This window comes from Rhodohalobacter sp. SW132 (assembly GCF_003390325.1).
Taxonomy (GTDB): Bacteria; Bacteroidota; Rhodothermia; order Balneolales; family Balneolaceae; genus SW132.
This window is the reverse complement of record NZ_QUOK01000010.1, coordinates 115,344-173,014: the sequence shown is the minus strand read 5'-3', so window position 1 is coordinate 173,014 and position 57,671 is coordinate 115,344. Positions and strand designations below refer to the sequence as shown.

The window sequence follows — 57,671 nt, the reverse complement described above, 5'->3', positions numbered from 1 at the left end:
GAACATCCCGAACAGAGGGCGTGGAATTCAACCCATCCGACGAAATCTGTAACTGCTGGATATACAGAGAATCTTCACTAATAAATGTGGATAGCGTATCACTGAACAGCGGCGCCGATCCTATCGAATAGAGGCTCCCGTTTCTCCCCGCTCCAAGAAGGTGATCTTCGTACACAGCCGGCGAACCGTGCAGAGGTGTATCCAGGAACACGGGATATCCGTTTCGGATCTGCCCGTTCAGGCTCCATCCATGCAGCGCATTTTCTGAAATTGCAAATATCGAACGCTCCCCGTCAAGCGTGGCCAGCAGTGGTTTTGTTGTAATAACGGTATTCACACTTTGCGGCCAGCCGGAAACCGGACGCCCTCTCGAATTAAGAATATGCAGATTTCTGTCAGCCGTGCCCACAACAATTTCAGCAATTCCATTCCGGGTAACATCCTCAATCGTCAGCGGTGTGGTAATCGTTTCATTCAGTGTGATAGGAAAATTTGGAAGAATAGTGCCGTTCATATTCCATGCGTATATGCTGTTGCCCGCTGCCTGGAGTATTACGTTCTGATTATTTCCGTACCAATCATAAACAACAGGGGCACCGATCGGCTGCTCCCCCCCGGTTTCGAGCTCTAAAACTTCCGTACCGTCTGTGGCGAGAACGTAAACATAACCGGCGTCTGTTGAAAAGATCACTTCATCTCTGGAACTTGAGGTAATATCCGCCATTACGGGCGTTCCGGTTATTTCACCGGAAGACACCGGGAAAACCCACCGTTCACGATACGGATCATCCGTTACTTCCCGCTGATAGGATGTGATATCGACATCAGCAGATCTGCCATCGTCGGATGCCCGCGTGGTCATCACAAAAAGATCTAAATTAGAGACCAGTGCGTCTAAATAGTTTTGCGGATAGAGCCAGGGTTGAACATACGTTCCAAATTGCTGAGCATTCACATACGTCAATGAACTAAGATCAGCGGGATGATCATCCCGAATCATCATGTAATCATCATTATAGTACATCACTCCCCGCCGGCTCACGTCACCGGAAACCCCTTCGGCAAGTCCGCGGCGCTGTGCCATAACTGCGGCATCATCCACGATCGTCAGGTGAAAACTAACCATCGGGTTGAGTTCAGAACCGATCAGTTTGCCGAGAGACCGACTCTGTATCATAAATGTGTTCCCATCCCGGTTCACATCATCAAAACTTGTGAGATTCGCGAGCAGAGAGCGAAGGTTAGAGGCACTTGAAAGATGGCGTATAAACATATATTCGCTTGTGCTTTCTGCACCGGATTCCGCAAAGGTTACGAAAGCAGCCTCAGGATTAAGAGCAGCCGCAATATCCTGCCAGATATCGGGATTTTCATCAAGATACTGATCCAGCTCAAATTCGTGTTCTGCATCTCCATTTGGGGGAACCGACCGCGGCTCGAGTTGAAAAATTGAAAACGTGGCTGCATTTGTAGAGATGTATCGATCAAGAGTGAACTCTCCCGGCGCCGACCGAACGGCCCGCAGCAGGGCTGATGGAGATTCATCCAGATTCAGCTTGCCGGATAGTTTCCACTGCCACTCTTCTTCACGGTTATCCAATGAAAAAGCGATCGGTTTTCCTCCATCAAAACGATTCCGGAGATCGGGAATATGTGTTATCTGCGCCAGCTGCATCATCCAGCGGTCAAGTGAAGGGGTGTTCACAATGAACCGTCCATGCTGTGTTTGCTCTTCAGACAGTTCCATAGCGGGGTTGCTCCCCCGGAGTGTTCGAAGAGAGTTCTCAATTCCCAGGCTCGACTCAGAAAAAAGAATATAGTTGCCAACATCTACAGCAAAAATTTCGCGATCGGAGATAAAAAACTTTTCAACGGTAAAATTTCCGAAGCTGTAATTATTCTGTGCAAACTCTCGCTGATGATTCTCCTTCATATAGCTCATCAATCCCTGCACCGGACGGATCACCCAGATCGGCTGCCAGTCGTTCGATGTATCCGGGTACAAAATCACCGCTTCGGTAATAGCCTCACCGGCCGCGGCCTCACCCACATTACCCGTGATCTGAATGGCCGATGGCGTGATATCATCAAACATGGGAATGTATGGAGCCTCGAGAATATCCCGTATTGTGCTGTTTTCTTCGGGAACAATCAGGAAAAGAGCGCTGTCGGGCACAAATTCCGACCAATGGCCGGCTGAACCGCCGGAGCAGCCCCAAAATGAACCCATCAGACCTAAAAATAAGAAAAGAACCAGCAATCGCAGCTTTTGTAGAACTTGCAAAGTCAGAATAATATGTTTGTTAAGAATGGGTTAATAGCATAGCTTATTGAAAAATCAGGCCATTTGTTCCTGTTGTTTTCAATACAACAAGGTAAAAAACTTTTCTGATAATGAGTTTTCTGAATCCGCTATTTTTAATAGCCCTGGTATCTATTGGGATACCTCTGTTAATCTACTTGTTAAATATCCGCAAACCAAAACGGGTACGCTTTTCTACGCTTGCCTTTTTTGATTCTCTTAAGAGTACGTCCTTAAAGAAAATCAAATTAAAGCGTCTGCTTCTCCTTGCCCTGCGAATTCTTGCAGTAGCCGCACTTGCCATAGCGCTTGCAAAACCATTTTTACCCTCCGGTTTTGGAGGTATGGCAGATGGTGAACCTGCCGTGATCGGGATCATGATTGACAACAGCCCGGGCATGGAGCAAATTGACCGTCATGGTCCGTATATCGAACAGGCTAAAGATCTTGCAGAAGAAATTATTTCCCTGCAGGACAGCGACAACCAGTTTATCCTGAACGTATCACACGGCGCATCGCTCAACCTCCCCCCTCTCAATAAAACTGCCGCGGCCAGAGAACTCGGGGAGATTGAAACCGTCAATGCCGGAAATCATTTCGTTGAAAATCTCAGGGCCATTGCCGGACAGATTTTAAACGCACCCGAACCTAACAAAATTTTATACGTTATCACTGACGGCAGCGAAAGCTCACTTGCTGACTTTGAAAACCTTACTGGTGATGATCTGCACAATGATCTCCAGCTTAAATTTATTCGACTCGGTGAGGCGGAACCATCGAATTCCGGAATTCAAACTGCCGGTGTAGAATCTTCTGATGGAGAAATTCATCTGACCGCAACTGTTCAAAATTACGGAACAGAACCGACCGGAAGCCAGTTTTTAAATTTCTATCTCGAAGATGAACTGATCGTGCAGCAGGCCTACTCTATTGATGCGGGCGGCAGCCGGGATTTTCGGTTTGAGGTACCTGAATCAGATCAGCGGTTTTTAAAAGCAGAACTGCTGATTGAAGGCGACGAACTCACATTTGATAACCGATATTATGCGGCCATTCAAATGCCGGAACAGAGGCAGGTACTTGTGATACAAGGTGAAGAGAACCAGTCGGGGGAATTTCGCTCTTATCTCCGACCTCTTCTGGAAGCTGTTGCCGATCAAAGCGACCGGCTTCAATTTCGTTTCGAGCCGGTTGGCAATGTATCACCGGATCAAATAGAAGGAATGGATGCGATTGTACTGGATGGCGTACGGTCGATCCCCGATTTTCTGTCACAAAGCATCATCGAAAATGTGCAGTCAGGCGCCGGACTACTCCTGCTTCCTGCATCTGACGGACGGATTGAAAGCTACAACCGACTGCTCGGCATCAGCAATGCCGGGCGATACAGCAATCTTGCCGGAAGTTACGGCTCATTCCAGAGCTTCGACCGCCTTGCGCCACCCCGTGAAGGCCACCCGATTCTGGAAGCGATGTTCGACATGGAAGAGGGCGAAGATCTGCGGGTAAACCTGCCGGAACTTTTTTATTATTATCGAATTAATGCGGTTGATGGTGGTGCATCCACTCCAATACTTACGTCACGAACCGGAAATGTTATTCTGAACGAAACCACGGTTGGGAACGGCACGCTGATCTACTCTGCAATTGGCAGTGATCCCGGCTGGTCCAACTTCCCGATCAAGCCGCTCTTTGCCCCGCTTTTCTACAGAACGGTTGACTATCTTGCACGCGGGGAAGGTGCTCAGCTCAACACGCATACTCTCGGGCAATCGTTTGATCTCACCCTGCCGGGAGCTTCACCAGGATCGGTAGAACTTATGCTCGGCGATGAATCGATCATCCCGGAAACCCGGCAAACCTTTTCAGGCCTGTCGGTTACCTATGATGGCAGAGAATGGACGCCGGGCTGGCTGAATATCAGACATGGTGATGAAGAAATCGTGTTTGGTATTAATCAGGATGCAATGGAATCATCTTTAATTTCGTTAGATGTAACAGAACTTGAGGAGTTGTTAGCAACATCTTTTGCAAACTTTAGTGTTCAGAATATAAGCGGAGACCGGGAATTACTGATGGCCGAACTTGAGACAGCATCGCTGGGAAGAGAAATTTGGCACTGGTTTATTATTGCTGCAATCTTTTTATTATTAATGGAATCGATGGTATCAAGACATTATAAAGCCGAATCAATTGCATGAGCATAATTAACGAAATTCATAGCTTTTTTGTCCTCCTGCTGGCACTCTTTACGCTGGCAGCAACTTTTCTTGCGCTCTATTCCATAGGCAACGCCATCCGGCTCCGAAATGTGCGATTAAGCTGGAATTCCGGAAAACTTTGGGGATACCCGCTTTTTTCCACACTTTTTGTAATCTCATCCGGAATTGTCATTGCCATTTCGGCAGTTTTCCAGGTAGAGCAGTACTACACGATTTTCGGCTGTTACGCCTGGATGGGGATAAGCTGGTGGATTGCCAGTCATTTGGCCTCTAAGACCTATATTACTGACCACGGCATCGTAAAAAATATAAATGACCCCTCTCAGACGATAGCTTGGCACCAAATTTGCGACTATGTAGAGAAACCGAAGTCACGCGGTTCTGACTACTTATTTATGTATCAGGGCAGTGACACAAGAAACAACAGCGACAAAAGTGTTACAAGACTTGAACTTTTTGTCCCGGATAGGAAAGCGGCGAAGTTTGAAAAGATTGTAACACTGAAAGTTGGCAAATTTCTTTCACCGGTTTCTGATATCCCATTCGATATCAAAACAATAGAATAGATAACTTAGTCATAATCATTTGTTAGAAGACGTTCGAAAACCTTCCATTACAAAAGAGAAGGCCATCCTTGTTGGAATTTACGGCCCCGACACGCCTAAATGGCTTGCGGGGGAGTATCTCGATGAACTTGAACTGCTTGCTGATACAGCTGGCGCCTCAACGGAAGAGAAAGTACTGCAGAACAGGCCTCAGCCCGATCCATCCACCTATATCGGTAAGGGTAAACTCAATCAGCTTAAAGCAAAAGTGAGCGAAACCGGCTCGGACCTGCTTATTTTTGATGATGATCTGACGGCCACACAGGTTCGAAATATCGAAAAAACAGCAAACGTAAAAGTACTCGATCGAAGCGGACTCATTCTCGATATATTTGCATCGCGGGCAAAAACTTCAGCTGCCAAAACTCAGGTTGAACTTGCACAGCTTCAATACCTGTTGCCGCGCCTGACTCGCTTCTGGACTCACTTGTCGCGACAGAAAGGTGGAATTGGAACAAAGGGACCCGGTGAAACACAGATTGAGACTGACCGGCGACTGATCGGTGAACGGATTTCTACACTGAAGGATAAACTTGAAAAGCTCGACCGCCAGCGAACAACGCAGCGAAAAGGGCGATCAGAGAATCCAAGAGTGGCACTTGTGGGATACACCAACGCCGGAAAATCAACGCTGATGAATGCACTTACCGACACGAATGTGCTTGCAGAAGACCGGTTATTTGCCACGCTCGACTCCACAGTTCGTCGCTTGGAGCTCGAAAATCACGACATTTTGCTTTCTGATACGGTAGGGTTTATCCGCAAACTTCCTCACAATCTGATTGAGAGTTTTAAAAGCACGCTCGATGAAGTTCGCGAAGCTGATTTACTGCTTCATGTAGTGGATGCATCCTCAAATTTGATCGACGATTATATTGATGTTGTAAACACAACACTCGAAGAGCTGGATATCAAAGATGTGAAGAAAGTGCTGGTTTTCAATAAGATCGATAAGGTTGAACCCTCCCGGCTGATGGAACTAAAAAAAGGATTTCCAGGTGCGATTTTTGTTTCTGCAGAACGCTCAATGGGCCTTGATAAGCTACAGGGACAAATTGAGCTGATGATTGAAGAGGATTATCACCCGTTCGTTTACACAGTTCCGATGGCCCATTATAAGGCAGTTGCATTTTTACACGATGTTGGCGTTGTTGATAGTGAACATTTTGAAGGAAACAGCGTTACTATTAAAGGAAGTATTACGGAAGCTGACAGAAACCGGTTCGACGCGATGCTTTCTAAACTGGAAACGGCAGTCATTTGACCCATAAGCTATGTTAGCCAAACAGATACTAAACAACAGTTTTACCCCGCTTGTTTCAACAGATAAAGCAAGCTCCGCACTGGCTAAAATGGAAGCCTGGCAAACCGCCAACATTCCCGTTATTGAACCAACAACCCGCAAGGTAATTGGCCAGGTCACTCTTGATATGCTCACTGATCTGCCGGATGAGTCTAAGCCAATGTCTGATTTTGATCTCAAAGAGCCGATCTTTGCGTACGAAAATCAGCACCTCTTTGAAGTTGCCCGGCAGATGTTATCAAAAGAAGTCCGCTTCATTGCCGTTGTGGATCACACCGAATCGGTCATTGGAATTGTTGAGAAAAAAGATCTGCTTGAAGCTTTCTCAAAGATGCTCAACATTTCAACGCAGGGCTCTGTAATTTCCGTGGATATCGAACGCGCTGATTATACACTTACCAAGCTTGTGAATATTATAGAATCTGAGAGTGCTAAGATCCTTGGACTTACTGTAGAGCAGACGCCGGGATCTGAAGCAAATATCAGAGTTTCTATCAAACTCAATCTTCAGGATACTTCTGCCGTCGTCTCTTCGTTGCAAAGACATGGATATATCACCACTACTGAAAATCGTGATGACCTGCTTCAGGTTGACATGAGTTCCCGTGCAGATGAACTTCTTCGCTACCTGGAATTGTAACACAAGATTTTACCGGTCTCAGCGGGAACAAAACCCAACAAGTTGGTATATTCAAAATTGACTCTACCCCAAGAACTGGTCTACATAAATAATTCATGAACCGTACTGTATCCTTTGTTCCGCGGCTTATACTGTTTTTACTGTTTCTACTCCCATTGACCGCCCACGCTCAGCACGAGATCCGTACCGGAAGCAGTTCTCTGCAACAGGGAATTGACCTGTTTGAAAAAGGGCTGTATCCTGAAGCCGCGGCTTATTTTGAAAAAATCCTGCTCAATCAGCCCGAAGATATTCAGGAGACTGAACTTGCCGCGTACTTCCATGCCCGTTCAGCCATTAAAGTAGATTCTACCCTCACAGACAGGCAAACCGACCGTTTTGCAAATGAATTCCCTCACAGCCGATATACAGCTGTGCTTCTTAAAGAGGCAGCCGATCAGCATAAAGAACGTGGTGAACTCGACAGGGCCATTCAGCGAATGCAACAAGCTCTGAATTATCCCCAATCATCTTCCAGAAAAGCTGAACTCTACTATAATATTGCAGAAACAGCTGCAGAGAACGGCCAAAATGACCTCGCAAGAGAAATGTTCCTCGAACTCTCTGATAACCACAGAAGATCCGAGTGGTCTCCCAAAGCTCTCTATGCCCGCGGACGCCTTTATCTTGAAGATGAAGATTACGAACGCTCAGCTGATGCATTCGAGCTTCTTCGCGAGCGCCACCCATTTGATCAAATGACACGCAGGATCGGCACCGCTCTTGGGGAATCATACTATCAGCAGCGCCGTTTTGCTGAGGCGATTGAAGCTCTCGAACGAGCCTTGCCTTTACTCGATGATGAGAACCGTTCAAAAGCCGTTTACCTGATTGCCGAAAGCTACAACGCACAAAACGATTTTGAGAACGCCACGCGGTTTTATCGCATGTATATCAACAGGGCGGAAGATGAAGATCAAGCAAGAATTGCGCACTACGGCCTTGGCTGGGTATATCACAAGCAGGAAATTTATCACTGGGCCGCTGATTCCTTTGGCCGGGCTGCCGTTGGGTCTGATGAAGTTGCTCGAAAAGGGCTTTACTACCAGGCCGTAAACAACAAACTTGCAGGACGTTACCAAAATGCACTGGATGCATTCAGGCAATTTGGTAACAGGTTTGATGATGGTGTATTTTTTGAAGAGGCATATTTTGAATGGGCCGTCACCGCTTTTGAAATTGGGTTTAACGGCGAAGCGATCGACGCACTGCTCCCGCTGGCCCGGATCGTAGATGAACTCGAAAACCCCGGTGAGGTTCTTACTTTTTTGGGCGAAGTCTATTTTGCCAACTCAGAGTACACACGAGCACTCGAAACATTTGAGATGGCCAGTCAGCTTACAGATCTGGATGAAGCACTGATTCGGCAGGCTCGTTTTCAAATGGCGTGGGTTCGATACAGCAACCAGGCGTACCGGCAGGCACAACCCGAATTCGAAGCAGTCTACAACGAATGGCCCAACAGTGATCTTGGCCGGGAAGCACTATTCTGGAGCGCAGACGCCCATTTTCAATACGAAAACTTCGGCCCTGCATCATCGCAATATGCCCGTTTCATCAACGACAATCCGAGTCATTCCCTGATCGGTGCGGCAAAATACGCCCTCGGGTGGGCTTATTTTAAGATGGGTGATTATGAGAATGCCACCGGGCCACTCATCGATTTTCTGGATAATTACGATCCGCCTTCCATCGCACTTTTCCCGTATGATACCGATACCCAACTTCGTATCGGGGATGCATTTTATGCCCAGGGAAAATATCAGGAAGCACTGGAGTATTACAACCGAACGATCGGGGCTGATCCGGGTGGCGATTACGCGATGTTCCAGGTGGCTAACAGCTACTACCGTATGAACCGAAATTTTGATGCAGTAACTCAATTTCGGCGAATGCTTCGAATTTACCCCTATAGCAGGCTCCGCGAACAGGCACAGTATAATGTGGCCTACATTTATCTGAATACCGGTAATTACGACCAGGCCGTGGAAGAGTTCAACACAGTTATCGAACGATTCCCCGGTACGGAATGGGCCGCCAGGGCGCAGTATAACATTGGTGATTCCTACTACAATGCAGGCGATTACGAACGTGCTATTGAAGAGTACAGGCGGGTTCTTGAAGGATATCCCGGCAGCACCTATGTTCTGGAAGCGGTAAATGGCATCCAGTTTGCGCAACTCTCCGCCGGGCGGGATGATCAGAGTACCGATATTCTTGAAGAATTTCTGGACGAAAACCCTACCTCTTCCACCGCAGACCGGCTCCGCTTTCGGCAGGCTGAAAACACCCTTCAATCGGGAGATTACCAGGCAGCAGTATCAGAGTTCAGACAATATCTCAGGATTACCAATAACGAATCGATGATGCCGGAAGCTTACTTCAACCTGGCAGATGCCTACTTGCGGATGGACCGGCCCAACGATGCCGCTGAAGCATACCGAACGATTGCAGAAGATTTTCCCAACTCAGACCGTGCGGCACCTGCACTCGCAGAGTTGGGACAGATTCTGCTCAATCAGGGAAGTTATGATCAATCAGAATCAATTTTCAGGGAGCTTGCAGAGAAGGATTCCCGGTTTCAGCTTGAAGCATACCTTGGCTTGGGACGGGCCAACCTCGGGAAAGGTGATACCGGTGCAGCAAGACAACATTTTGAACGCGTTCTTTCAATTAATGAGAATAATGACGCCGCCAGAACCGGTTTGGGTAAAGTATTACTCGAAGATGGCCGAAATGAAGAAGCCCGCCGCTTTTTCTCATTAGTAGCAGAGAACAACTCAACAGAAATCGGTGCTGAATCTCAGTATTTGCTGGGTATCTCTCATATGGAAGCCGGAAACCGTGAACAGGCCCTTGAAGAATTTTCAAGAGTGCGCGTACTGTTTGGGGCGTACGACATCTGGGTTTCAGAAGCTCAGTATAAAACTGCTGAAATTTATATCCGGGAAGGACGACGCGGAGATGCACTTTCACTTTTAAACTCTATTGTTGATACTTACCCCGGCACATCGGGTGCTGAAAAAGCACAACAACTTTTAGATAGAAACTAAGGCTTCATGACAGAAACCGTACGACCTGCATCGGGATTCAACGGAACCATTCAACTGCCACCAGATAAATCTATTTCACACCGTGCCGCACTTTTTGCAGCCATATCGGATGAAAAGAGCATCATTGAAAACTATTCCGAGGCTGCAGACCCGGCCAGCACTCTTTCCTGCCTGAAACAGCTTGGCATTCAAATTGAACGGGAAAAAAATCGAGTAACAATCCAAGGTGTCGGGCGAAAGGGTTTTATAAATCCTGCAACACCGCTTGATTGCGGAAATTCGGGTACTACAATGCGGCTTCTCACCGGTATACTTGCCGGTGCCGGAGTTACGGCAGAATTGACAGGAGACGATTCTCTCTCTGGCCGTACGATGAAACGGATCATCGAACCGCTTCGCCGGATGGGAGCTACAATCTCTGCACAAGAAGATGAGTTCGCCCCGATTTCACTGAAGGATCATTCTGGCATCAAGCCGATGCGCTACACGCTGCCGATCGCCAGTGCTCAGCTGAAGTCCTGTGTACTCCTCGCAGGCCTGTTTGGTGATGAGCCGACTGAAGTAATCGAACAAACCCCGAGCCGCGACCACACGGAAAGACTTTTAAATCTTACATCCGAACCATACGGACAGGGAAAAATCATCCGCAGCAGTTCCTCAGATACAATCCCAGCACAATCGTACACGGTGCCCGGAGATTTTTCCGCCGCCGCGTTCTGGATGGTTGGCGCCGCAATTCAGTCCGGCAGTGAACTGATTCTTAAAAACGTTGGTATCAACCCAAGCCGGACCGGTATTTTACACGTTCTCAAACAGATGGGAGCTAACATTACACTTACAGACGAACGGATGCAGGGCAGTGAACCGGTTGCTGATATGAAAATTTCGAATTCCAGTCTTCAGCCAATCGACCTCGATCCAAAACTGATCCCTAACTGCATTGATGAACTTCCCATTCTGATGGTTGCCTTCTGTTTTGCAAACGGCCGCTCGACGATTCGGGGTGCTGAAGAGCTGCGACACAAGGAGACTGACCGCCTCTCAGCCATGCACGAAATCCTTACCAATGCCGGTGCGGAAACTACGCTGCGGGATGATGGAATCGAAATTGAAGGCGATCCGGATTTTAAACCTCAAAATGCGGAGTTTAACAGCTACCACGATCACAGAATGGCGATGGCAGCTGCAATTCTCTCATCAAAAGCTGGCGGGGAATCTTCAATCCTCGATGCTGACTGCACTGCGATATCCTATCCCAACTTCTGGAAAGACCTGAAAGAAGTGTCGGGCTGACGACCGGCCTGACGGAACATGTGGTGATCATTCCGTCAAACTGACAACGGCCATCTATCCCTTCTATATCTATGTCAATACGTCAGTGAGATGCGAGGTTGTTTCGTATTGGCATTGTGGTTGCTCTAAGACTGTATGAACGAAATGAAATAATTATGAGCAACTTTAAAGTCGACATAGAAAATCAGCTGACATCGCTTGGTCGCGAGATCCAGCAGTTTGTGGAACGAATGACGCCATCAGACGCTGAACGGGATTTTTCACCCGCCTGCGATATCATTGAAAGTGACAGCAAATATATTATCGCAGCAGATCTGCCCGGAATGAGCAAGAAGCAGATTAAAGTAACGCTGAAAGATCATGTGCTGAAAATAGAGGGCACTCGTGAACTTTATCTTGAAGAAGGTGAAACCCTGAAAAGAGAAGAACGCGCACAAGGATCATTTATCCGGTCTTTCTCTATGCCCGATCATGCAGACTCATCCTCCATCGAGGCTTCCTTTAAGGATGGTGTACTCACTGTAAAAATATCGAAAAAAGGAACCGGAGAATCTGAAGCCGACTCCATTCCGATCAACTAAAGAACATTAAATAATAAAATAAGAACACAGGACAGGTAATATTATGGGTAAGATTATAGGTATCGATTTAGGAACAACCAACTCATGCGTCTCCGTAATGGAGGGCAGCGAGCCGGTTGTTATTCAGAATGCAGAAGGTGGACGAACAACTCCATCTGTCGTTGCATTTTCAAAAGACGGCGAACGGCTTGTAGGAGCACCGGCAAAGCGCCAGGCAATTACCAATCCCGAAAAAACAATCTCTTCTATCAAACGGTTTATGGGCCGGATGTTTAGCGAAATCACTGAAGAGAGCAGCCAGGCTTCATATAAAGTTGTAAAGGGCGATGACGGCACGGCACGTGTAAAAATTGACGACCGTCTCTACGCACCACAGGAAATTTCAGCGATGGTTCTGCAGAAAATGAAGCAGACCGCTGAAGAATACCTGGGTGAAAAAGTAACTGAAGCTGTAGTTACGGTTCCCGCCTACTTTAACGATGCGCAGCGGAAAGCGACACAGGAAGCCGGGAAAATTGCCGGGCTGGAGATCAAACGAATTATTAACGAACCAACCGCCGCATCTCTGGCGTACGGACTTGATAAAAAAGACACAGACCAAACCATCGTGGTTTATGACCTTGGTGGAGGTACGTTTGACGTATCGATCCTGGAACTCGGTGACGGAGTATTTGAAGTGAAATCCACCAGTGGTGACACCCACCTTGGCGGTGATGATTTTGACCAGCGCCTGATCAAGTTTCTTGCCGAAGAGTTTAACAGAGATGAAGGCATTGACCTGAGAAAAGATCCAATGGCAATGCAGCGACTGAAAGATGCCGCTGAGAAAGCCAAGATCGAACTCTCAAGTTCACAAAAAACTAACGTGAACCTTCCATTTATCACAGCAACCGATGCGGGACCGAAGCACCTGAACATCGATATCACAAGAGCCAAATTTGAGCAGCTTGTTGATGATCTCGTTCAGCGAACCATAAAACCGTGTGAAAAATCACTGAAAGATGCTGGTCTGAGCAAAAGTGAAGTTGACCAGGTAATCCTTGTGGGTGGTTCCACACGTATTCCGAAGATCCAGGAAGTTGTGAAGGAGTTCTTTGGTAAAGATCCAAGTAAAGGTGTAAACCCGGATGAAGTAGTGGCCGTTGGAGCCGCAATTCAGGGTGGAGTACTTACTGGAGACGTGGACGATGTAGTTCTTCTTGATGTTACCCCGCTGACTTTGGGTATTGAAACCCTTGGCGGCGTAATGACCAAGCTGATTGAATCGAACACCACGATTCCAACCAGCAAAAAAGAGACCTTCTCAACTGCTGCTGACAGCCAGAGCAGTGTGGAAATTCACATCCTGCAGGGCGAACGTGCCAAGGCTCAGGATAACCGAACACTTGGCCGGTTCCACCTCGACGGCATTCCGCCGGCACCACGTGGCGTACCGCAGATTGAAGTAACGTTCGATCTGGATGCCAACGGTGTTCTGAACGTAAGTGCAAAAGATAAAGGAACCGGAAAAGAGCAGAGCATTCGTATTGAATCCTCTTCCGGACTCAGCGACTCAGAAATCGAGAAGATGAAAAATGCCGCTGAAGAGCATGCCGAAGAGGACAAACAAGTGCGTGAGCGCATTGAAACCCTCAATAAAGCAGACACCCTGCTTTTCTCAACCAAGAAACAGCTTGAAGAGAACAAGGATAAGATATCCGAGGAGAATCAAACCAAGATTCAGACTGCTCTCGACAAGCTCGAAACCCTCCATAAAGAGGAGAAAGTGGATGAGATTGAGCCTGCTATTGAAGAGCTGAACCAGGCATGGGCAGCCGCTTCACAGGAAATCTACCAGGCCGCTGCGAATGAGCAACAGGCAGGCGGAGCCGGTGAAGGTGCACAAGCTGAAGGCGGAGCTGCTGATGCAGAAGCTGAAGAAGAAGATGACGCCGTTGACGCCGATTTTGAGGTCGTCGATGACGAAGATGAGAAAAAGTAAACCCGATCTGATTCGGAGCAGCTTAGACTTTTCTGAATAGATCGATAATGAAATCCAAAAAAGCCCCGCGGCAGTGTCGCGGGGCTTTTTTTATGGTTTCTGAAAAATCAAAGCTGAAGTTTAGGAGCCGGTTCCGGTGCCGGGTTGTCCCACCCGGGTAGAGTCAGTTTTAAAAGCAGGCAGTAAAACAGAAAAAGCGCAATCGGCACAAATCGAAGAACGTGAAACCAACTCCCGGAATCGAAAATAAAATAGATGAAAAGTGCGGGCAGGCCAACGAACAAGAGAAAGAAAATGAGCCAGCCGTATCGCTTTTCATGGATCAGTGTGCCCACCAAAATCGGTAAAAAGAGTAAAATCAGCGCGCCAAGAAGGTAAAGAGAAGCGATATAAAAAAAGCTCATCATGAAAAGAGCCGACCCTGAAAGTTCATACGATAACCAGAGATCGAGGGATTTTATATCAAAAGTAAATGGATACATGTAATTTTGATTCGTTGATGAATTCAATATTTCTTTATCGTCGGTTTGGATTCCGCACTTAAAAAAAGATCCTATCCCGATTCTAAACAACACGTTGCCTCTTGCGATCTGTTTACCTATAATAGACCGTTAACTATTGCTGAATGAAATCAAAAGCTCAACAATACTGGCGGCAAAACCTCATCTACCTGGCCATTCTGCTGGCTATCTGGTTTGTTGTGTCTTACGGAGCCGGTATTCTATTTGTCGATTGGCTCGATCAGTTCCGTATGGGCGGCTTTAAACTCGGGTTTTGGTTTGCCCAGCAAGGTTCCATCTACGTGTTTGTAATTCTGATATTTGTGTACGTCTGGCTGATGAACCGCCTCGACAAAAAATTTGAATACAACGAGGTGTGATGGGCATTCAGGGATGGACATTTTTGATTGTTGGGCTCACTTTTGCGCTCTATATCTTCATCGCATACTTGTCACGCGCCGGAACCACGGGTGAATTTTATATAGCCGGCGGACGGGTATCCCCTCTTGCTAACGGCCTCGCCACAGCCGCTGACTGGATGTCGGCGGCATCATTTATCTCTATGGCAGGGCTGATCAGCTTTATGGGACGCGACGGTTCAGTTTACCTGATGGGCTGGACCGGCGGCTATGTTCTGCTTGCTCTTTTACTGGCTCCTTACCTGAGAAAATTTGGTAAATTTACCGTTCCTGATTTTGTAGGTGATCGATACTACTCCACAGCGGCGCGCATGGTGGCTGTTGTCTGTGCCGTATTCATTTCCTTCACCTATGTAGCGGGACAAATGCGCGGTGTTGGAATAGTATTCTCAAGATTTCTGGAAGTGGATATCTCAACAGGCGTAATTATTGGGATGGTGATTGTCTTTTTCTACGCTGTCCTGGGCGGTATGAAAGGAATCACCTACACGCAGGTGGCACAATACTGCGTTCTGATATTCGCCTATCTCGTACCGGCGATTTTCATCTCCATGCTGATGACGGGAAATATCGTACCGCAAATTGGGTTTGGAGGTACCCTGGCCGATGGCTCCGGCGAGTATCTGCTCGATCGTCTTGATGGATTGAGCACGGAGATGGGGTTCGATCCCTACACCGATGGCTCAAAATCCACCATTGATGTCTTTTTCATAACGGCCGCGCTGATGGTAGGCACGGCGGGACTCCCGCACGTAATCGTGCGGTTTTTCACCGTACCGAAAGTTCGTGATGCCAGAATTTCGGCGGGATACGCACTGCTTTTCATCGCCATTCTCTACACCACAGCACCAGCCGTAGCCGGATTTGCCCGGGCCAACCTGCTCGACACGGTGAAAGACGCTCCCTACAGTGAAGTTCCGGAATGGTTTACGTCATGGGAAGAGACCGGGTTGATTGAGTTTGATGACAAAAATGGAGACGGCATTATCAACTATACGCCCGATGCTGAAACCAATGAACTTTATATAGATCAGGATATTATGGTCCTGGCAAATCCCGAAATTGCGCAGCTTCCCAACTGGGTGATAGGCCTGGTTGCGGCAGGCGGACTTGCAGCGGCACTCTCCACAGCGGCCGGCCTGCTTCTGGTGATTTCAACTGCCGTAGCCCGCGACCTGATCCGGCGAACATTTGTACCTGATATCACACAGCAGCGGGAACTCTTATTTGCCCGGGTGGCTGCAGGAGGGGCCGTGATCGTAGCTGGTTATTTTGGGATTAATCCACCCGGTTTTGTGGCCCAAACGGTAGCCTTTGCATTTGGATTGGCGGCCGCATCGTTTTTCCCGGCTATACTGCTTGGTATTTTCTCTAACCGAATGAATAAGGAAGGGGCGATCTCCGGCATGATTGCCGGAATTCTGTTTACGGCTGGATATATCATCTACTTTGCATTTATGTTTCCGGAACTGAACAATGCGGAGAACTGGCTCTTTGGAATATCGCCCGAGGGGATTGGCACACTTGGAATGATCATTAACCTGGTGATCGCCGTGAGTGTCAGCCGCTTTACGAAAGTACCGCCGGTTGAGATTCGAGAGATGGTGGAGCGTATACGGGTGCCGAGAGATCTGGATAAAGATGAGGTGAAGCCGCCGACAAGGATTGGGGATTGAGGGTTAGACCGGGGACGGAGTTTTGGACCGGGGCCCCAAAACCCACACCACTCACCAGTTAATTCTTGCCGCCACATTCCCTATCTTTCCCATATGAATATTCTTGGAATTGAATCATCGTGTGACGAAACGGCGGCGGCTGTACTTTCTGATGGAAAGGTGCTGTCAAATGTAATTGCATCACAAACGGTACATGAGCAGTTTGGCGGCGTGGTGCCGGAGCTGGCTTCCCGTGCGCACAACAAAACCATCTGGGCAACGGTAGACCAGGCGATTGAGACGGCTGGAGTCACTATGCCCGATATCGACGCGATTGCGGTGGCGAAAGGCCCCGGCTTGATGGGATCTCTGCTGGTAGGGCTTGGTTTCGCGAAAGGATTGAGTCTGTCGTGGGAGAAACCGCTGATTGGTGTGAACCACATCGACGCGCATATGTACGCCAACTTTATCGATCATAAAGAAGTTTTCCCTTTTGTGGCTCTGATTGTCTCCGGCGGACACACTCGCCTGGTGCACGTCCCCAAACCGTTTGAACATAACCTGCTCGGTAAAACGAGGGATGATGCCGCAGGTGAGGCGTTTGACAAAATCGGCAAGATGCTTGAGCTTCCCTACCCAGGCGGACCACAGGTTGATAAACACTCCCAAACCGGCGATCCGACGTTTGTGGATTTCCCGCGTGCCATGGCCAAAAAAGGACTCGATTTCAGCTTTTCAGGATTGAAAACCAGCGTGCTTTACTATCTGCAGGATCAGGATGAAGAGTTCATAAAAGTACATCTGGATGATATCTGCGCAAGCGTATCCGCCGCCATTTCTGATGTGCTGGTGATCAAACTCCGCCGGGCCATTCGAAAAACCGGCGTAAAAGAGGTAATGGTTGCCGGGGGCGTATCCGCCAATTCGATGCTGCGCAACAAAGTGCTGGCGATGGCTAACAAAGAGAAAGTAAATGTGATGATTCCCGCAATGGAGTACTGCACCGACAACGCCGCAATGATCGCCAAAGCAGGTGAGATGAAAGCGCGGCTGGGTCAGTTTGACGGACCGGAACTCAAGCCGTTTGCGAGTATGAAATGAATGCTGAATAACAAATAATGAACATCGAATGTCGATCAACGTGCCTATCGAAATTCAGTGTTTGTTATTCATTATTCGATATTTCTCTGCTCACCACGGCGATATTAAACTCCTTTGCTGTTTCCATCAACGTTTGATCAAAAGTATATAAATCAAATCCATAGTGATGCACAACTCCGAGATGTATCGCATCAAGGGCCCGCAGGGCGTTGGTTGAATGTTCCAACATCCATTCCGCTGATTTGAAAACACCGGGGCCCATCTCAGCGACTTCAAAAAGACCCGTTCTTCGATGTTTCTTAAACAGTCTCCAGGTTCGGTTTCCATCATCTTTTGACAGGTCACCCATTCGCTGTTTCTTATTAATAGCGGATCGCAGTTCAACTTCCGTCAAATAACTGATGACTATCGGATCGTGTTTCTGCATTATTTTCTGTACAGCGTTACTTCCCGGTTCAGGCAGGTAGTATGCCGCCAGGCAGCTTGTATCAATGTACATCAGTATCGCTCTTCTTTTCTCTGATCAATGATCGTTTCAGATACAGACTTATTTTTGATAGCTACAGACTTTCTATGGTCGCTTAAATCCGGAAAAACAGTGGAAGAAGGCTTCAAGGGAACCAATCGTGCTATCGGACGGGAGTGTTTTGTGATGATAATCTCTTCCCCTTTCTCAGCATCCGACAGGTAATCCGCAAGATGTTCTCGTACTTCATTGACTTTTACTTTTTTCATTGCTCTAATATTATGTACAGAACTAATGTACATAAATATACTTAATTTCACTCATAATTTAAATGGATTGTTATCTGATGATTTCCATTATGATAAGCTGATTACGATAATCTAAGAAAGGAGAAATGAATTCGGCCAGGTCAGTTTGATTGCCCGGAACTCAAGCCGTTTGCAAGCCTTTAGCAAACGCTTAATAATGAATAATGAACACCGAATGTCGATCAACGTGCCTTTCGAAATTCAGTGTTAGTTATTCATTATTCGATATTTCTCTGCTCACCACGCCGATATTAAATTCATTGGCTGTCTTCATTAATGTTTGGTCAAACTTATATAAATCAAATCCATAGTGATAAGCAATTCCGATATGAATCAAACCCAGTATTCGCCAAGGCTTGGATAACGTTCCAGTCTATTTTGATTCACTCAACTTTTTAGAAGTGGAAATGTCATTGGACTTAGATAATCTGTCTTTCCCATAAAAATGTACTAATGCGATAGGGAAAAGAATCCAAAAACCTATTACGAGGAGTCCGAAAATCATTTGTTGAGTATCGCTCGCAATCTCTGATAGTTTTAATGGATTTGGTGTATTTACGGATGCATGGAAAAGCATCGGGATTATCAGCACTTTCTTTGTAGAGTTATACAACCAAGCTATAACAATTGAAAAAAGCGGAAGCAAAATGATCAGGCCGATAAAATCCTGAGGCTCATAGGACGCACCTCCGAAAAAGACAACAGGGAAGTGCCAAAAAGCCCAGATCAAACCGATAAACAGAGCGCTGACAAGAGCTGAATATTGTTTTTGAAGATTTGGCTGCAAGTAGCCCCTCCACCCAAATTCTTCAAGAGATCCGGCAATAAATAAAGTTGTTGAAAAACGAACTAAATAGTCCGTTAGGGGTCTGTCCACTACTATAACCGGGGCTCCAGAAAGCCAGAATATCAAAAGAATTATATCCTCAATAAACGGCAATACAATGGCAAGCAAATACCATCCGGGATGAACTTTCCATTTCGTAATCTGGCTGGCCAGGCTTTTGAAAATGTTTTTTAAAGAGTAGTTCAGAATCAAGATCGCAAAGAGCGGACCCCAGGCGTATGGAATTTGCATGTAAAGTTCCCCAGTCATATCAAGTGGGTAAACAATCAGCCCCCAATATCCCCAGGACCAGAGGCAACTTAAAAAGATAAATGAAGAAATTGTATATCGCTGAAATATTGCTACAATTTTATCCATCGATTCGCCTCTATTTCAGATCTTGCTATCTCTTTTCTTTTGAATGATTGACCTGTGCCAATAGCTCTAATTTTGATGTTATTGAGAGATTTTTACTTCTCAAAATAATTCTCCTGCTCGGTTGATAGCTGGCTGTATACCGCATGTTTGAAATCCATGGCATTGGCCATGCGTCGGAATTTATGCTGAGTGATACCCACCCCAAACAGCGTGATAAGTCCCGTTCCCAGGCGGCGATCAGCGATGTTTTGCCAGCAAATGACATTGTCCACTTTTTGCAGGCTCAGCTCTCTGTAGCGGATGTAGAAGAAACCATATTTCGTAATGATCCGTCTGTTCGTGACAGCATACTCGTAATAGAAATAGTTAAACACGCCAAGCAGTGAGAAAATCACAGAGAGCCAAAACAGAATTCCATAACTGCCGATAAGGAAGAGAATCACCATCAAACCAAAAGGAACCCAAACGATCGACTCGTGGGCTTTTGATCTGAAGATCATCTCTTCACCCGGCTCAATAATTTTATCTAACCATGCCATGCGTCAATCGTTCATTACACATCAAACTCAATTCCCTGGGCAAGCGGAAGTTCATCACCCCAGTTGATGGTATTGGTCTGCCGCCGCATATACGCTTTCCACGCATCGGAACCTGACTCGCGTCCGCCGCCAGTCTCCTTCTCACCGCCAAACGCACCGCCGATCTCCGCACCGCTGGTTCCGATATTCACATTGGCAATGCCGCAATCCGATCCGCGATGACTCAGAAACGTCTCAGCTTCACGCATATTCAGTGTAAATATCGACGAACTCAGCCCCTGCCGAACGCCGTTATGATAGCTGATTGCCTCATCCAGATCACTGTATTTCATCATGTATAAAATCGGGGCGAATGTTTCATTCTGCACAATTTCATAGTGATTTTCCACCTCGCAGATAGCAGGTTTAACATAGTGGCCTTCAAGGTTTTCAAGCACGTCACCACCGCAGACAACCGAACCGCCTTCATCCTTCACTTGCCTTAATGCTTCTTGCATGGCATTAACGGCATCTTTGTCTATTAGCGGCCCTACGAGAGTGCCAGAATCGAGCGGATCACCAATAGAAATATTCTCATAAATTGTTGTGAGCCTTTCTTTTAACTCGTCATAGACAGAGTCGTGAATAATAAGCCGACGTGTACTGGTGCAGCGCTGGCCAGCCGTTCCCACGGCTCCAAAGACTACGGCGCGGATCGTCATCTCCAGGTCGGCATCTTTGCTGATAATGATGGCGTTGTTGCCGCCCAGTTCGAGGATAGTTTTCCCCAGTCTTGCGCCCACTGTTTTGGCAACCTCTTTGCCCATACGAATCGATCCCGTGGCCGAGATTAGAGGAATACGCTCATCTTCAGCCAGCCACTCGCCAACTTCACGGGCTCCCGTGATCAGACTAAAAATACCTTCGGGCAGATCGTTCTCTTTCAGCACTTCAGCGGTAATATTCTGAACCGCAACTCCGCATAGCGGTGTTTTTTCCGATCCTTTCCAGATCACCGTATCCCCGCAAACTGCGGCAATCATCGCGTTCCAGCTGTAGACGGCAACAGGAAAATTAAAAGCCGAGATCACACCCACCGGCCCGAGCGGATGCCACTGCTCGTACATCCGGTGCTGAGGGCGTTCAGAGTGCATCGTTTTTCCGTACATCATGCGCGACTGGCCTACGGCAAAATCGCAAATATCGATCATCTCCTGAACCTCTCCAAGTCCCTCCTGATAAATTTTACCCATCTCATAAGAGACCAGTTTTCCCAGCGGCTCTTTATATTCGCGAAGCTTCAATCCAATCTGTCTGACGATCTCTCCTCGTTCGGGCGCAGGCATCATGCGCCAGGTTTTAAACGCTTCTTCTGACTTCGTCACCACTTCATCATACTGCTTTCGTGTAGTTACCGAAACGGATGCAATTTCTGATCCGTCAGAAGGCGTATAGCTGACAATATTCTCTGAACTCCCTTCTAAAAATGTTTGTCCGGTTGAGGTTCCTTCGTTTTTCTCTTCAATCCCAAGCGTTCTCAAAAAATCTTTCATACTTTCCATGCGTGTTGTTTGCGGTTTCCTGAAATATAGAGGCTGCAGTGATGAAACCCAATCACAGTGAAGACAAAGATTTATGAAAATTAAACCGGCATCAAACAACCAGTTAAAACTCTGGAGAAAACTTTTAAAAACGAAATACCGGAAGAATGAAGGCCTGTTTATTGCTGAGGGGGAGCGGTGCGTGGAGCAGATTGTACAAAGCGGATCGATTGAAGTTGAAACCGTTGTCGTTGAAAATGGCTACACACCGGGACGTGATATTTCTGAAAGTGAACTTCCTATGGCTGCAGCCGACCAGGATGATTTTCACTCCATATCCGACACCGAAACTCCGCAAGGAATCCTGGCGATCTGCAAAATACCGGAAGAAGCTTCAATCAACTCACTTCAATCCAAAACCGGACTGATTGTCGCGATGGATGCCGTACAGGATCCCGGAAATGTGGGTACGATGATCCGCACTGCCTCCTGGTTCAATACTTCGGGAATTCTGTTTGGTGATGGTTCCGCCGATCCCTTTCATCCCAAAGTGGTACGAAGCACAGCCGGGGCAACGGGCACGCTGCCGTATATGAAAGGGAATCTCCATGAACTATTTAATCAATTTGAGCAGAACGGCTGGGAGATCTTTCTGATGGACGGAGCTGAAGATGCCGATGAAATTCATGATGTGAAGCCGTCAGATAAAACCATCCTGGTAATTGGCAACGAAGGAAACGGCATCACGGATACGCTCTTTTCGCCCGGCAGAAGAAAAGTTCGCATCCCCGGGAATAGTCATACGGTAGAGAGCCTGAATGCGGCGATTGCACTGGGAATTGGTTTGTATACATTTATGAGCTAATACGATGTTATCATTGTTTTATATGGAGCTGAATTTAGATTGTGTCATCGGATAATCCGAGTCATTTTGAACAAAAATGAGGTTCATTTGGGACTCATCCGATGACTTTGAAGATTGTTAACTCTGGCAAAAAACCAGATTAAAAAACCATGAAATATCGCCCCACGAATTGACTATCTCCCTCGGTTTAATTACTGTAGATATATGATTGATTTCATCATCCCCTCTGTTTCACATACTCAGCAATTTAAGTGGAAGGTTGTATGCCAAAGACTAAAAAAGCGAAAAAGATCTTCGTTCTCGATACCTCCGTTCTTCTCTACGACTCCAACGCCGTTAAAAATTTCGAAAAGCATGATGTAGCGATCCCTATAACGGTCCTGGAGGAGCTCGATTCTTTCAAAAAAGGAAACTCCGTCACCAATCTTCATGCCCGGGAATTTATCCGCTATCTGGATGGTATTTCCGACTCCAATATGATGAAGAAGTGGATTCCGCTGAATGGGAAAACCCATGGAAACATCCGCGTGGTGAATGATGAGGATAGCAAAACCGATGCAAACCGGGTATTCGGATCGGTTAAAAACGACCACCGGATTCTGAATTCAGCTCTTAAGCTCCGGGAGTCTGAAAAAAGCAAAAAAGTAGTTCTGGTATCGAAAGATATCAACCTGAGGCTAAAAGCGCGTGCACTGAGCCTGGATGCGGAAGATTACGAAACCATCCGAATTAAGGATATTGACCATCTCTACCGCGGAAAAACCGACCTTGAATTTAATGATAACGGTCTTATTAATGAACTCTACAAAGAGGGTCAGCTTGATCCCAAAAAGCTTGAACCCTCTCCCCCGGTAAGCAATCACTTTTATATTCTAAAAAACCACTCCAGTTCGGCACTTGGTTATTTCAACCCCGGATCTGAAAAGGTTGAGCTGGTGAACCGCGTAAATGCCTATGGAATATCACCGCGAAATGCGGAACAGACATTTGCACTGCATGCGATTATGAATCCGGAAATCCAACTCGTATCGATTACCGGCTCGGCGGGAACAGGAAAAACATTACTGGCCCTGGCAGGAGCTTTGGAGCAGCGTAGTCTCTATCGTCAGATCTTTCTGGCACGTCCCATTGTGCCGCTGAGTAATCGCGATATCGGGTATCTTCCCGGTGATGCGCAATCCAAAATCGATCCCTACATGCAGCCGCTTTGGGATAATCTGAACATCATCAAAAACCAGTACAAGGAGTCGAGCAAAGCTTACCAGAAACTGGATGAGATGGTTCAGACCGACAAGCTTTCAATTGTGCCTCTCGCCTACATTCGCGGAAGAAGTCTCAGCAACGTGATTTTCATTGTAGATGAAGCGCAAAATCTGACCCCGCACGAGATTAAAACGATCATCACGCGTGCCGGTGAGAATACGAAGATTATATTCACGGGTGATATCTTCCAGATCGATACACCCTACCTGGATGCCCAGAGCAATGGGCTCTCCTACCTGGTCGACCGGCTGAACAACAATAAGATTTACGCCCATATCAACCTCGAGAAAGGAGAACGATCGGAGCTGGCGAACCTGGCGAGTAAGTTTTTGTGATTGAAGGCAGGTGAGTGGGTTTTGAGTATTGGGTAGCAAGTATTGAGTAGCTTTGTTCGAGATCAAAACCCTACCACCGTCATCGCGGACTCCGATCCGCGATCTCCCATCCTTGCACGGCAAAGATTTCCCCATCGATCAAATACCATTTCACAAAACAGATTGGGAGTTACCGTATCAGAGAGCAGCATGACGTTTAGCTGGATTTGTAAAACTAATGTATAAGTTTCAGCAAAAATTTTCGATATTATCATGAATCAAAAAATATAGACATGAGAATCGGATGATCACATCAAATCTCCCTCTGATATCGATTTTTTCGCTTACGGTTTTAGCACTGATGTTCCCATTTCAAACGGCAGCCCAGTCCGATTTTAAAGAGCTGTTTGAAGAAAAAGAATATCATTCTGATGAAGGAGATAAACTGCCCTACAGGCTTCTGCTTCCGGAGCAGTTTGAGGATGGAAAAAACTACCCGCTCGTGCTTTTCCTGCACGGCATGGGAGAACGGGGCAGTGACAACGAAGCGCAGCTCACATGGGGCGTGGAGGCGTTTGCAAAAGAGGATTTCCGACAGGAACATCCCGCCATCGTCATTGCTCCCCAAGCTCCCGATGACGATTACTGGGCCAACCTTGACTGGAGGAATGAAGGATCAGGCCTGATGGAGAAACCCACAAAACCTCTTCAAATGGCCTACGATTTGGTTCAACAGATTGCAGATGAAATGCCGGTGGATAAAAACCGAATCTACATCACCGGACTATCCATGGGCGGATTTGGCACGTGGGATCTCATTACGCGTTACCCGGATACGTTTGCAGCCGCTATGCCGGTTTGTGGCGGCGGCGATCCATCCAAAGCGCACCTCATAAAAGATCTGCCGATCTGGACGTTTCATGGGGCACAGGATAATGTTGTGCCGGTAGAGCTTTCACGCGATATGGTTCAGGCGATTCGGGAAGCGGGCGGAACCCCGGGTTATACCGAGTACCCTCATGTCGATCATTTTTCATGGATACCCGCTTACGAAGACCGTTTTGCCCTCGAGTGGCTGTTTGAGCAAAAAAAGAGTGAATTATAGGATCAGACCAGCTGACTTTATTGATAAAGGTTCGGTGTAATTTCATATCAGTCGAAAATTACTGACTTTTAAAAAACTGGGTAAATCCTTTAAACCAAAAGCTCTTTACTGCCAAACCGTGCCCCAACACGGCATATACCATTATGATTGGAAATTGATTTTTTAGGATTATTCGCTGTTTTACAGCTACAAAAATAGTCGGCTTCTATTCCATTATTCACAATTGAGCTTTGTTAAATTCAGAGAAATCATCATGAGAAATCTTTCACTTACCATCCCTCCCGTCGTTGTGCTGATCGTTACTGCACTGCTGATGTGGGGAATCAGCCTGGTCTCACCGGGTTTTTTCGTGGAGTGGCAGCTCCGCTGGAGTATGGCTGTAGCAATTACACTAACCGGAATTTTGATATCCCTAACCGGTATCGTTCAGTTTCGAAAAGCAAAAACAACGATTCACCCAATGACCCCGGCAGAGACATCAACTGTTGTAACTATTGGAATATACAGCTACACCCGCAACCCGATGTACCTGGGCATGTTTCTTATGCTGATCGGCTGGGGATTTTACCTGATGAACCCTTTCTCCATACTCTTCTCTTTTGCTTTTGTCGGGTATATGAACCGATATCAGATCATCCCGGAGGAACAGATCCTTGAATCAAAATTCGGTGAGGAGTACACGCAATATAAACAGTCCGTTGCAAGATGGTTTGTTTGATGTGTAAAGTTATTCCCCCGCAATCGACTGAGCCGCAAGCCATCCGTTTGTCCATGCAGCCTGGAAATTGAACCCGCCGGTAACTCCATCTATATCCAGTACTTCGCCGACAAAATATAATCCTGGCACTTTTTTGCTCTCAAGCGTATCCGGATTTACCTCGTTAAGCGGAATCCCGCCACAGGTTACAAACTCCTCTTTGTAAGTGGTTTTTCCCTGGATGTTGTACGTTCCCCGGGTGAGCTGCTGCGTAAGTTCGTGGATCTCTTTGTTGGAAAGATCCGCCCACCGTTTGTCCGGTTTGATATGGCTCAGTTCCAGGAACCTCTCCCAGAGCCGGGCCGGAAACGGAAGTCTATTTTGATTCCTGACCAGCTTGCGGGATTGATCGTCCCTCAAATTCGTCAACTGTTTTCGAACCTCTTGCTCATTCATTGGATGGAGCCAGTTGATCTGCACGTCGTAGCGGTACTCACGTTCATGCAGCTCCCGCGCTGCCCACGCTGAGAGTTTCAGTACGGCCGGACCACTGAGTCCCCAGTGGGTGATCAAAACCGGTCCGATTTCAGTAAATGATGTGTTCTTGATCTGAACTTCTGCACGCTCCACTGAAATCCCGGCCAGGTCGGCAAAGATCTTCTCTCTGAAGTTGAAGGTGAACAGGGACGGGACCGGGGATCTGACGGAATGACCAAGATCTTTCAGCCATTCATATGCATTTTCCCGGTTAAAACCGCCGGTAGCCAACACAAGCTGATCACAAAGCATCGGTTTCGATTTATGGATATGCAGCCTGAACCCAACATCATCCAGCGGCTCAATTTTATCCGCTTTTGTTTTCGTGCGAATCGTTACGCCATGTTTTTTAGCTTCATCCATCAGGCAGTTAATGATGGTATCGGAGCTGTCTGTCACCGGGAACATCCGCCCGTCACCCTCCGTCTTCAATTCCACTCCCCGCTCTTTGAACCACTCCACCGTATCGCGGGCCTGGAACTGTTCAAAACTCCATCGCAGCACTTTTTCCCCGCGTGGATATGATTTGGAAAGGAGTTCCGGATCAAAACAGTGATGCGTTACATTACAACGACCGCCACCCGAAACCCGTACTTTTGATAGCACTTCACGAGACTTCTCAAGAATCGTCACATTCAAGTTCGGATTTATCCTTGCCGCATTCACAGCCGTGAAAAAACCGGCTGCTCCACCCCCAATAACTATCAATCGATGTTCATTTCTGCTGCCCATGCGAACAATATATGAAAAGAGGCAGTGACAGATGAAAAATGAATTCAGGAAATAATCTGGGGTGAAAAATTATCCCGATTTTAAAGTAGATTTATAATATGTCTTTCAAACTTCAGGAATATTATAGAATTCATTACATTCGAATTTATAGTCTAAAACTACATCATTCAGACAGGTTAAATCAAAATCAATGAAAAACGTAAAGGGAAAAATCATCCTTGTTGACGACCAGAAATATGAAAAAGATCTGCTTAATCATTCACTTGAAGAAAATGAGTGGAATATAAAAGTTGAATATTTCACCAATGCCCGGGATGCTCTTGACCATCTTCAGGAAAACGTGGATGAAATATTCCTCATCATCTCTGACATGAACATGCCCGGCATGAACGGTATGGAATTCAAGAAAGCAATTGACAGAGATGAATATCTGCGCCAAAAAACGATCCCCTTTATCTTTGCAAGCAGTGATCCGGTCAGAAAGGATGTGATTGAGGCCTATCAATATCGCGTACAGGGATTTTTTAAAAAACCGGATTCAATAGAAGATCAGGCAGCTATGCTTGAAACGATCATTATGTATTGGGTATCGTGCATCCATCCGGATAAAGACGATATCACCGCCCAAAGGAGTAAGTAACCCATTCGGATATGCACCTGTTAACTAAAAGACCTCTTCAGCAGATTATCAAGAGAAGATGTGGGCCCAGCGGACTTGAACCCCGAAGCACTACTTCGGAATTTCAACGCTCAGATTTTTAACATCTTTAAATAGTATATAGGGTGACAATGATCTTAAAACATCAGTTTTAAAATGTGGGCCCAGCAGGACTTGAACCTGCGACCAATCGATTATGAGTGGATTAAAATATTAACTATGAATGCTATATAGGCCGATTTTAAGAAAAGTGTACCCACTCATGTACCAACTATTTGTTTCATCGGTGAACGGGTTTCATTTTTGGCTACTACATTTTCCAATCTTAAGTGTCCACTTAATTCCCACATCCATTAGGCGACTTGAACACGCAGGATTCTAATTTGTTAGTCTATTGAATTATCCCAATATTAGAAACTTCTAATAAACATCGGGGAAATCTGCTTGGGTAAACCTTTCAACACGTTTCTAAATAAAAAATAAATTTAGAAGCATGAGTAAGGCAAACTATTCAGTCTGACTTTGTCTATCAAATTCATCCTGTGATATCAAGACATCAGCTTATTCCCTTTGAGTTTGAGAATCAAACAAAACCAAAACAGTAAACTACGGTAACTATGAAAAACGCACTACTATTCGGGATTTCTATCATCAGTTTCCTTGTCATCGCAAGTTGCGCAACACTGACCCAAGGAACTAAACAGACCGTCACCATAAACTCAAATGTAGACGGAGCACAAGTCTATCTTGAAGGAGCTCAAATTGGCACGACTCCATTTGTTGGTGAAATACCTAAAAACAAAGAAGCTCTAACTATTCAAAAAGATGGTTATAGAACTCACACTCTTAGCTTCTCCAAAAGTCTGGAGCCCATATTTTGGGGTAATATAATCTCTGGCGGAACAATTGGTAGTTTGACTGATTTTGTTTCAGGAGCTGCATATTCATATTCACCTTCAAGCTATCAAGTTGAAATGTACAGAGACGGCGAGTCTGACGCGGCCTTTATGCAACGTTTTGAACTGAGAAAATATGCAATGACTCACATTACTGATATTTCTGTCGATTTAGGAAATGATGGTGGTGAGCATCTTAAAACTCTAATCAATCTTGCAGAACTTACCTATGATGATGCATCTATTGATTTGATTAAGTCAAAATTTGCTTTTTCTCAAGGCAATGAAATCATCTTCGGAAATGAAGTAGTTGAACTAATCTAATCAAAGATGAATCATTACTTCCTCAGGTGGATATGGATAACCATATTCACCTTTTTTTTTATCCCTATAGATTCTTTAGTTGCTCAAGAAGTCTTAAATGGATCTGAAGATCACAGCACTTCACTTTCTTCGGATTTCCATCAGCTATATATAGTTTTCGCCGGTCCATATCCTGCCAGTCCATCATCTTCATTTGGTCATCTTTTCTTATTAACTGAACCCAGCAATTCAGATAACTTACAGATGTGGGATGCAATAAATTTCGCAGCAGATGTACAAGACGAGTCTGGTGCCTCAAGCTTATATAATGGGTTGATTGGAAATCTGGAAGGTAATTTCGAGATTCTACCATTCTATAAAATGATCCAGGATTATTCATATTCTGAATCAAGGGATTTATGGCTATTTCCAATTCATCTTGAAAGCCACGAAAAACAACGATTTACTGACTACATAAATCATACAGGGGGGAAAGCGAGACAGTATCGTTTTTCAGATAAAAACTGTGCTTCTCGAGTTAGTGAGGCTTTGCATTATGTCTTTAATCAAGAGTATAGCTCTAAACTTTTGGTACTTCCTCAACAAGTTTTAAATGATGATGTTATTGCTCAGCGATTATCAGAACCTCTTTGGATTGAGAATGTAGAAAGCCAAATGTTGACGATTTATACAGAATTAGATAATGCCATGTCATTCAATTCTGCACCTGATTCATTAAGCAATACGGAACGCGTCAAGTTTTTGAAAACGTATGAATGGTTATATAACAACACCGCGACAACTATTGATAATAATAAACGAAAATTTATTGAAGAATTAAGGTTTAAGGTATCTCAGAGTAGCAGTGACTATGATTTTACCCACCTCAACACCAGGGATTTTACAATTCACCATCCGGGTAGGTTCGGGGCAAGCTACGGGTACAATCAATTTGGAAACAACTATGTAAACTTAGATATAAGGTTAGGACTTCACGATTTTAACGATGTATCGGTTACGTATCCAAAATTCGACTATATAAATGTATTTAGCCTTAGTATGCTCTTCAGTGACAGAGCCATTGTTGAGGAGTTCTGGGTTTTCAACCAAGAGAGCAGACAACCTGTAAATCATTTTAATACTTCACCTTCCTGGTCACTTGGTTTTGGTGGTCAAAGGTATTTTTTAAATGACATTGATTCATTTGCAATGGGGATATTTACAGGGATCGGACGTTCATATTCAATATTTGATGATCAGTGGAATTTTTCATTACTGCTAAATGCCAACCCCGTTTACATAACAGATGATTCCTTTTCAATTATCATTGAACCCAAATTAGAACAGAGAATATTCTTCACGGATACATTTAAACTTGCCTTCGGAATCAGCAATCCTGTATATCTCAAATCAAATGAATTATTGAATATTCATTTAGATTCCTCACTGGTATTAAACTTAAACAACAATGTCAGCTTAACAACCGACTTTAAGATGTGGAAAAATATGGTAAGTATTGAAAGTGGTATTAAAGTTAACTTTCCTTATTAGACATCTTCTATTGTTCAAATAATAGGGATTGTGATGGCGATTTTGAATGAGGGTACTAACTATTTGATTCATCAGTGAAAAGGTTTATTTCTGATGCTATGTTTTAAATTTATCCAGATAGGGACTAAAAAGGTACATACGGTTTCTGCTTTGACCGGTGACTTCATTTAAAAAACCTGCATCTTCGAAACTCTGAACTAAGTTACCTGCTGCTTTGGCACTGAGACCACAGACCTTTTGTACATCTTTTATTTGTACAACCGGATTCACAAACAAATGCTCCAACAAGTTCAGGGCAGAACGTGTTCGCCGTCCCCACTGATCTCGAATTTTGGCTTCGATGTCGTTTTTCAGCTGTAAAACAGCTCCCAATGTATCAGCAGCTTCAATAGCTGTATCGCGAACTCCAATGAGAAAATATCGCAACCAATGGATCATATCATTATTCTCCCGTACCCGCATCAGGTTATCATAGTATACTCCCTTGTGTCGCTCAAAAAATTTCGACAGGTAGAGCAGTGGTTTGTCCATGATACCCCGGCTGACAAGGTATAGCGTAATCAGCAGTCGGCCGATGCGGCCGTTGCCATCCAAAAAGGGGTGAATAGTTTCAAACTGATAGTGAACCATTCCAATCTTGATCAAATCAGGTACATGTATTTTTTCATTATGAATGAATTTTTCAAGGTCACTCATCAAATTATTAATATGTGGGTGATCAGGAGGAATAAAAACAGCATCTTTAAGGGTAGCACCTCCAATCCAATTTTGGCTGGCCCGGAAATCTCCGGGTAGTTTATGCTCTCCACGTACTCCACTAAGTAAAGTCCCATGGGTTTGCCTGATCAGTCTTGAAGATATAGGTATACTTTCCAGAGACTTTATAGCCGTATTCAGGGCTTCGGTATAGTTGCGCACCTCTTGCCAATCTTGTCTCCGTTCAGGGGCCACATCTTCTTCGGGTAGAAGTGCTTCGTCAATATTTGTCTGGGTACCCTCAATGCGGCTGGAAATTACAGCTTCTGTAGTTACGTGCAACTGGATAAATAAATCAATATTAGGAACCAACCGAGCATAGGAATTGAGTTCACCCAATTTCATAGAAGCTTCTTCTAAAAGAATATTGATATCAGAATTATCCCATTTCCATGGTTGATTGATTTTTTCAGGCAAATAATATTTATACTCATTGCCTTGTCGCCAGCTACCCCATTTAAATGTTTCAATATCCATTACGCTATTTTACTTTCTATGTTTAAAGTAAAATATAAGAATTATTATTTTACTTACCGCATATTCACCGTATGATATTTTACTTTTAAGTATAAAGGTAAAATAGGGCGAATTTTATTTTACTTTCTTACCCACTCCTCACCGTCATACCGATACCCGACCAACTTCCCTCCTTTTGCCACGCTGTCGTCCAGGCAGCAGATGTTCTCTCGGAACAGGCTCGGATTACCCCTGAGCCAATAGTGGCAGAAAAAGACTGGGTGTTCATCTCTTGACTATATGGACATAAATGCATACACTAATTTATAAATGTATGCATAACTTACCATGTCATGTACGTATCCGAAGAAAAAATTAACCATGCTATCGATATCTTCATAAAGAATGGTGGCATTATGCGCACATCCGATGCCCTGAAAGCAGGACTTCATCGGAGAACCCTATATAAAATGCGTGATGAGGGAATCGTTCAACAACTGGACCGTGGAGTATATAAACTTGAAACGAGTGAACCGCTAAATAATCCGGATCTGGCCATAGTGGTTGGCAGAATTCCATCAGCTAAAATATGTCTGATATCTGCACTGGACTTTCATGAGCTTACAACACAGATTCCTCACCATGTACATGTAGCACTGGAACGAACACAAAGAAATCCGAAATTGGACTACCCACCCCTTCGCATTTATCGATTTTCCGGGAAAAGTCTGACCGAAGGTATAGATGAACATACGATAGATGGACTGACTGTTCAGATTTATAATCCTGCAAAAACCATTGCAGATTGTTTTAAATTCAGGAATAAAATTGGCAAGGATGTCGCAATTGAGGCTCTCCAGAATGCCATTCAAAGCAAAAAAACCTCTATCAAAGACATTCTATATTATGCAGATATTTGCAGGGTTAAAACCATCATTAAACCATATATTGAAACCATAGCGAGTGAATAAAACAACCGACCAAGTTTCCGTATCCGTTCATCAACGACTTCTGAACAAAGCAAAACAGACAGAAAGGCCCTTTAATGAACTGTTTCAGTACTATGCTATGGAGAAATTTCTTCACAGGATAAGTCTATCTCCCTATGCTGAAGAATTTATATTAAAGGGTGCCCTCCTGTTAAGAGCAACTGGTATATCAGAAATTCGACCTACAAAAGACATGGATTTTTTAGGTCCTGATAACTCAGATGTAATAGAAATTAAACAAATGCTTGCTGATTGCTGTAAAATTTCTGTTAAAGATGATGGCTTGAAATTTGATCCACGATCAATAACAGAGCAAGAAATTCGAGAGAATCAAGCATACAATGGAGTCCGATTTAAAATTAAAGGATCGCTTGGCAATGCAATAGTATCTATACAAATAGATATGGGCTTCGGTGACGTAGTCAGTCCCGGCCCGTATTGGATTGAATATCCCGCAATACTTGATGATGAGGAAAAACCGAAGCTAAAAGCCTACACATTGGAAAGTGCAATTGCTGAAAAATTTCAGGCTATGGTAGATCTGGATTTGGCAAATAGCAGGATGAAAGATTTTTATGATATTTGGTTTTTAAGCAAGAACCGTTCTTTTGACGGTGAGGCACTAAAGCAGGCTATTCAGCAAACTTTTCATCGTAGAAAAACAGAACTGCCTGATGAGTACCCTACTGCATTAACAACTGAATTTTCATTAAATGAAGATAAGGTAAATCAGTGGAATGCTTTTGTTTCAAAATTACCAGAATCGAGCACGACTTCAGGTTTAAATGATACGATCAAACAAATTCAAATTTTCTTATGGCCGGTGAGCCAGGCTGCATTAAATCAACAACTGTTTAACAGGAAATGGAATACCGAAGGTCAGTGGCAATCTTCATCTAGCTAATCTACACATACACCAACTTCTCATCCAATAACCTCTCTTCCCACCCAATCAAACCGATACGAACCACCTTTCCCTTTTTTAAACCGAGTGGGTTTAGCATAAGTCTTAAATAGAACCCTCAGGGTAAAGTGAAGGAAAGTAGTATCCTACCACTTTAGATGGTATATGAAAGCGTAAGGGAGCACGATGGCTATCGGATATTATCAGCTCATCACTTTCAAGCTGGCTGGTTAAATCTCTGGCAGTACGTTCCCCGAGCCCTGATATCCTTTTTACTTCTCCACGCTTAATTTCACCTCTCATCACTATTTCAGCCAGTATATATTTCGCTTCCTCCCGCAATGGCCTTTCGCCGGGAATCATATTTTCTGACCTCAAATTCACATAACCTATTATACGTTCACGGAGCTTATCAAGCTGCAACAGCTCTCTCATGAATGATACCTGGTCGTCTGCAACCGTATAGAAAAATTCACAAAATCGTCCCAATCCGCTTTCAGACAAATTACCACGGCCATCATAATCCCCCTTTCGTTCGGCATCTGCTACTGCAAGAAATTGCCTGTACTCATCCGCCCTGCGGGCAAGACCTCTTGAAATTGTCCACAACCCCAAAGATTCAAGTTTCACACTCTTCATGTATGCATAGCTAAACAGCCGAGAAACCCTTCCATTTCCATCCATAAAAGGATGAATCCATGCGATTCGATGATGACTTGCTGCAGCTGCAATCAGTTTTTTATGGCCAAGAAGGTTTCCGGGTGAATACGCATTCTCAAATCGATTGAGAAACAGTTCAAGATTTTCGGCTTTCGGAGGAATATGATCACCAATTTTTACCTCCCGGTCACGGACTTCTCCTGGTATCATTTTTATCGTATCACCTGAAACCGGATCATGAATATTTAAAAATATTTCAGGAACCCGCTCGTAAAACTCTCTGTGAATACTGCATATAAAATCTTTTGAGCAGACGTTCAGGTTGGGATTTTCACTAAACCATTCATCAATCAGGTTTTGTACTTCAATGTGAGCCACACTAAGCATTTGTAAACGTTTCTTTTTCTCATCACGGCTATACTCTTTCTTGACCGCCCGCTCAATATCTGCCGGTGTAGGATGCTCTCCCTCAATTCTGTTAGAATAATAACTGTTAATATGCCGGAGCAGCCGTGTAACTTCTTTTCGTGTTACCGGAGGCAGGAGATTATCCAGCGAAGCGGATTTGCGATACACCTCCATCGCCAGATTTACCAAATCTGAGGATTCTCTGGGAAACATTGGCTCCATTTGGCGTGGATGATCAAACATATTCAATTATTTTAAGAAATATTTGCCGGTTTATTATCCGGTTATTTTAATCCCTTAAAGTTAAAATATGCATATAGATATAAGTTATTCCACCTAAACAAATTCATTGTTTTTCGCCGGTTCATTTGCCGGTTAATAATCCGGAAAAAAGAAAACTGATTCAGTTACATCATTCAGTGATTCCTTCTCTCAACTTCCCATCCGTTAACCTTTCCTTCCTTTTCAAACCGGTTTGCGACCAGCGTCCCTCCTGAAGATCTTACAAAATTTATCTTGCCAGATGGAATCTATTGGTTTATTGGTTTATTGAAATATTGGTTTAGTGGTTTATTGGTCTGTTGTTTTGTTGAAATGTAGGAATGTAGATTTGTAGTTTGGATGGTCTACTGGTTGAAAAAGCGTTAACCCTATGCATAAACACATATTTTAGCCGATTTGTTATACAAAGACCTACGTTTCAAAACTTTTTTTTAGCAGAACGTCATACAAACAGCAACATTTCAATTGTCATACATTTTCGCAATTGTATAGATCTGTTACCACCCCGCCCCTTCATTACCTGTTTTAATATTCTACACATACACCAACTTCTCATCCATTAACCGTTCTTCACCGTCAAACCGATACGCGACCAACTTCCCTCCTTTGGCTACGCTATAGTCCAGACAGCAGATGTTCTCTCGGTACAGGCTCGGATTACCTCTAAGCCAGTAGTGACCGAAGAAGACAGGGCGTTCATCCCTACTATACACCGAACCGTTTAAAGATTCATCATTCTGGATAGACAGATCGGGCAAACCATCGATGTTTCCAACCGCTATGGAGTCATACGTATGACCTTCCGGACTTTCCCACCATTTCATCCGGATCGCCTTCCGTTCATGGCCACCTTTATCTTTAAACGTATAACCCCTTGGCAGCACCAGCTCCTTCCCTTTCAGTACTGTATCTACAGAGTCAAACAATTCACTCCCTTTTTGGGCAGATTGCTGAATGAGATCGTCTCCCAAAACCCCATTTTTTGTCAGATTTTCTAAATGTTTGACTTTCTTGTGATCCCAGGTTGCATGAACGACCCGGAAATCATCCGATTCAAAATAGAGCGGTAGGGTCTCAAACCAACGGATCGCTTCATCATACTCCTTCTCATTTCCACGAAACTGTTTAACCGTTTCAGCATGCTGGTCTTTATTCTTCTCCGAGTGTTCTCTCAAATACCCTCCCTCCTCGTTCATGCGGTTGAAGCAGATCGCGTTGTACTCATGGTTCCCCATCACCGCTTTGGCAGTGCCACTATCCACCATGTGGCGAACAATGTTTAACGTTTCAACGATTTTAGGTCCGCGATCAATAAAGTCCCCGACAAAAAACGCTATACGATTCGGGTGCTTCCAGGTAGTTCCCTTCCGGGAATAACCCATTTTGTCTAATAAATGCTCCAGTTCGTCCGCATATCCGTGTATATCCCCGATGAAATCGATGCCGCTGGTTTCCATTGAATGTTTGACTCTTGTGAAGTTTAATTGTTCAGTTAACATCTTATAGTATAACAATCTTCCTCGTTTATATTTATGATCGGCTTATTGGTTTATTTGAATATTGGTTTATTGGTTTATTGGTTCATTGGTTCATTGGTTTATACCTGTAGAAACAACACTGGTCGTGCATGTAGAAACCATTTTCCATGTAAACATTATACAAACAGCCGTTTTCGTTTGTCATACATTTTCCCATCGAACCGATAGACTACCAATTTGCTTTTTTTAGCTCCACTAAAATCATATCAGCAGATTTTCTTTCGAAAAAAGCTTGGATCCTTCTAAGCCATAAATTGGTGATGAGAGCTATTGTCAATCCAAAAAAATCTCACACCCCCCACTTCGATTCATTAGTTCTATAATATTTCTACCTATACCCGATAAGGTATAATTACTCTTCCTATTGCTTTTTTATACCCGATAAGGTATAATTACTTTAAATAAAGCAATATCATACCCGATCAGGTATACTATGAGTTACACAACAGAACTTATCGACTTTGTAAAAAACAGGCGTGATCAATTGGGCCTCACCCAGCAGGAGCTTGCCGAACGGGCAGGTGTAGGTATTCGATTTGTCCGGGACCTGGAACAGGGAAAAGAGAGCCTTCGGCTTGACAAGGTGAATCAGGTGCTTGTCCTTTTTGGTCATAAAATGGGACCCATAAAAATAGAGGACCGCGATGAGCTATAGAAAAGCGGACATCTATGTTCATGAAACAAAAGCCGGAGTTCTTGAAGAGACCGAGACCGGTTATCGTTTTCAGTATGAATCGGAGTACCTCTCTCAAAAAGATGCCGACGCGGTTAGCTTAACTCTCCCAATCCGAAAAGATCCGTATGAGTCACAGGTTCTATTTCCATTCTTTGATGGATTGATACCGGAAGGATGGCTGCTGGATGTGGTTGAAGATACCTGGAAGGTAAACCCTAAAGACCGTATGGGGATCCTGCTTGTAAGCTGCCGGGATACCATTGGCAATGTAAGCGTGAGGGAAGCATGAGTAAGTGCCTGATCTGTGCCAACCGCGTACCTAATGGAAAGCAGTATCACCCCAAGTGCCTGCAGAAACTTTTTGACAGCAGAGAGAAACCCGTTTTGGAGGTTAACCTTGATCAGTTAAACGAACTGGCGAAAAAATCTGTCCATCAGCGTGTAACCGTACCCGGTGTTCAAACCAAGCTGTCGCTGGAAGAAGATCGTAAAACGGACTCTGCTGATAAACTAACGATTGTAGGTTTGTGGGGCAGATACATTTTGAAACCCCCATCAAGCAAATGGCCGGAACTGCCCGCCAATGAACACTGCACCATGATGCTGGCTGAAGCTGCCGGAATCGAAACCGTACCCTATGGATTGATCCATCTTGGCTCAGGAGAGCTGGCCTATATCACAAAACGGATTGACCGTGATGATAAAGGGAATAAGTTTGCCATGGAGGATATGTGTCAGCTTACCGGCCGGCTGACGGAAGACAAATACAAGGGATCACATGAGCAGATTGCCAAAACCGTTAAACAGTTTTCAGCAAACCCTCTCTTTGATCTCACCCGATTTTACGAGCTGGTGCTATTTTCATACCTGACAGGTAACGGAGATATGCACCTAAAGAACTTCTCGCTGTTTAACGATCCTGCAGTTGGCTGGAAATTAGCCCCGGGGTATGACCTCCTAAATACCCGATTGGTTATACCGAAAGAGAAAGATCCGGAAGAGCTGGCACTCACGCTTACGGGCAAGAAACGTAATTTTAACCCCGATTCATTTCATGATTTCGGCCTGTCAATCGGTTTGAATCCCAAGCAGATTCAAAATATTAATCAAAACTTTTTGGGTAAGCACGATATCTTCAATCAAACCATTGAGAAGTCATTTTTGTCAGATGGCATGAAGGAGTTATATCACCTGATCCTTGCGAAAAGATGTGACATTCTTGTTTAAAATTCTTGAAGATCTTTTAGAATTTATCTGGCAGAATAGATTCCTATTGGTTGATTGGTCAGTTGTTTTGTTGAAATGTTGAAATATAGATTTGCAGTTAGGTTGGTCTATTGATTGATAAAGCATTGACCGCATACAGAAACCAATAATTTAGCAGTTTGTTATACAAACGCCAGCTTTTCTTTTGCCAGGCTTTTTTTGCCAACGAACCGGTAAGCCAGCAAAGTTCAATGAAGACAGGCCATTTATCATCATTGTTGTAGAAATGTTTATACGAACCGGATTTTCTCACCGGTTGATTGATAGAATGTTTGACGTTCAGACTGCCATTTTCAGAATTGTATAGAGCGGAATCACTCACAATACGATCTTCCTTACACGCCGTAACATCATTATCGTAAATCGTTTGACAATTGGGCAATATCATCTCCCGGCCTATCAGTGTTTCATCAACAGAATCATTCTAATCCGATCTCTTATCAACGAATTTATTTAACAAATTACCTGCCAGCTGCTGTATATGCTTTCCAAAAAGTTGGTTATTTCATAAGAGAGTAATTTTTATTGAAATTTCATTATTATCAATAAAAACTAAATCCCTCAGAAGGATGGTCATACCTCTTTCCATTTGATCGTGCGACAAGAAAAGTACCATAACCAATGCTACCTACCGACAACAGAAATCTTATTAGAATAACTCCTAAGTGGTCACTTATCGAAAGATTGTAAGCCAATACATATGGAGGTACAATATTAGTGATTGAACTTATCCCAAAAATAATCACTGACCATCCAATTATTTTTTTTAAAATCGAGGGATTGGGAGTTGGCTTAGCAGATTGTTTTGTAAATAGGGTTATTAGCAATCCAAAAATCGGTGTTAGAGTTATGGAAAAAAAGAGAGATCTATGAAACCCAATTTGTCTTTTTCTTCCTAAATAATCAGCAATAATAAGTCCGATCACAGCAAGAATTAAATAAAAGAGAAGTGTGTTGAGAAGTGACATTATTCTTTTAATTAATTGAAAAATGTAATTTTACGCGACTATTAGAAACATTCTTAGATAGCTTGTTTACCAATTTTTTATCGGATTCTATTGTCTCTATAAATCTAAATTGTCCTCAATAGATGAATTTTTGGCTAAATAATTTTATAAACTAATCTGCTCATGAGCCAGTTTGTGCATTCCAGATCTTGAGGGAAGAGGTGGTTGTATTTTTTACATGATAACTAAAACATTCCACGCTTGGCCGAATACCCTGAGGAGCGAACACCTCAGGGTTATATACGTGCTGCACTTATTTATTGAACTCAGATGGTTTAGAAATGATAGGCTAAACCAATGAAAAATCTACCCGTGGTAGCAGCTTCGTCAACATCAAAAGATTGAGATCCCATTTTTACTTCTGAAATACCAACCCACCCATGCGTATAGTTAATGTCGAAGGCTAGTTTTTCGCTTAAGAAAATTAAAGCTCCTGCTCCAAGACCAAATCCAGCTCCATTTATTTCGACATCATCATCCTGAGCAGACATGCCTAATACTGATGCTCGTACAAAAGGTCTGAATCTGTCCTCTGTTGTTCGGAAGGTCCCCTGTACACCTATATCAAAATGCCCTAAAGCATAATTGTCTCCATTATCTGAATCTATACTTGCTCCATCAATAGATGCAAACAATCCGAAATTTGTATTGAAGTTATATCCGAGTTTAATACCTAAACCAGCACCCGATTCTGCGTCGATATCTAAGTCATCTATAGTCCATGCTGCTCCAAGTACAGAACCGTTAATGAAAAATCCTTCATTATCATAAGTCGGTGAATTGATACCTTGCGCATGCAATAGACTAGCGGAAAGAAGTAGTGCGATAGTTAGTAATAGACTTCTCATATTTTTTTATTTATTTATAGTTGAGATTATAAGATGAATTTAGATACCCGATACTTCATCCCGAATTCTACCAAATAGCTGTCCATCTATTCGTTATTGCTATTTGAATGGGAATAGGTGTTAAGCCCCTTATCGGTTTAAGCACATAATGATTAAGCACTTTTTTTAGAAGTTTTTTAATACTCACCTGAATCGATTTAAAGCCGCATAATTGAATTACATAAGAATAGAAAGTCACCATTGTAAATCAGGGCGAAACACTTACCATTTTATATAAAACCACACTATAATGTGATTTTCTGCCATTTATAAGAGCTGAGTTCCAAAAATTTATCTTATATCACATTATAATGTGGATATCGTTATATTCCTCTCTCAATCGGTATGAATTATGTCTAAAATCACATTATAATGTTGGTTTCTGAGATTGGTAAACAGATAAAAGAGCGAAGGGACACGCTGGGGATTACGCAACCCGATCTTGCTGAGATGTCGGGAATCAGTGTGAATACACTTTACAAAATTGAAACCGGTCAGGCCAACCCAACCTTAAAGGTGTTAAATAAAATAGCCGATATCCTGGGAATGGAGTTAACCCTGACCGTTAAGAAGCCTGAGCTGTAAGTATGAAGTCAGCCAATGTTTATAGAAATGGTGAACGTGTTGGAGTTCTTATCCGGTATGAAAGAAATTCGTATGAGTTCGAATACGATGATCAATGGTTCAACAATCCGGAGAAACCGGCTGTCAGTTTAACCATGCCCAAAACCAAGAAAACCTATAAGGCCGATCATCTGTTCCCATTTTTCTATAATCTTTTATCGGAAGGGGTGAACCGGAAACTTCAGTCGAGGCAATTGAAAATTGATGAGAAGAATTACTTTGATTTACTCTTGGCAACGGCTCAAACAGATACTATAGGCGCAATCACATTGAAATCAAAGAATAAATAGAGTTGAGTTTACCCAATATTAAATATTGCCCCGGAACTCTGGCAGAAGGATTTGATACATACAGCCCCACCTGTTTAAAACGGGTGTTTAACCGTAAGAAAGTCAGTCACATTCTTCCTTATGATCCGCCGGATGTGAGTGAAGAGGATGCCGAAAAGTTTCAGCAGAACCGAAAGCGGCTTTCTATCTCCGGTGTACAGGAGAAGGTGTCTTTATTGCTTGAAAAAAACACGCTTCGTCTAACGGAAGAGGGTGAGCAGGGAACATACATTCTGAAACCCATTCCAAGAGATTTGCGGAAAGTGGACCAGGTACCTGCCAATGAACATCTGACGATGCAGATAGCCAGGCAGGTATTTGATATTCACACCGCAGAAAATGCCCTGATCTTTTTTAAGAACGGCGATCCCGCCTACATTACAAAACGGTTTGATGTGGCCGGGGATGGAAAAAAGATTGGTAAAGAAGATTTTGCTACGCTTGCAGGGAAAACAGCTGAGACGGCCGGGCCGAATTTCAAATATGAATACAGCTACGAGGAGATGGCAGAGCTCGTTCAGAAATATATCCCGGCAGCCATGGTGGAACTGGAAAAGCTTTTTTCCCTGATTCTGTTTAACTACCTGATCTGCAACGGGGATGCTCATCTGAAAAACTATGGGGTAATTGAAACGAAACAGGGAGATTATATACTGAGCCCTGCATACGATTTGATCAATACCAGCCTGCACGTAGATGACACTGCGATGGCATTGGATGAAGGTCTTTTTAAGGACGACTTCACCACAGAAAGTTTTGAAGCCAATGCGTTCTATGCATTCGATGACTTCTATGAGTTCGGCTTGAAAATCGGATTGGTAGAATCTCGAATGGTAAAGATTCTAAATCATTTCAGGTCACATCAGGAAAATGTTCGATCTTTAACAAATCGCAGTTTTCTTAATGAGGAGATGAAGAGAGCCTACATGGATTCCTACCTGAATAAACTAAAGGCGCTAAATTACTCTATGGAAGGGAGGATTTGAGTAAAATTTAAAAAAGATTTAGAACTTTAAGGCTACTCTGTTAAGTACAGTTTGGTGTATATATTTTGGGAATGACGACATTCAATCGAAAAAATTATCATATCATATTATGAAAGGTAAATACGACTCTGACATCACTTTGGATGAATTAAAAGTCCAAATTCGAAAGTCATCTGGAAATCCTAACGTAGGTAAGACATTTCAGACAGAATTAAAGAGTGGACCACGAGCATATAAAATCGCCACCTTTTTTGAGATTTTAGATCCAAAAAATGGTAAAGTCCACCATCATTCTTTGAAAGTTGAAACATATAACGAATCAAAAAAACATTGGAAAAGAAAACCTGAGCACAGTATCACTCTGTCATCTGAAAAAGAAAATGAAATAGGTGCACTGGCTGATTTCCTTAATACTTACCGATTCAATTTGCACAAATTATCTGCAGGTGATTATAGAGTTTTATCTGAGGATAGACTACAAAAAATATCAGAAGTACAAACACTTTTAAAAGAGGTAGGTTCTAAGCAAAAATTAAAGATTGTCAGTCAATTACTGGGAGAATTAGAAGGGAATGAGATCCCATTGGATGATTTTGAAAAACTTTTTAGAATCGGTGGCAGAGATACTATAAAAAAGGTGGCCATTGCTTCAAGATTAGTGGAGTACAGAAAAACACTTCATGGATTTGAAAAGATGCTTGATGAAAAAGATTTAAATGAAACGGATTATCAAAAATTTTTAACTGAAAACCCATGGTTATTCGGTAGTGAGTATAGTGAGCTTTTGGATCGGAGGAAATGGACCCGTGATGAGAGTCTGGATTTTATGCTTAGGAGAACAGTTGACAATCATCTTGAGCTAATAGAAATAAAGAAACCGATTTTCAAGAATTTGTTCAATCATGATAGTTCACATAATTCATACTATGCTTGTTCTGAACTTTCTCAAGTTGTTGGCCAAGTCATGAAATATATCGAGCAGATAGGAGATAAAAGGGAATCAATATTGGCAAAAGATCAAGAAGATGTATTAAAGATTAAGTCAAAGATTATTATTGGGAGAACCGGCAGTACTGAACAACAGATTGCTCTTAAAAATTTTAATTCGCATCTTTATAATATTGAGATTCTGACCTTTGATCAGCTTTTAAATATTGGAAAAAGAACTCTGGGTATCTTTGAGAGCAAGAGGGATTAATTACTCTATTTAAAATCATCTCTAATCACAATGTCTGGATCAAAATCATCTCGTTTAAAAGGCGCAAACCAAACACCAGCATCGCGCAGTTTCATTAGCTTGTAAGTAAAATATTAATGTTAATATATCAACTCCCGCTAATAACTTCGAAAAATCGAAAGCTCAGCTTTTTACTAAAAATTCTTCATTGCCGATAGTGATTTCAAAAGTACCGGTATCGAAGTGGTCGGATATTATACTACCTTTTTTAAACATAGCTTTCCCCATAAATTGGCGATGGCAACTCCGGATATGCCCTAAAAATGTGTAAATAGACTTCTTCCGTTTTTTCTTTAACATCGTTCTCAGAATAATACTCTGGTGGTAATCCCGTATTATCACTGTAAAGAAAATCATGGATGGTTTTTCTCACATCATCTCTGGTTGGTTCTTTATCCCGCCAGTGATCTATTTTAAGCTTTTCTTCCTTAAGAGTGCCCAATAAAGAAACAGCCACTTCTTTTATCTTTTTAATTTCCTTCTTCGAAAGATCCGGCTTTCGAATCAAATCAAAAATAGCCAGCGTTTCTTCATCCAGGTTTTCTTTAATGCTCCGACTTTCTTCTTCCGTTAACTCTTTGGTCAGCTTCATCAGCTGATTGAAGGTTTCTTCGATAGTTGCCCGGTCTTTCTCTCTATTATACTCTTCAACAATCTCTTCGTACCGCTGTTGGAAATCTGTCCTTAGTGGATTTTGAAGAAGCATTTTCTCCAACCGATCTTCAATCGTGTGTTTTAGCTCCTGAACGGTTGTTTTCTTCCTGGGACTTTTTTCAAATTCTTTTCGAAGCAAATTGAAATCTATTTTACTGATATCAATAATGCGATCTTTCTCACGTATTTCATTAGGATTCGTTTCAATCGACTCATCTATTACTTTGTGAAGTTCTCGAATTATTTCAGATATATCTGCTTTTTCGACATCTCTTTGCAGTGATTTGTAAATTACATTAATGGCATCCCGGTCTTTTCGGTAATCATGAACGCCATCAACTGTTAAGCAGGCTTTAAATTTCTTAAAAACCTCCCGAGCCATGACTTCAAACTGCTTTCGAGTTCGATCATTCTCATTAATCACCTCTTTACACTCTGTGATAGCACCATTCTTTTCAAAGCCCGACTTTTCTATCACATCTGAATAAGGAGCATTCTTTTCTATCAGGTATTCAGTTGTTAATTTGATCACTTCTTTGAGTTCTCCCAGTAACTCCACACTCGGCTTGGATGGTTCGGGATTTTCTTCTCCATCTTTCTCACCGATGGCAAAGGTAGAAAGAGCTTTTCTTAAATTTTTCACGATACCACAGTAATCAACAATCCATCCATTATTCTTGCCCTCATTTACACGGTTAGCTCTCGCAATGGCCTGCATCAAAGTATGGGCTTTGAGCGGTTTATCGAGATATAGAGTTGATAAACTAGGAACGTCAAAGCCCGTTAGCCACATGGCACAGACAAAGGAAATTCGGAAAGGATGTTCTTCAGCCTTAAAAGCTTCATCCAAGCTGATGGTTTTCTTACCAAGATATTTTAGCTGATTTTGCATTCGTTCCGGAACGCTCAATCCTTCTTTTATCAATCGGCGGTGAGGTTTAATATCCAGCCCCCATTTTCTAAATTTATCAACTTCCCCCTGCTCCTCACTTACTACCACAGCTGCAATGGTTTCTTCCATCCAGTAAATCTTTTTGGATAGTTCATTCTTTTCCTCGGAATGAGGCATCTTTTCCAATATCGATTTAAGCTCTTCTATCTTCGCTTTCCAGTATTTTTCTATCAGGCCATGCATTTTCACACATGTAAGCTTATCGATGCAAACGAACATAGCTTTACCTAATTCCCAATTCGTAGAGTAATGCTCTACAAAATCCTGAGCAATGTCATCCAAGCGAGGCTCTGCAGTGATGATGTGATAATCCCTTGTCATCTCTTGCTGAAGTCGCTGTTCAACATCAATACCTTTGATTTCAATTTCTTCCAATTTTTCGGCAATCCGCTCATTGATGTCTCCAATGGCTACTCCCAGCTTTTCACCTCTGGCATCATAATACAGGGGAACCGTAGCTCCGTCTTCAACTGCACGCTGGAAATCGTACACCGATACATAATCTCCAAAAACCTGTTTGGTAATTTCATCATCTTTGAAAAGTGGAGTACCTGTAAATCCAATGTAGTTTGCTTCCGGTAATGCTCTCCTCAAATTCAAAGCAAAAGTTCCGTATTGGGTACGGTGAGCCTCATCGGTGACTACAATTACATCTTTTCGGTCGGTATAAGAAGCTCCGGCTTCAATCTCTTTATTAAATTTATGAATGAGAGAGAACACGTATGGCTTGTGTTCAGCCATAATCCTAGATAAATGATCCCCAGATGCAGCTCTGTTTAATTCCTTTTCTTTTACGGCTCCGCACCCTGTAAATGTTTTAAAGATCTGGTCGTCTAAATCTTCGCGATCTGTTAATATTACAAAAGTGAAGTTCCCGCCAATCTTACGGTGAATCTTCCGGGTAAACATCACCATGGAGTAACTTTTTCCTGAGCCTTGGGTATGCCAAAATACTCCTAACTTTCCATCTTGCTCTTCGCGATTTTTGACAGATTCTATAGCACGGTTTACCCCCAAATACTGATGGTTTCGGGCCACTATTTTCTTGATATCTCCGCCCGACTCATCATACAGCACAAAATTCTCAAATAAATCTATGAAGTAGGCTTTGCAGCACACCCCTTTCAGCATGGTTTCTAATTCTACCTTGCCCTCGTCTTCTTCGTTAAGTCGTTTCCAGTCGTTGAAGTGCTCGAAGGGACTGGTGAGCGTTCCCAGTTTTCCCTGATCCCCGTTTGCAAATACGATGATAGCGTTGTGATGAAAAAGGTGAGGAACGGTGTCTTTATAATCGGAGAAATTCTTTTCGTAAGCAGTTTTAAGGTTGTGATGAATGTTTTTGCATTCCATGAAAAGCAACGGAATTCCATTCACGAAACCTAAGATATCCGGGCGACGGTTATATAAATCTCCGTGAACCCACATTTCCCGGACACATAAGAAATGGTTCTCTTCAGGATTGTTGAAATCAAAAACTTTCAGGCGTGGTTTTTGCCGTTCACCCTTTTCATCGCGGTAGATTATTTCTACACCATTTCGGAACAGCTCGTACTTTTCTTTATTGATGGCAACCAGTGACTGTGTTGGGGCGGTTGTGGTAATTTTCTTTACCGCCTGATCATATACATCTTCGGGAAGACCGGGATTGAAGTTAACCAATGCCTCTCGCAGGTAGCGTTTTAAGATCACTTCATTTTTAGAAGACCTGCCCAATAAACTCTGCGGACCAAAATCTTCTTTATTATAAGCCCACACCGATTCCCAGTTAAGGGCTTCTTCCAAGTAGTCCGCTACGGTTTTTTGTACTAACTGGTCTTCGGTATAGCTCATATTCTCAGCCCGTATCTATCTTCACGACGTTGAAATGCTTCTTTGCCACCCTCTAACGCCAAAAGACTTGATCGGCTACCCACATCTTCAATTGTAATATCCTCGCTATGAGTTACTTTTGATACATCATCAATTCTTAGGCAGTGTATTAAATCTGCATCTCCATTTACTACAAAGTTGGCATTGTGAGTCGCAAATATGATCTGACGTTCTAATTTTTTCTCTTTTATCAAATCAACCAGATATTCAGCAATTAATTTACTGTCAAGGTGTGCTTCCGGTTCATCAATAATGATTGGTGTGTTACCCAGTAAAAGTAGAATAACGAGTGTTGCGGTACACCTTTGCCCGAAAGAGTTATTCTCTAGTGGTCGTTCATCATAATAAATATTGAAACGACCATACTTTTTAAGTCTTAATAACTCGTATTCTATGAAACCTCTTAGCATTTCAAAGTTTAGGGAGTTATTGAAATAATCTTTCATTGCAGTAGAAGTTACTGTTCCATCGTCTGCAATTACTCTTAATAAATCATCCTTATTAGCAATTTCCTTTAAATTAACCCCTTCGAGCCTGGAGGCTATATGGTCTTCTCTAATTTTGCCTTCAGAAAATTCTTTAATCTTTTCGATAATAAATTTATTTGCCTCATTTACAAAATGACTTTCATCAAAATTGAACTCAATTTTAATCGGTTTTACCTGGTCATTTTGGACATTTAATTTTTCATTAATTGGCTCCAAAACCTGATTTATATTTACATTGAAAGTACCTACTAGGTCTCGTTTATATGGTTCATTCAAAGTAAATCTTTCCAATCTAGCTAAAGATTGACTAACCTCTCTTAACTCAGACTCCAGACTTGCGATCCTTTCATTAGCTCCACTAATGTCTTTTAAATTTTCCAAGGTGTGGCCCTTTGAGCCAAGGAACTTCTCGATTGCTAGTTTTTTCTCAGCAATTTTTTCAATAAGACCATCAATTTTAGCCTCACCCTTGGCTAATAATTCATTACTTTCAGCTGAATCTTTTGAGGATTGTACTCCTTCCAAATACTCAGTGAAAACTAAATCGAACTCATTATAATCATCCGGTTCTTTCTCGATTTCAGTAACACTCGCCAAGGCCTCTTTTATCTTGTCATTAAAAATATTGAACCTTTTCTTACTACTCTCAAGAGATTGTTTAAGAGTAGTCAACTCTTTCAAGTCATCATTTAATTTTACATACTCTTCGTCAGTAAAGGACTCTACAATACTTTTTTGGGTAGATAACTGAGACTCAATTTTCTTCTTTTGTTCTATTAAATCAGATTTTCTCTTTAAATTATTTCGATGAGTAGTGTAAGTATCTTGAAGTTCATGGGCCTCAAATTCAATCTCTGCCAATTTACTTTCATCATCCAACTTAAATATGCGTTGGTATATTGCTTCTGTAAATGATTTATAGTCTACTGCAAACTTCTCAATCTCGTTCTGTTCAAGAAATTCTACTTTTTCAGGTGTAGTTACTCCGTCAATATCAACACATTCCTGAATGTTTACCGAATCAGGGATCAGCTCTTTTTGCTTGAAATAATTGCTTTTCCCAGGTTTAATTTTTTCAGCAATTAGATTAAGCAAAGTACTTTTACCTGAACCTCTTCCTCCAATTATTGCGGTAAAATATGGGGAAAAATAGAATTTATGACTACCTCTAAAACAAAAGGTATCAGTTGCTGATTTAGATTTTAATTCAGTCTCAGGTGGAAAATCAAAACTTACCTTTTCGATTTGATTTACTGGGGCTACTGGTTTGTTTTCAGAAATTCGAATTCGAGTATCAAACTCAATAATTGACTGTTTTAAACCTTCAAATGTTGGATCACACTTAATCCATGTGTAAGTATGTCCAAGCTTATTTGATTCTGTTGAATCTAAATTATTATGTGCATCACTGGCATGTATTAACCTTGGGTTTACTTGGTTATCAATTAAATACTGTTTAGATCTGTTATACGATTCAATATCTGGTGAAGCGGTAAATACAAAATCACATTTATCAATTAGTGATTTCTTCTCTGCACCTGACCCCTCCCATCTAATGTCCTTCCATTCAACAAGGCCGACAGCTGTGAGAGCCTTACCCTTGAAATCACTTTTGCTAAGTGCTGTTTTTATAGATTTAAGAGTAATATTTAAATTGTCGTGACCAACTTTTAAATCACTTCCGTTTGGAGGTAAAACACCATCAGGTACTCTATTTTTGATTTCTCTTCCCAACTCTTCAACTGCATCACGAGTAGGGCTCTTATCCCATTCGTAATCGCCTATTTGATACCCCGTTGACTCCAAATTATTTAAAAATTGAGGTTCTATAGAAGAGTCAACTTCATTGGAAAAAACGACATGATAATTTGCTCTGCTTAAACTTCCTCCTGAATTTCCAAATTTATCTAACCGTAATTCAACTACTGGGAGCAATAATTTAATATTTGGCAAATTACCGGCTTCCCATTCCTCCTTCACTCTCCAATATCCATCTAAGAACAAGTAATCATTGATTCCAAGTACTTCTACTTCCTCCGGTAATTTTCTTAAGTCATCAAAATACTTATCCCAGCCTTGATCACCACCGTAATTTTGTTCAATTGATATCGGAGTATGGACGTGTAGATCCCATTTTCTCCAACTTGAACCCCGCTTATTAAATTCTTGATTTCTCATACTGGTATATCTCCATTCATTAGTTTTGACAATAACAAATCTCGAGCCCTCGTTAATTTTTGATTATGTTGTCTTAACAAGCCAATTTGTTTAAGAACGTCAATGGCTTGAGCTTCGAATAGCTTTCTCAAGGAAACAGTGGGTAGTAGAAACTCTTTTTCTTTCAGGAATTTAAAATGTCTTGCATAGAAGTAATTAGATAGATCAACTGCCATCAACAAGAAGTACAAATATTGATCTGAGAACAAATTGCCTTTAACTCTCAATAATTGTGTACCATCAGCACCAGGAGCAAAAGTGAAATCAACGTACTTCAAAGTTCTCGAGTGATCTCCAAAAACGACCAATGGTAAATCACTTCTTGGAATAGCAGCATTATTATCGTTTAAATAGCCTCCTATAAATTCTTGCCCTTGATCGATACACGGAATTTCACCCTTATCTAGATAATCTCCCTTTTTAACCTTCTTAGGTTTTCTAACTTTCATAATGACATCTTTGATCTTCTTTTTCTCCCACCCCTCCGGCACACCATCTACAATCTTTGCATGCTCGTGGCCGGGAAAACGAAGCTGAACAAACCACTCTTTATATAAAAGCTGTGCCGATTTTTCCAACAAATCAATCCGCCGTTTGTTGTTTTGGATGAGTTCGTCGTAAGTAGAGAGGACGGAAACAATTTCATTCTGTTCTTGAAGTGAAGGTAAGTTTAATTTAAAAGACCTTAACAAGCCCAAATTAATATGTGGTACTCCCGAACTAATGGTGAGATTTTCAATCTCTTTAACGGCCTTTTTACTGGTGAAATAATAATAGATAAATGAAGGATTCGCCAAATCTTCATCTACAGTCATCTTCATTTGGCTTTGAGAAATAACATAATTTTGATACTGAGAAGTTTCAGGAATAATAGCGACCTGTCCTAATGTGCCTCTTTGAGTAAAAAGAAGGTCTCCTTTATTAGCTACATTACTAAAAAGATCTTCATGAAATTTGCTTTCCGTAACATAAACGAACTCACTCTCATCTAAATACTTGCCTCCATTTAAATTACTCCCTCTGATTACAGGAATCCCATCATCTACATAATCCTTTGTAGTCAATTTAGAACCAAATGGGCCTCCTTTTATTCCTTTTTCTTTGGGTGTTGCTAGCTCCGCTAATTTTACTTTTTTCCAACTCAAACCCCTAACTCCTCAAAGTTCTTTTGAATGGTGGTTGCTAATTCTGTGGACTCTTTATTTAGATCTGCCAACTCCACGTGAATTTCACGCATGGCTTCCTCAAAATCGAAGTCTTCGTCTTCTTCCTCCGGAGCCACACCTACATATCTCCCCGGTGTAAGACTCCAGTCTTTTTCTTCAATTTCTTTCCGGTCCACCAGCTTTACCAAGCCTTCCACATCCACCAGCTTTCCATCAGGGAAGCGGGAAATGAGCCAATCGCCCTGCTACCAGAAATACCGCACTTGCTTGAGTTGATTAACCAATACTTTTCGGCTGTCATCGGCATTTCTTCGGGCACTGTTTACTTCCCGTGAATTCCAGTCATCCGATTTACTTGATTCCTCCAGTTCACTGCAAGCACCCATCACTCTGCGCAACAGTTTATAGACCAAATCTGCCTGTTTAACTAACCCACGGCTTTGCTCAGCCAGCTCTTTTTGCCCTTCAATATAAGCGACCAATTCATCGTTATTTTTACTCAATCCTGCGTAAGCTTTATGTCCCTTTTTCAGCTCTTCCTTGAAGCTTACTAGATCTTTCATGAAAGCCTTTTTGGCCTCCTCATATTCTTTCACCAATTCATCAGGATACACTTTTTCATCCAGCGAGTTCAGGAATGGGTCAATTTTACCAAAGCCCTCTTCAAGCGAATTCATAAAATCAGCTACCGGTTCCAATTCATCGTTCTCTTCAGTCTTTAAATTGAAAGAAGTATCTGCTTCATCTAACAAAGCCTCACAGTATTCATCCAGTAAATCCAGATATCGCTCTTCTTCTCCACGATACAGCCACACAATAGCCAATAGGTTCTTCTCCTGCTCGGGACTAAAATCATTCACACTTCGTGAAACTTTACGATATACACTTCGGGCATCAATCATTAAGACCTTATCCAGCATGTCTTCCGGTTTGGCCTTGTTGAAGAACCAAAGTTCACACGGCACCGTACGGGTATAAAAGAAATTGGATCGTATGGAAACCATGATATCCACGTGACCGGTTTCAATCATTTTCTGTCGGACTTTTGCCTGATCATTACTGGCACTGGACGCTTGAGAAGACATCACAAAACCAGCTTTACCCTGATCATTTAAATAGGAATAAAAGTAACTCATCCATACGTAGTTACCGTTACTCACTTTTTTATTCTTATTTACACCCGGCAGACCAAATGGAAGGCGAGGGTCCGTTTCCACTTTTTTGGCATCAATCTCATCCACATTAAAAGGCGGATTCGCCATTACATAATCCGCTTTCCCCAATAACTCCTGTGGATCTTCATAGTATGTAATTGCTTTTCGGATATCCCCAGTCAAGCCATGCACGGTCAAATTCATTTTAGCTAACTGAATAGTAGTCCCGTTTTTCTCTAATCCGCGAAAAGTAAGTTTTTCGGTAGGATTTTGTCCGTGTTCCTCAACCAATCGTGCACTTTGCACAAACATACCACCGGAACCGCAAGCCGGATCTAAAACAGTTCCACCTTTCGGGTCTAAAACATGCGCAATGAAGGATACCAGAGAAATTGGAGTGAAGAATTCGCCGCCATCGTGCGCTTTTTGATCTGCAAATTGTGTCAGGAAGTATTCATAAATCCTCCCAAAAACATCCCCGGAAACTTTTTTCAGTTCATCCGGATTCAGTTTTTTCAGAAGATCACCCATAGTCTCATTGTCCAGCTCCTGATATTCCTGCTTTGGAAGAATACCTTTAAGGCTTTCATAATCCTCTTCAATGGATTCCATTGCCTCAATGACTGCCTTCACTCGGTCAGCCTCATCCGGCAGATTAATCAGATAATCAAACTGGGCTTTCTCCCGAAGAAAAATGGCGGATTTGGTAGAAAAGTCTTCCTTTCGTAATTCTCTTTTAACCCCACCACGACTAGGCAATGTTGGCTCAATTTCTTCCTTCACTTTCAGAAACCGACTATAAGCATGACGGAGAAAGATGAGACCCATCACAGGGATAAAGTATTCGTTAGAAGCGTATCCCGAATTTGCCCTTAAATTATCTGCTGCTTCCCAAAGCCGTTTTTCAATAGCTTCAATGTGTTCAAGTTGTGGCATTAATTAGTTTTTAGATGATACTTTATAGAAGAAAATTTTTCCCTTCAATGAATATTTGGGTGAATTTAATTGAAAAAATTCAGTAACACGAAACCAGATGGTTTTTTATGTATCCTAAAAATTTCAAATCAGTCGCCAGTGACGAATTTGATAGTAATGTAAGCGCCAACTTACTTCATAGTAATCTGAAATGATTTTTCCCGATGATTCTGCCATTTAATATAGCAGATCTGCATCAAATTGAAAGGGTATAAACCATCACTAAAATGGTTCATAATTATTATAATCCAGCAAATTGATCATTTAATTTTTCCAGTAGTGTTTCGGCAATCTTTTTGAGCTCTTCAACGATGGGATTATCATCTCCATTAATGTCCAACTCCCGAGCGATACCATATGGCATACGCACTTCTACAGCAAAACCTATTGAAACATAGAAATAGCTTCGTTGAGATTCTTCAATTCTACTGTTGAACTTTGATGCTGTTTTCCAATCATGCTCAGAATCATTCACCTCTTCCAAAATCTGATCGAATTTATCCCAGCTGGCTTTATTTTTAATCCAACCTTTTTGTTTGTCCCGTTTCCATTTTCCGGTAAACCTATCAAAGAACTCTTTGGTGTGGGTTTTGGGATTTGTCTTGTCTTTTGTATTTACCCAACATAGACCTTGCATGTGTGAAAACTTCAAATAAGGTTGTATCCTAAACTTATACTTTTTATTGAAGATATAGGGTGGCCATTCAAACGTTTTCCCCTTTTTGTAAATTGAATATCCCTGAGTTTTTGTATCTCCGGGCCACACTTTGAGGGATATAAATTTTTCACTCGTTACTTTATCAATACTTGGTTCAATATTGATTTCATCGACCCAATTGTAGTCATGAACAGGAATATTTGCTCTATTGAAAACAAGCTCATCATCTACATTGCTCTTTTTGTTCCAGATATTGAGAATCTCCTGTTTGATCAAATTTAGCCGCACTTCAAGCAGTTCTTTTTCCTTAGGGCTCTCTTCAATGTTATCTGGGAAAGAAATTTCTCTGAATGGGATATTAGCAAACCATGATGGAAATTGTCGTTTGATAAAATCGTAGTAATCACTTGTGAAAATGCTCCTATGACTTACTTCATTCTCAAACTTCAATGTATGTCGAATAAGATCCATTAACACCCCCCATGAAAATGTTCCAACATCTTCTACATTCACATTTTCATCATTTGCTTTTGAAACCACATCAATCTGGTTTTGAAGCTGTTTCCTGCAATCTTCCGCTGTACGTTTAACTTCAATCAGTATTAATTGATCTCCAATTTGTATAGAGAGATCCGTGATAGGGCTATCAACTCCTTTTGGGGAAATTTCGGTTTCAAAGTCTAACTCTTGTGTAGTGAGCGGCACTCCAAAAACAGTCTGTATTCCTTCAAAAGTACCAGCTCTTTGTTGAACATTAATGATAAGGTTCGTTTTTTCACCCTCCGTTTTGAAAAGATCGTCATAGTAACCCTTCATAATTGTTCTCAAAAAACGGTCCAGTAAAATGGGATCATTTTTTAAACAAATTGCCAGTCCTCTTGTCAGATTATCTTCCAAAAACTGGTTTCCCTTTTCTCCATAGAAATGAAAGAGGTTTAGATGGTTATTTTTCTGTTCTTCTCTGCTCATAACTTAATTATTTGTCTGTTTACAAGTGCTTCAACTTCATACCTCTCCAACGGAAATACCCTTAAAAAAACCGAATTTCCATCCCAAATGACAAATGTGTATCCCTCAAATGATCCTATCCCGGCAATACATTTCTGCAGTTCAGGTTTGTTGCATATTCAGTCATGGTCCATTCCAGTACCCGTTTATCCCCAAAGCGTTTGTAGCTGTACGTTTCGGTTTTCTGAACCGGTGTGATCCTGAATGTATGATTTCTCTGGTATGTTAGTTTTTAAAAATCTACCAAGTATCTCTTCCGCCGTTTCAAGATTCATAAACTGGTCTTTGGAATATTCTTGATATTCGCTCAGCAGTACAGGGATCAGCTTTTTTTTGTAAATGGGGTTTACTTTAACTGGGCAGTACCAGAGAAACGGGTCATAATTTTTTTAAGTAATCTCACGGAATATCTTCAGCAGTCCAGTACTTCTTGTCGTGGCTTGATCCGATTGCATATTATGTTTTTGATTGCTTGGTTATGGCGTAAAAATCAAGGCTACCACCTACAGCCCCAATTTCAAGTACTTTTAGTACTTTCATGCGTAGATCTTATTTGCTTCCGTTAAAGCCGATTCCATTCCCTGTTAGCTTATAAGAATTGACGAAACTTTCGTTGCTAATCTCCGCAACAGTCATCTTTCTGTCAATAGTAATTCCGGAACCTATATTATCGGCGAGCTTTTGTGCTTGTTCAATACTTAATTCTTTAAACACCTGAATTCCCCTCAGCCTCCCTTTCCGAAGAAGAGCCGGATCGATGTCCTGGATGTCTGTATTAAAGGTGCAGATAATATTGAGGTTCAGGAAATCGGAGGGGAAACCGTCTGTCAAGTTCAGCAGGTTGGAAACTGCATCAGAATTGTCCGCTTCACGTGTCATCAATACCGTTTCTGCATCTTCAATGATTATGATTGAGTCGGAATGATCCATAAGCAATGAAATCAGGTTCGGATTACCCAGCTCACCCGCAATGGACGGCGGGATAAAGAGAGCCTGCTTATCCGTTTGGGTAAGAATCTCTTTCAGAAATGACGTCTTTCCTGTTCCAGGCTTTCCATGGATGAGATATAAACCACTTTTCGTTTCGTCTTTGAAGGATTGCAGCATCTCCTGCTTTAAAGCGCCAATCTCCTCGCCAAGGAAAGGAGTAATCTCAAGCTCGTATGGTCGATACTCAACGAACTTTACATTCAGCGTTCCGCAACTCGCCTGAATGAGGCCAACACGGTTTTTCGGTTTATCTTTTCGTTTATTAAACATTGTGATCAATTCATCGACAAGCTGATCGTCGGAATTGTAATCATATATCATCTTGACTCGTTGGGTGGTATCTGTACAGAAAATGGTTACACCGCCTTTAAGATGAATGCCGTAGTGATTATGGGACTGGCCCAGGTGATTCACTTCACTCCATGTAAAGTGATGTTCCGGAAGCCATTGATAGTTGGTCTCTATCTTGTTTCGTATCTTTTTCCACGTTTCCTTTTTATCAACAAGGAACTCCTTTAAACTGGGCATTCGGCCCCTCACAAAAATGTGGAACTTGATTCCCATTTCGTAGTTTTTGCCAGTGATACTCATCAGTTCCAGGCGCGTTGAGGAGTTCACCCCCAAATTATCGTTTGCCAACATCGTCTCTTTTTTTAATGATCATTTCATTTCAAGAAAGAAACTGCAAATGAGTGTCAGCATGATGTCACCCACCAAATAGATACTTCATTATGATAGATTTTTAATCAAAGTCCTTGCTCCAGCGATTTTATTACGGTTTTTTTATAAAGCACTGTATGCTTCTCAAGCTGAAAAGGGCAATTTTGTCAACCGATTTTTGAAAGCCGATTATATTTCTCATGAAAAGCATAAGTATTTTAAATGAACTTCCATCTATATCTGGCAGTATCTCATCTATAATATGATTCGGAAATGCCTTAAAATATAAAACTATCTCTTTTTCAGACATTTTCGATCTATTTTAAGCGAAAGATTCTCTCGATCACTTTTCGCTCAAAGTATTTACGGCGGCTACCACCAAACTGTATGGAGGGAATAAAGCGAGGATTCTGATCGTCTACGTTTGACCGGTTAAGAATGGTGCGGTGATTTAAACCGGTCAGATCTTCTACTTCTTTAGCTGTTATATATCTCTTCTCGTTGATTCGGTGCTTGTTCGAATTGAGAAGTAGATCTAATTTTGTTTCTATTCGGTCCAATGTTTCGTTACTCATATTACTGGGATTAATTAGTGATTTTGTTTCACTAACAAGCTACATCGGATAGGCAATTTGATTCAACACGTTGCTCTGGTCATGTCTTCCCAGAAGTATCCCAGAAATCAGCAGAAGTACATTTATGAATCCAGATCGAGGACAGAACTACTTTGGAATTTCTATCCCGCTGCTCTTTTTAACGTCTCTGAACCACTGTTTTGCAGCTTCCGAAGCTTTCTTTTTCGCTTCTTTAGTGGGTAAATGAGCATAGTTCGTAAAATAACTCTTGAACTTTATTCTAAATAAAATCTCTTCTTGAGTGATTGATTCGTTGTCGTTGAAAAACTTCCAACAGGCGTCAGCAACCTTATCAAATTTTTGCAACTCATCTATTGGAGAATAAATGTCATTAAACTCCAAATGATCCTGAACTTCCTGGAGAGTTTCTCTTAATAGTATGGCTCCTCCTATAGCTTCAATCATATTCACCATTTTGATGGAATCTCTATTTGAGATTGATTTTGCAGATATTGACTTGCCGTAGATATGCCCTGTCTTGTCGCAATAATATTGGTATGCATTTTTAATATACTCATCATCGTAATGATGGTAGTTTGAAATGACATCATTATCGTAATCAAACTGATTCAGTTTCCGGCTAAACGT

Annotated in this window: 48 protein-coding genes and 1 pseudogene (2 of these 49 cut by a window edge); 27 read left to right on the top strand and 22 right to left on the bottom strand. The window is 42.5% G+C overall.

The window, feature by feature from the left end:
• Positions 1-2,284: the 5' portion of a VCBS repeat-containing protein gene (locus tag DYD21_RS17020; protein ID WP_158607341.1), read on the bottom strand. The gene continues 383 nt to the left of window position 1, outside the view; only the first 2,284 of its 2,667 coding nucleotides appear in the window; the start codon lies at positions 2,282-2,284; the stop codon falls past the left edge of the window.
• A gap of 110 nt (positions 2,285-2,394) precedes the next feature.
• Here DYD21_RS17020 and DYD21_RS17015 point away from each other — a divergent pair, with 110 nt between their 5' ends.
• From DYD21_RS17015 to dnaK, 8 genes are all read left to right on the top strand, one after another.
• Positions 2,395-4,503, top strand: coding sequence for a VWA domain-containing protein (locus DYD21_RS17015; RefSeq protein WP_116038202.1), 2,109 nt, complete (start codon positions 2,395-2,397; stop codon positions 4,501-4,503).
• A complete protein-coding gene (locus tag DYD21_RS17010; protein WP_233505574.1) occupies positions 4,500-5,090 on the top strand; it encodes a hypothetical protein in 591 nt (196 codons plus the stop codon). Before DYD21_RS17015 ends, DYD21_RS17010 begins: the two co-directional genes overlap by 4 nt.
• Before the next feature lie 19 nt (positions 5,091-5,109).
• Positions 5,110-6,393: a GTPase HflX gene (gene hflX, locus DYD21_RS17005; RefSeq protein ID WP_116038201.1), complete on the top strand. Its 1,284-nt coding sequence runs from the start codon at positions 5,110-5,112 to the stop codon at positions 6,391-6,393.
• A gap of 10 nt (positions 6,394-6,403) precedes the next feature.
• Positions 6,404-7,072, top strand: a complete 669-nt coding sequence (locus DYD21_RS17000; RefSeq protein WP_116038200.1) for a CBS domain-containing protein — start codon at positions 6,404-6,406, stop codon at positions 7,070-7,072.
• Between the two features lie 95 nt (positions 7,073-7,167).
• A complete protein-coding gene (locus tag DYD21_RS16995) occupies positions 7,168-10,164 on the top strand; it encodes a tetratricopeptide repeat protein (protein WP_116038199.1) in 2,997 nt (998 codons plus the stop codon).
• Positions 10,165-10,170: 6 nt separating this feature from the next.
• Positions 10,171-11,457, top strand: coding sequence for a 3-phosphoshikimate 1-carboxyvinyltransferase (gene aroA, locus DYD21_RS16990; RefSeq protein ID WP_116038198.1), 1,287 nt, complete (start codon positions 10,171-10,173; stop codon positions 11,455-11,457).
• A 155-nt stretch (positions 11,458-11,612) separates the two neighbouring features.
• The gene (locus DYD21_RS16985) at positions 11,613-12,038 is read left to right on the top strand and encodes an Hsp20/alpha crystallin family protein (protein WP_147303628.1); all 426 of its coding nucleotides are present in this window, start codon (positions 11,613-11,615) and stop codon (positions 12,036-12,038) included.
• 43 nt (positions 12,039-12,081) lie between these two features.
• Positions 12,082-14,019 (top strand): molecular chaperone DnaK, encoded by a 1,938-nt coding sequence (dnaK, locus tag DYD21_RS16980; protein ID WP_116038196.1) that lies wholly within the window; start codon positions 12,082-12,084, stop codon positions 14,017-14,019.
• Positions 14,020-14,126: 107 nt separating this feature from the next.
• On the opposite strand, the gene DYD21_RS16975 is transcribed toward dnaK, so the two are convergent.
• The gene (locus DYD21_RS16975; protein WP_116038195.1) at positions 14,127-14,501 is read right to left on the bottom strand and encodes a hypothetical protein; all 375 of its coding nucleotides are present in this window, start codon (positions 14,499-14,501) and stop codon (positions 14,127-14,129) included.
• Positions 14,502-14,644: 143 nt separating this feature from the next.
• Here DYD21_RS16975 and DYD21_RS16970 point away from each other — a divergent pair, with 143 nt between their 5' ends.
• The 3 genes from DYD21_RS16970 (at position 14,645) to tsaD (ending at position 17,694) form a co-directional block, all read left to right on the top strand.
• A complete protein-coding gene (locus DYD21_RS16970; protein WP_116038194.1) occupies positions 14,645-14,899 on the top strand; it encodes a DUF4212 domain-containing protein in 255 nt (84 codons plus the stop codon).
• A complete protein-coding gene (locus tag DYD21_RS16965) occupies positions 14,899-16,614 on the top strand; it encodes a sodium:solute symporter family protein (RefSeq protein ID WP_116038193.1) in 1,716 nt (571 codons plus the stop codon). Before DYD21_RS16970 ends, DYD21_RS16965 begins: the two co-directional genes overlap by 1 nt.
• 93 nt (positions 16,615-16,707) lie before the next feature.
• Positions 16,708-17,694 (top strand): tRNA (adenosine(37)-N6)-threonylcarbamoyltransferase complex transferase subunit TsaD, encoded by a 987-nt coding sequence (gene tsaD, locus DYD21_RS16960; protein ID WP_116038192.1) that lies wholly within the window; start codon positions 16,708-16,710, stop codon positions 17,692-17,694.
• Positions 17,695-17,758: 64 nt separating this feature from the next.
• Here the strand turns inward: tsaD and DYD21_RS16955 are convergent, their stop codons facing one another.
• The 5 genes from DYD21_RS16955 to DYD21_RS16935 all read right to left on the bottom strand — a co-directional run bounded on the left by DYD21_RS16955 (position 17,759) and on the right by DYD21_RS16935 (position 21,752).
• A complete protein-coding gene (locus DYD21_RS16955) occupies positions 17,759-18,193 on the bottom strand; it encodes a type II toxin-antitoxin system VapC family toxin (protein ID WP_116038191.1) in 435 nt (144 codons plus the stop codon).
• Positions 18,193-18,429 (bottom strand): type II toxin-antitoxin system Phd/YefM family antitoxin, encoded by a 237-nt coding sequence (locus DYD21_RS16950; protein ID WP_158607340.1) that lies wholly within the window; start codon positions 18,427-18,429, stop codon positions 18,193-18,195. The genes DYD21_RS16955 and DYD21_RS16950 overlap by 1 nt, the downstream gene beginning before the upstream one ends.
• Before the next feature lie 412 nt (positions 18,430-18,841).
• Positions 18,842-19,507 (bottom strand): CPBP family intramembrane glutamic endopeptidase, encoded by a 666-nt coding sequence (locus DYD21_RS16945; RefSeq protein WP_158607339.1) that lies wholly within the window; start codon positions 19,505-19,507, stop codon positions 18,842-18,844.
• A gap of 257 nt (positions 19,508-19,764) precedes the next feature.
• Positions 19,765-20,211, bottom strand: coding sequence for a PH domain-containing protein (locus tag DYD21_RS16940; protein ID WP_116038188.1), 447 nt, complete (start codon positions 20,209-20,211; stop codon positions 19,765-19,767).
• Positions 20,212-20,225: 14 nt separating this feature from the next.
• On the bottom strand, positions 20,226-21,752 hold the full coding sequence (locus DYD21_RS16935; protein ID WP_116038247.1) for an aldehyde dehydrogenase family protein: 1,527 nt from the start codon (positions 21,750-21,752) through the stop codon (positions 20,226-20,228).
• A gap of 73 nt (positions 21,753-21,825) precedes the next feature.
• On the opposite strand from DYD21_RS16935, the gene DYD21_RS16930 reads away from it, so the two are divergent.
• Positions 21,826-22,596, top strand: coding sequence for an RNA methyltransferase (locus tag DYD21_RS16930; protein WP_116038187.1), 771 nt, complete (start codon positions 21,826-21,828; stop codon positions 22,594-22,596).
• A gap of 263 nt (positions 22,597-22,859) precedes the next feature.
• Positions 22,860-24,194 (top strand): PhoH family protein, encoded by a 1,335-nt coding sequence (locus tag DYD21_RS16925; RefSeq protein WP_116038186.1) that lies wholly within the window; start codon positions 22,860-22,862, stop codon positions 24,192-24,194.
• Between the two features lie 62 nt (positions 24,195-24,256).
• On the opposite strand, the gene DYD21_RS21405 is transcribed toward DYD21_RS16925, so the two are convergent.
• Positions 24,257-24,385, bottom strand: a complete 129-nt coding sequence (locus tag DYD21_RS21405) for a hypothetical protein (RefSeq protein WP_255415944.1) — start codon at positions 24,383-24,385, stop codon at positions 24,257-24,259.
• Positions 24,386-24,477: 92 nt separating this feature from the next.
• Here DYD21_RS21405 and DYD21_RS16920 point away from each other — a divergent pair, with 92 nt between their 5' ends.
• Positions 24,478-25,278 (top strand): PHB depolymerase family esterase, encoded by an 801-nt coding sequence (locus DYD21_RS16920; RefSeq protein WP_199535579.1) that lies wholly within the window; start codon positions 24,478-24,480, stop codon positions 25,276-25,278.
• A 253-nt stretch (positions 25,279-25,531) separates the two neighbouring features.
• Positions 25,532-25,996, top strand: a complete 465-nt coding sequence (locus tag DYD21_RS16915) for an isoprenylcysteine carboxylmethyltransferase family protein (protein ID WP_116038185.1) — start codon at positions 25,532-25,534, stop codon at positions 25,994-25,996.
• A gap of 9 nt (positions 25,997-26,005) precedes the next feature.
• Here DYD21_RS16915 and DYD21_RS16910 read toward each other — a convergent pair whose 3' ends face one another.
• On the bottom strand, positions 26,006-27,244 hold the full coding sequence (locus DYD21_RS16910) for an NAD(P)/FAD-dependent oxidoreductase (RefSeq protein WP_116038184.1): 1,239 nt from the start codon (positions 27,242-27,244) through the stop codon (positions 26,006-26,008).
• A gap of 190 nt (positions 27,245-27,434) precedes the next feature.
• On the opposite strand from DYD21_RS16910, the gene DYD21_RS16905 reads away from it, so the two are divergent.
• From DYD21_RS16905 to DYD21_RS16895, 3 genes are all read left to right on the top strand, one after another.
• Complete coding sequence (locus DYD21_RS16905; protein WP_116038183.1) at positions 27,435-27,884, top strand: response regulator; 450 nt, start codon at positions 27,435-27,437, stop codon at positions 27,882-27,884.
• A 635-nt stretch (positions 27,885-28,519) separates the two neighbouring features.
• Positions 28,520-29,122, top strand: coding sequence for a PEGA domain-containing protein (locus tag DYD21_RS16900; RefSeq protein ID WP_116038182.1), 603 nt, complete (start codon positions 28,520-28,522; stop codon positions 29,120-29,122).
• Positions 29,123-29,128: 6 nt separating this feature from the next.
• The gene (locus DYD21_RS16895) at positions 29,129-30,652 is read left to right on the top strand and encodes a DUF4105 domain-containing protein (protein ID WP_116038181.1); all 1,524 of its coding nucleotides are present in this window, start codon (positions 29,129-29,131) and stop codon (positions 30,650-30,652) included.
• 96 nt (positions 30,653-30,748) lie between these two features.
• Here DYD21_RS16895 and DYD21_RS16890 read toward each other — a convergent pair whose 3' ends face one another.
• Positions 30,749-31,885, bottom strand: coding sequence for a Fic family protein (locus DYD21_RS16890; protein ID WP_116038180.1), 1,137 nt, complete (start codon positions 31,883-31,885; stop codon positions 30,749-30,751).
• A gap of 332 nt (positions 31,886-32,217) precedes the next feature.
• Here DYD21_RS16890 and DYD21_RS16880 point away from each other — a divergent pair, with 332 nt between their 5' ends.
• On the top strand, positions 32,218-32,835 hold the full coding sequence (locus DYD21_RS16880) for a type IV toxin-antitoxin system AbiEi family antitoxin domain-containing protein (RefSeq protein WP_116038179.1): 618 nt from the start codon (positions 32,218-32,220) through the stop codon (positions 32,833-32,835).
• On the top strand, positions 32,828-33,757 hold the full coding sequence (locus DYD21_RS16875) for a nucleotidyl transferase AbiEii/AbiGii toxin family protein (RefSeq protein ID WP_116038178.1): 930 nt from the start codon (positions 32,828-32,830) through the stop codon (positions 33,755-33,757). The genes DYD21_RS16880 and DYD21_RS16875 overlap by 8 nt, the downstream gene beginning before the upstream one ends.
• Before the next feature lie 105 nt (positions 33,758-33,862).
• Here DYD21_RS16875 and DYD21_RS16870 read toward each other — a convergent pair whose 3' ends face one another.
• Together DYD21_RS16870 and DYD21_RS16865 are read right to left on the bottom strand one after the other, a co-directional pair.
• Positions 33,863-35,068 carry a Fic family protein gene (locus tag DYD21_RS16870; RefSeq protein WP_116038177.1) on the bottom strand — a complete coding sequence of 402 codons (1,206 nt, stop codon included), beginning with the start codon at positions 35,066-35,068 and terminating at the stop codon, positions 33,863-33,865.
• A gap of 572 nt (positions 35,069-35,640) precedes the next feature.
• Entirely contained in the window at positions 35,641-36,564 is a 924-nt protein-coding gene (locus DYD21_RS16865) for a metallophosphoesterase (protein ID WP_116038176.1), read from the bottom strand.
• A gap of 514 nt (positions 36,565-37,078) precedes the next feature.
• Between DYD21_RS16865 and DYD21_RS16860 the strand changes: the two genes are divergently transcribed.
• Genes DYD21_RS16860 through DYD21_RS16850 form a run of 3 tightly spaced genes read left to right on the top strand, consistent with a single transcriptional unit; the run spans position 37,079 to position 38,548 of the window.
• A complete protein-coding gene (locus DYD21_RS16860; protein ID WP_116038175.1) occupies positions 37,079-37,300 on the top strand; it encodes a helix-turn-helix transcriptional regulator in 222 nt (73 codons plus the stop codon).
• Positions 37,290-37,610, top strand: coding sequence for a HipA N-terminal domain-containing protein (locus tag DYD21_RS16855; protein ID WP_116038174.1), 321 nt, complete (start codon positions 37,290-37,292; stop codon positions 37,608-37,610). Before DYD21_RS16860 ends, DYD21_RS16855 begins: the two co-directional genes overlap by 11 nt.
• The gene (locus DYD21_RS16850; RefSeq protein WP_116038173.1) at positions 37,607-38,548 is read left to right on the top strand and encodes a HipA domain-containing protein; all 942 of its coding nucleotides are present in this window, start codon (positions 37,607-37,609) and stop codon (positions 38,546-38,548) included. Before DYD21_RS16855 ends, DYD21_RS16850 begins: the two co-directional genes overlap by 4 nt.
• A 581-nt stretch (positions 38,549-39,129) precedes the next feature.
• Here the strand turns inward: DYD21_RS16850 and DYD21_RS16840 are convergent.
• Together DYD21_RS16840 and DYD21_RS16835 are read right to left on the bottom strand one after the other, a co-directional pair.
• Complete coding sequence (locus tag DYD21_RS16840; RefSeq protein ID WP_116038171.1) at positions 39,130-39,555, bottom strand: hypothetical protein; 426 nt, start codon at positions 39,553-39,555, stop codon at positions 39,130-39,132.
• Between the two features lie 314 nt (positions 39,556-39,869).
• Positions 39,870-40,442 carry an outer membrane beta-barrel protein gene (locus DYD21_RS16835; RefSeq protein WP_116038170.1) on the bottom strand — a complete coding sequence of 191 codons (573 nt, stop codon included), beginning with the start codon at positions 40,440-40,442 and terminating at the stop codon, positions 39,870-39,872.
• Positions 40,443-40,853: 411 nt separating this feature from the next.
• Between DYD21_RS16835 and DYD21_RS16830 the strand changes: the two genes are divergently transcribed.
• From DYD21_RS16830 to DYD21_RS16815, 4 genes are all read left to right on the top strand, one after another.
• Positions 40,854-41,066 carry a helix-turn-helix domain-containing protein gene (locus tag DYD21_RS16830; RefSeq protein WP_116037675.1) on the top strand — a complete coding sequence of 71 codons (213 nt, stop codon included), beginning with the start codon at positions 40,854-40,856 and terminating at the stop codon, positions 41,064-41,066.
• A gap of 2 nt (positions 41,067-41,068) precedes the next feature.
• Complete coding sequence (locus DYD21_RS16825; RefSeq protein ID WP_116038169.1) at positions 41,069-41,395, top strand: HipA N-terminal domain-containing protein; 327 nt, start codon at positions 41,069-41,071, stop codon at positions 41,393-41,395.
• Between the two features lie 2 nt (positions 41,396-41,397).
• Positions 41,398-42,420 carry a type II toxin-antitoxin system HipA family toxin gene (locus DYD21_RS16820; RefSeq protein WP_116038168.1) on the top strand — a complete coding sequence of 341 codons (1,023 nt, stop codon included), beginning with the start codon at positions 41,398-41,400 and terminating at the stop codon, positions 42,418-42,420.
• A 109-nt stretch (positions 42,421-42,529) separates the two neighbouring features.
• Positions 42,530-43,618, top strand: coding sequence for a Shedu anti-phage system protein SduA domain-containing protein (locus DYD21_RS16815; protein ID WP_116038167.1), 1,089 nt, complete (start codon positions 42,530-42,532; stop codon positions 43,616-43,618).
• A gap of 247 nt (positions 43,619-43,865) precedes the next feature.
• Here DYD21_RS16815 and DYD21_RS16810 read toward each other — a convergent pair whose 3' ends face one another.
• The 8 genes and pseudogenes from DYD21_RS16810 to DYD21_RS16770 all read right to left on the bottom strand — a co-directional run.
• Positions 43,866-47,093 carry a type I restriction endonuclease subunit R gene (locus tag DYD21_RS16810; protein ID WP_116038166.1) on the bottom strand — a complete coding sequence of 1,076 codons (3,228 nt, stop codon included), beginning with the start codon at positions 47,091-47,093 and terminating at the stop codon, positions 43,866-43,868.
• A complete protein-coding gene (locus DYD21_RS16805) occupies positions 47,090-49,798 on the bottom strand; it encodes a TrlF family AAA-like ATPase (protein ID WP_116038165.1) in 2,709 nt (902 codons plus the stop codon). The genes DYD21_RS16810 and DYD21_RS16805 overlap by 4 nt, the downstream gene beginning before the upstream one ends.
• Positions 49,795-50,982, bottom strand: coding sequence for a restriction endonuclease subunit S (locus DYD21_RS16800; RefSeq protein WP_116038164.1), 1,188 nt, complete (start codon positions 50,980-50,982; stop codon positions 49,795-49,797). Before DYD21_RS16800 ends, DYD21_RS16805 begins: the two co-directional genes overlap by 4 nt.
• Positions 50,979-53,093 (bottom strand): annotated as a pseudogene (locus tag DYD21_RS16795) (N-6 DNA methylase). The gene DYD21_RS16800 and the pseudogene DYD21_RS16795 overlap by 4 nt, the downstream one beginning before the upstream one ends.
• A gap of 280 nt (positions 53,094-53,373) precedes the next feature.
• Positions 53,374-54,759: a hypothetical protein gene (locus DYD21_RS16790; RefSeq protein WP_116038163.1), complete on the bottom strand. Its 1,386-nt coding sequence runs from the start codon at positions 54,757-54,759 to the stop codon at positions 53,374-53,376.
• Positions 54,760-55,347: 588 nt separating this feature from the next.
• Entirely contained in the window at positions 55,348-56,427 is a 1,080-nt protein-coding gene (locus tag DYD21_RS16785; protein WP_158607338.1) for an AAA family ATPase, read from the bottom strand.
• A gap of 338 nt (positions 56,428-56,765) precedes the next feature.
• Positions 56,766-57,023, bottom strand: a complete 258-nt coding sequence (locus DYD21_RS16775) for a hypothetical protein (RefSeq protein ID WP_116038160.1) — start codon at positions 57,021-57,023, stop codon at positions 56,766-56,768.
• A gap of 147 nt (positions 57,024-57,170) precedes the next feature.
• On the bottom strand, positions 57,171-57,671 hold the 3' portion of the coding sequence (locus DYD21_RS16770) for a hypothetical protein (protein WP_116038159.1). The gene runs 243 nt beyond the window's last position; only the last 501 of its 744 coding nucleotides appear in the window; the start codon falls outside the window, past its right edge; its stop codon occupies positions 57,171-57,173.

Excerpts from the sequence above, each read along its gene's own strand:
- DYD21_RS17015 (WP_116038202.1), top strand. The coding sequence starts at position 2,395 with ATGAGTTTTCTGAATCCGCTATTTTTAATAGCCCTGGTATCTATTGGG.
- DYD21_RS17010 (WP_233505574.1), top strand. The coding sequence starts at position 4,500 with ATGAGCATAATTAACGAAATTCATAGCTTTTTTGTCCTCCTGCTGGCA.
- DYD21_RS17000 (WP_116038200.1), top strand. The coding sequence starts at position 6,404 with ATGTTAGCCAAACAGATACTAAACAACAGTTTTACCCCGCTTGTTTCA.
- DYD21_RS16995 (WP_116038199.1), top strand. The coding sequence starts at position 7,168 with ATGAACCGTACTGTATCCTTTGTTCCGCGGCTTATACTGTTTTTACTG.
- aroA (WP_116038198.1), top strand. The coding sequence starts at position 10,171 with ATGACAGAAACCGTACGACCTGCATCGGGATTCAACGGAACCATTCAA.
- DYD21_RS16985 (WP_147303628.1), top strand. The coding sequence starts at position 11,613 with ATGAGCAACTTTAAAGTCGACATAGAAAATCAGCTGACATCGCTTGGT.
- dnaK (WP_116038196.1), top strand. The coding sequence starts at position 12,082 with ATGGGTAAGATTATAGGTATCGATTTAGGAACAACCAACTCATGCGTC.
- DYD21_RS16975 (WP_116038195.1), bottom strand. The coding sequence starts at position 14,501 with ATGTATCCATTTACTTTTGATATAAAATCCCTCGATCTCTGGTTATCG.
- DYD21_RS16970 (WP_116038194.1), top strand. The coding sequence starts at position 14,645 with ATGAAATCAAAAGCTCAACAATACTGGCGGCAAAACCTCATCTACCTG.
- DYD21_RS16965 (WP_116038193.1), top strand. The coding sequence starts at position 14,899 with ATGGGCATTCAGGGATGGACATTTTTGATTGTTGGGCTCACTTTTGCG.
- tsaD (WP_116038192.1), top strand. The coding sequence starts at position 16,708 with ATGAATATTCTTGGAATTGAATCATCGTGTGACGAAACGGCGGCGGCT.
- DYD21_RS16955 (WP_116038191.1), bottom strand. The coding sequence starts at position 18,193 with ATGTACATTGATACAAGCTGCCTGGCGGCATACTACCTGCCTGAACCG.
- DYD21_RS16950 (WP_158607340.1), bottom strand. The coding sequence starts at position 18,429 with ATGAAAAAAGTAAAAGTCAATGAAGTACGAGAACATCTTGCGGATTAC.
- DYD21_RS16940 (WP_116038188.1), bottom strand. The coding sequence starts at position 20,211 with ATGGCATGGTTAGATAAAATTATTGAGCCGGGTGAAGAGATGATCTTC.
- DYD21_RS16935 (WP_116038247.1), bottom strand. The coding sequence starts at position 21,752 with ATGGAAAGTATGAAAGATTTTTTGAGAACGCTTGGGATTGAAGAGAAA.
- DYD21_RS16930 (WP_116038187.1), top strand. The coding sequence starts at position 21,826 with ATGAAAATTAAACCGGCATCAAACAACCAGTTAAAACTCTGGAGAAAA.
- DYD21_RS16925 (WP_116038186.1), top strand. The coding sequence starts at position 22,860 with ATGCCAAAGACTAAAAAAGCGAAAAAGATCTTCGTTCTCGATACCTCC.
- DYD21_RS21405 (WP_255415944.1), bottom strand. The coding sequence starts at position 24,385 with ATGCTGCTCTCTGATACGGTAACTCCCAATCTGTTTTGTGAAATGGTA.
- DYD21_RS16920 (WP_199535579.1), top strand. The coding sequence starts at position 24,478 with ATGATCACATCAAATCTCCCTCTGATATCGATTTTTTCGCTTACGGTT.
- DYD21_RS16915 (WP_116038185.1), top strand. The coding sequence starts at position 25,532 with ATGAGAAATCTTTCACTTACCATCCCTCCCGTCGTTGTGCTGATCGTT.
- DYD21_RS16910 (WP_116038184.1), bottom strand. The coding sequence starts at position 27,244 with ATGGGCAGCAGAAATGAACATCGATTGATAGTTATTGGGGGTGGAGCA.
- DYD21_RS16905 (WP_116038183.1), top strand. The coding sequence starts at position 27,435 with ATGAAAAACGTAAAGGGAAAAATCATCCTTGTTGACGACCAGAAATAT.
- DYD21_RS16900 (WP_116038182.1), top strand. The coding sequence starts at position 28,520 with ATGAAAAACGCACTACTATTCGGGATTTCTATCATCAGTTTCCTTGTC.
- DYD21_RS16895 (WP_116038181.1), top strand. The coding sequence starts at position 29,129 with ATGAATCATTACTTCCTCAGGTGGATATGGATAACCATATTCACCTTT.
- DYD21_RS16890 (WP_116038180.1), bottom strand. The coding sequence starts at position 31,885 with ATGGATATTGAAACATTTAAATGGGGTAGCTGGCGACAAGGCAATGAG.
- DYD21_RS16880 (WP_116038179.1), top strand. The coding sequence starts at position 32,218 with ATGTACGTATCCGAAGAAAAAATTAACCATGCTATCGATATCTTCATA.
- DYD21_RS16870 (WP_116038177.1), bottom strand. The coding sequence starts at position 35,068 with ATGTTTGATCATCCACGCCAAATGGAGCCAATGTTTCCCAGAGAATCC.
- DYD21_RS16865 (WP_116038176.1), bottom strand. The coding sequence starts at position 36,564 with ATGGAAACCAGCGGCATCGATTTCATCGGGGATATACACGGATATGCG.
- DYD21_RS16860 (WP_116038175.1), top strand. The coding sequence starts at position 37,079 with ATGAGTTACACAACAGAACTTATCGACTTTGTAAAAAACAGGCGTGAT.
- DYD21_RS16855 (WP_116038174.1), top strand. The coding sequence starts at position 37,290 with ATGAGCTATAGAAAAGCGGACATCTATGTTCATGAAACAAAAGCCGGA.
- DYD21_RS16850 (WP_116038173.1), top strand. The coding sequence starts at position 37,607 with ATGAGTAAGTGCCTGATCTGTGCCAACCGCGTACCTAATGGAAAGCAG.
- DYD21_RS16840 (WP_116038171.1), bottom strand. The coding sequence starts at position 39,555 with ATGTCACTTCTCAACACACTTCTCTTTTATTTAATTCTTGCTGTGATC.
- DYD21_RS16835 (WP_116038170.1), bottom strand. The coding sequence starts at position 40,442 with ATGAGAAGTCTATTACTAACTATCGCACTACTTCTTTCCGCTAGTCTA.
- DYD21_RS16830 (WP_116037675.1), top strand. The coding sequence starts at position 40,854 with ATGTTGGTTTCTGAGATTGGTAAACAGATAAAAGAGCGAAGGGACACG.
- DYD21_RS16825 (WP_116038169.1), top strand. The coding sequence starts at position 41,069 with ATGAAGTCAGCCAATGTTTATAGAAATGGTGAACGTGTTGGAGTTCTT.
- DYD21_RS16815 (WP_116038167.1), top strand. The coding sequence starts at position 42,530 with ATGAAAGGTAAATACGACTCTGACATCACTTTGGATGAATTAAAAGTC.
- DYD21_RS16810 (WP_116038166.1), bottom strand. The coding sequence starts at position 47,093 with ATGAGCTATACCGAAGACCAGTTAGTACAAAAAACCGTAGCGGACTAC.
- DYD21_RS16805 (WP_116038165.1), bottom strand. The coding sequence starts at position 49,798 with ATGAGAAATCAAGAATTTAATAAGCGGGGTTCAAGTTGGAGAAAATGG.
- DYD21_RS16790 (WP_116038163.1), bottom strand. The coding sequence starts at position 54,759 with ATGAGCAGAGAAGAACAGAAAAATAACCATCTAAACCTCTTTCATTTC.
- DYD21_RS16775 (WP_116038160.1), bottom strand. The coding sequence starts at position 57,023 with ATGAGTAACGAAACATTGGACCGAATAGAAACAAAATTAGATCTACTT.